At 45.4% G+C, this 48238-nt stretch carries 48 protein-coding genes; 33 read left to right on the top strand and 15 right to left on the bottom strand.

All coding sequences use genetic code 11. From position 1 onward, the window contains the following. Nucleotides 1–739 precede the first annotated feature (739 nt). From R7093_RS22590 to hemC, 4 genes are read right to left on the bottom strand one after another with little or no spacing between them, the layout of a single operon-like run. Nucleotides 740–1921: a heme biosynthesis protein HemY gene (locus R7093_RS22590; RefSeq protein WP_238844169.1), complete on the bottom strand. Its 1182-nt coding sequence runs from the start codon at nucleotides 1919–1921 to the stop codon at nucleotides 740–742. Then, the gene (locus R7093_RS22585) at nucleotides 1921–3132 is read right to left on the bottom strand and encodes a uroporphyrinogen-III C-methyltransferase (protein ID WP_005378751.1); all 1212 of its coding nucleotides are present in this window, start codon (nucleotides 3130–3132) and stop codon (nucleotides 1921–1923) included. Before R7093_RS22585 ends, R7093_RS22590 begins: the two co-directional genes overlap by 1 nt. Before the next feature lie 17 nt (nucleotides 3133–3149). Beyond that, nucleotides 3150–3878: a uroporphyrinogen-III synthase gene (locus R7093_RS22580; protein WP_005383386.1), complete on the bottom strand. Its 729-nt coding sequence runs from the start codon at nucleotides 3876–3878 to the stop codon at nucleotides 3150–3152. Nucleotides 3879–3880: 2 nt separating this feature from the next. After that, nucleotides 3881–4819: a hydroxymethylbilane synthase gene (gene hemC / locus R7093_RS22575; RefSeq protein WP_005383388.1), complete on the bottom strand. Its 939-nt coding sequence runs from the start codon at nucleotides 4817–4819 to the stop codon at nucleotides 3881–3883. Nucleotides 4820–5165: 346 nt separating this feature from the next. Between hemC and R7093_RS22570 the strand changes: the two genes are divergently transcribed. Further along, a complete protein-coding gene (locus tag R7093_RS22570) occupies nucleotides 5166–7694 on the top strand; it encodes a class I adenylate cyclase (protein WP_053350817.1) in 2529 nt (842 codons plus the stop codon). 69 nt (nucleotides 7695–7763) lie between these two features. Here R7093_RS22570 and cyaY read toward each other — a convergent pair whose 3' ends face one another. Beyond that, nucleotides 7764–8078, bottom strand: coding sequence for an iron donor protein CyaY (gene cyaY / locus R7093_RS22565; protein ID WP_005383391.1), 315 nt, complete (start codon nucleotides 8076–8078; stop codon nucleotides 7764–7766). Nucleotides 8079–8152: 74 nt separating this feature from the next. On the opposite strand from cyaY, the gene lptM reads away from it, so the two are divergent. The 7 genes from lptM (at nucleotide 8153) to R7093_RS22530 (ending at nucleotide 15398) form a co-directional block, all read left to right on the top strand. Then, on the top strand, nucleotides 8153–8269 hold the full coding sequence (gene lptM, locus R7093_RS28685) for an LPS translocon maturation chaperone LptM (protein WP_005378746.1): 117 nt from the start codon (nucleotides 8153–8155) through the stop codon (nucleotides 8267–8269). A 61-nt stretch (nucleotides 8270–8330) separates the two neighbouring features. Continuing rightward, nucleotides 8331–9584 (top strand): diaminopimelate decarboxylase, encoded by a 1254-nt coding sequence (lysA, locus tag R7093_RS22555; protein WP_005378745.1) that lies wholly within the window; start codon nucleotides 8331–8333, stop codon nucleotides 9582–9584. 10 nt (nucleotides 9585–9594) lie between these two features. Beyond that, nucleotides 9595–10425, top strand: a complete 831-nt coding sequence (dapF, locus tag R7093_RS22550) for a diaminopimelate epimerase (RefSeq protein ID WP_005378744.1) — start codon at nucleotides 9595–9597, stop codon at nucleotides 10423–10425. Then, nucleotides 10419–11150 carry a DUF484 family protein gene (locus R7093_RS22545; RefSeq protein WP_213971082.1) on the top strand — a complete coding sequence of 244 codons (732 nt, stop codon included), beginning with the start codon at nucleotides 10419–10421 and terminating at the stop codon, nucleotides 11148–11150. The genes dapF and R7093_RS22545 overlap by 7 nt, the downstream gene beginning before the upstream one ends. Next, nucleotides 11116–12048 carry a tyrosine recombinase XerC gene (xerC, locus tag R7093_RS22540; protein ID WP_005378742.1) on the top strand — a complete coding sequence of 311 codons (933 nt, stop codon included), beginning with the start codon at nucleotides 11116–11118 and terminating at the stop codon, nucleotides 12046–12048. The genes R7093_RS22545 and xerC overlap by 35 nt, the downstream gene beginning before the upstream one ends. Nucleotides 12049–12056: 8 nt before the next feature. Then, on the top strand, nucleotides 12057–12773 hold the full coding sequence (yigB, locus tag R7093_RS22535) for a 5-amino-6-(5-phospho-D-ribitylamino)uracil phosphatase YigB (protein ID WP_053350826.1): 717 nt from the start codon (nucleotides 12057–12059) through the stop codon (nucleotides 12771–12773). A 138-nt stretch (nucleotides 12774–12911) separates the two neighbouring features. Next, nucleotides 12912–15398, top strand: a complete 2487-nt coding sequence (locus R7093_RS22530) for an EAL domain-containing protein (protein ID WP_005383644.1) — start codon at nucleotides 12912–12914, stop codon at nucleotides 15396–15398. An 83-nt stretch (nucleotides 15399–15481) separates the two neighbouring features. Here R7093_RS22530 and R7093_RS22525 read toward each other — a convergent pair whose 3' ends face one another. Further along, nucleotides 15482–16078: a tRNA-uridine aminocarboxypropyltransferase gene (locus R7093_RS22525; protein WP_033907272.1), complete on the bottom strand. Its 597-nt coding sequence runs from the start codon at nucleotides 16076–16078 to the stop codon at nucleotides 15482–15484. After that, nucleotides 16078–17628, bottom strand: a complete 1551-nt coding sequence (locus R7093_RS22520) for a hypothetical protein (protein WP_318146818.1) — start codon at nucleotides 17626–17628, stop codon at nucleotides 16078–16080. The genes R7093_RS22525 and R7093_RS22520 overlap by 1 nt, the downstream gene beginning before the upstream one ends. Nucleotides 17629–17675: 47 nt before the next feature. On the opposite strand from R7093_RS22520, the gene R7093_RS22515 reads away from it, so the two are divergent. After that, entirely contained in the window at nucleotides 17676–18146 is a 471-nt protein-coding gene (locus tag R7093_RS22515) for an EVE domain-containing protein (protein ID WP_318146817.1), read from the top strand. 50 nt (nucleotides 18147–18196) lie between these two features. Here R7093_RS22515 and R7093_RS22510 read toward each other — a convergent pair whose 3' ends face one another. Both R7093_RS22510 and R7093_RS22505 read right to left on the bottom strand, forming a co-directional pair. After that, complete coding sequence (locus tag R7093_RS22510) at nucleotides 18197–19021, bottom strand: Cof-type HAD-IIB family hydrolase (protein ID WP_318146816.1); 825 nt, start codon at nucleotides 19019–19021, stop codon at nucleotides 18197–18199. Between the two features lie 244 nt (nucleotides 19022–19265). Further along, nucleotides 19266–20276 (bottom strand): alpha/beta fold hydrolase, encoded by a 1011-nt coding sequence (locus R7093_RS22505; RefSeq protein WP_318146815.1) that lies wholly within the window; start codon nucleotides 20274–20276, stop codon nucleotides 19266–19268. Between the two features lie 65 nt (nucleotides 20277–20341). Between R7093_RS22505 and rhtB the strand changes: the two genes are divergently transcribed. From rhtB to R7093_RS22470, 7 genes are all read left to right on the top strand, one after another. After that, complete coding sequence (rhtB, locus tag R7093_RS22500) at nucleotides 20342–20959, top strand: homoserine/homoserine lactone efflux protein (protein WP_318146814.1); 618 nt, start codon at nucleotides 20342–20344, stop codon at nucleotides 20957–20959. A 24-nt stretch (nucleotides 20960–20983) separates the two neighbouring features. Then, nucleotides 20984–22195: an EAL and HDOD domain-containing protein gene (locus R7093_RS22495; protein ID WP_318146813.1), complete on the top strand. Its 1212-nt coding sequence runs from the start codon at nucleotides 20984–20986 to the stop codon at nucleotides 22193–22195. A gap of 154 nt (nucleotides 22196–22349) precedes the next feature. After that, the gene (locus R7093_RS22490; RefSeq protein ID WP_005378730.1) at nucleotides 22350–22685 is read left to right on the top strand and encodes a metalloregulator ArsR/SmtB family transcription factor; all 336 of its coding nucleotides are present in this window, start codon (nucleotides 22350–22352) and stop codon (nucleotides 22683–22685) included. A gap of 42 nt (nucleotides 22686–22727) precedes the next feature. Then, nucleotides 22728–23729, top strand: coding sequence for an ArsJ-associated glyceraldehyde-3-phosphate dehydrogenase (locus R7093_RS22485; protein ID WP_005383630.1), 1002 nt, complete (start codon nucleotides 22728–22730; stop codon nucleotides 23727–23729). A 12-nt stretch (nucleotides 23730–23741) separates the two neighbouring features. Beyond that, a complete protein-coding gene (locus R7093_RS22480) occupies nucleotides 23742–24236 on the top strand; it encodes a cyclin-dependent kinase inhibitor 3 family protein (protein WP_005383629.1) in 495 nt (164 codons plus the stop codon). Between the two features lie 254 nt (nucleotides 24237–24490). Beyond that, nucleotides 24491–25708: an organoarsenical effux MFS transporter ArsJ gene (arsJ, locus tag R7093_RS22475; protein WP_017636081.1), complete on the top strand. Its 1218-nt coding sequence runs from the start codon at nucleotides 24491–24493 to the stop codon at nucleotides 25706–25708. Between the two features lie 283 nt (nucleotides 25709–25991). Next, nucleotides 25992–27005 carry an acyltransferase gene (locus R7093_RS22470; RefSeq protein WP_017636080.1) on the top strand — a complete coding sequence of 338 codons (1014 nt, stop codon included), beginning with the start codon at nucleotides 25992–25994 and terminating at the stop codon, nucleotides 27003–27005. Here the strand turns inward: R7093_RS22470 and R7093_RS22465 are convergent. Then, nucleotides 27002–27331, bottom strand: coding sequence for a DUF2500 domain-containing protein (locus R7093_RS22465; RefSeq protein WP_005389668.1), 330 nt, complete (start codon nucleotides 27329–27331; stop codon nucleotides 27002–27004). The two genes, R7093_RS22470 and R7093_RS22465, sit on opposite strands and share 4 nt — an antisense overlap. Nucleotides 27332–27658: 327 nt before the next feature. Here R7093_RS22465 and R7093_RS22460 point away from each other — a divergent pair, with 327 nt between their 5' ends. The 4 genes from R7093_RS22460 to R7093_RS22445 all read left to right on the top strand — a co-directional run bounded on the left by R7093_RS22460 (nucleotide 27659) and on the right by R7093_RS22445 (nucleotide 30712). Continuing rightward, nucleotides 27659–28027 (top strand): hypothetical protein, encoded by a 369-nt coding sequence (locus R7093_RS22460; protein ID WP_005378717.1) that lies wholly within the window; start codon nucleotides 27659–27661, stop codon nucleotides 28025–28027. Nucleotides 28028–29108: 1081 nt separating this feature from the next. Beyond that, nucleotides 29109–29729 (top strand): lysoplasmalogenase, encoded by a 621-nt coding sequence (locus tag R7093_RS22455; protein WP_005389670.1) that lies wholly within the window; start codon nucleotides 29109–29111, stop codon nucleotides 29727–29729. A 69-nt stretch (nucleotides 29730–29798) separates the two neighbouring features. Further along, entirely contained in the window at nucleotides 29799–30020 is a 222-nt protein-coding gene (locus R7093_RS22450; RefSeq protein WP_005378711.1) for a YecH family metal-binding protein, read from the top strand. A gap of 107 nt (nucleotides 30021–30127) precedes the next feature. Beyond that, complete coding sequence (locus tag R7093_RS22445) at nucleotides 30128–30712, top strand: YhgN family NAAT transporter (protein WP_005389671.1); 585 nt, start codon at nucleotides 30128–30130, stop codon at nucleotides 30710–30712. A gap of 57 nt (nucleotides 30713–30769) precedes the next feature. Here the strand turns inward: R7093_RS22445 and R7093_RS22440 are convergent, their stop codons facing one another. Together R7093_RS22440 and rsmD are read right to left on the bottom strand one after the other, a co-directional pair. After that, complete coding sequence (locus R7093_RS22440; RefSeq protein WP_005378704.1) at nucleotides 30770–31036, bottom strand: DUF1145 domain-containing protein; 267 nt, start codon at nucleotides 31034–31036, stop codon at nucleotides 30770–30772. 25 nt (nucleotides 31037–31061) lie between these two features. Further along, nucleotides 31062–31661 carry a 16S rRNA (guanine(966)-N(2))-methyltransferase RsmD gene (gene rsmD / locus R7093_RS22435; RefSeq protein ID WP_005378702.1) on the bottom strand — a complete coding sequence of 200 codons (600 nt, stop codon included), beginning with the start codon at nucleotides 31659–31661 and terminating at the stop codon, nucleotides 31062–31064. A gap of 230 nt (nucleotides 31662–31891) precedes the next feature. On the opposite strand from rsmD, the gene ftsY reads away from it, so the two are divergent. From ftsY to glpG, 6 genes are all read left to right on the top strand, one after another. Next, the gene (gene ftsY / locus R7093_RS22430) at nucleotides 31892–33112 is read left to right on the top strand and encodes a signal recognition particle-docking protein FtsY (RefSeq protein WP_318146812.1); all 1221 of its coding nucleotides are present in this window, start codon (nucleotides 31892–31894) and stop codon (nucleotides 33110–33112) included. A 22-nt stretch (nucleotides 33113–33134) separates the two neighbouring features. Continuing rightward, the gene (ftsE, locus tag R7093_RS22425; protein ID WP_005378697.1) at nucleotides 33135–33809 is read left to right on the top strand and encodes a cell division ATP-binding protein FtsE; all 675 of its coding nucleotides are present in this window, start codon (nucleotides 33135–33137) and stop codon (nucleotides 33807–33809) included. Then, nucleotides 33799–34767 (top strand): permease-like cell division protein FtsX, encoded by a 969-nt coding sequence (ftsX, locus tag R7093_RS22420; protein ID WP_213971076.1) that lies wholly within the window; start codon nucleotides 33799–33801, stop codon nucleotides 34765–34767. Before ftsE ends, ftsX begins: the two co-directional genes overlap by 11 nt. A gap of 176 nt (nucleotides 34768–34943) precedes the next feature. Then, the gene (gene rpoH / locus R7093_RS22415) at nucleotides 34944–35801 is read left to right on the top strand and encodes an RNA polymerase sigma factor RpoH (RefSeq protein WP_005378693.1); all 858 of its coding nucleotides are present in this window, start codon (nucleotides 34944–34946) and stop codon (nucleotides 35799–35801) included. A 493-nt stretch (nucleotides 35802–36294) separates the two neighbouring features. Continuing rightward, nucleotides 36295–36615, top strand: coding sequence for a thiosulfate sulfurtransferase GlpE (gene glpE, locus R7093_RS22410; protein ID WP_005378691.1), 321 nt, complete (start codon nucleotides 36295–36297; stop codon nucleotides 36613–36615). After that, nucleotides 36615–37457, top strand: a complete 843-nt coding sequence (glpG, locus tag R7093_RS22405) for a rhomboid family intramembrane serine protease GlpG (protein WP_017821294.1) — start codon at nucleotides 36615–36617, stop codon at nucleotides 37455–37457. The genes glpE and glpG overlap by 1 nt, the downstream gene beginning before the upstream one ends. 62 nt (nucleotides 37458–37519) lie before the next feature. On the opposite strand, the gene R7093_RS22400 is transcribed toward glpG, so the two are convergent. After that, nucleotides 37520–37930, bottom strand: a complete 411-nt coding sequence (locus tag R7093_RS22400; RefSeq protein ID WP_005378687.1) for a flagellar basal body-associated protein FliL — start codon at nucleotides 37928–37930, stop codon at nucleotides 37520–37522. Nucleotides 37931–38091: 161 nt separating this feature from the next. Between R7093_RS22400 and R7093_RS22395 the strand changes: the two genes are divergently transcribed. Then, on the top strand, nucleotides 38092–38631 hold the full coding sequence (locus tag R7093_RS22395; protein ID WP_005378686.1) for a chorismate lyase: 540 nt from the start codon (nucleotides 38092–38094) through the stop codon (nucleotides 38629–38631). Next, nucleotides 38632–39486, top strand: coding sequence for a 4-hydroxybenzoate octaprenyltransferase (gene ubiA, locus R7093_RS22390; protein WP_005378684.1), 855 nt, complete (start codon nucleotides 38632–38634; stop codon nucleotides 39484–39486). It abuts the gene before it with no gap. A 64-nt stretch (nucleotides 39487–39550) separates the two neighbouring features. Here the strand turns inward: ubiA and plsB are convergent, their stop codons facing one another. After that, nucleotides 39551–41977, bottom strand: coding sequence for a glycerol-3-phosphate 1-O-acyltransferase PlsB (gene plsB, locus R7093_RS22385; protein ID WP_053307422.1), 2427 nt, complete (start codon nucleotides 41975–41977; stop codon nucleotides 39551–39553). 368 nt (nucleotides 41978–42345) lie between these two features. Here plsB and lexA point away from each other — a divergent pair, with 368 nt between their 5' ends. From lexA to dinF, 3 genes are all read left to right on the top strand, one after another. Then, a complete protein-coding gene (gene lexA, locus R7093_RS22380) occupies nucleotides 42346–42966 on the top strand; it encodes a transcriptional repressor LexA (RefSeq protein WP_005378682.1) in 621 nt (206 codons plus the stop codon). Nucleotides 42967–43150: 184 nt separating this feature from the next. Further along, nucleotides 43151–43945: a class I SAM-dependent methyltransferase gene (locus R7093_RS22375; protein ID WP_318146811.1), complete on the top strand. Its 795-nt coding sequence runs from the start codon at nucleotides 43151–43153 to the stop codon at nucleotides 43943–43945. A gap of 55 nt (nucleotides 43946–44000) precedes the next feature. Next, a complete protein-coding gene (gene dinF / locus R7093_RS22370; protein ID WP_172563455.1) occupies nucleotides 44001–45350 on the top strand; it encodes an MATE family efflux transporter DinF in 1350 nt (449 codons plus the stop codon). 57 nt (nucleotides 45351–45407) lie between these two features. Here the strand turns inward: dinF and sthA are convergent, their stop codons facing one another. Beyond that, nucleotides 45408–46838 (bottom strand): Si-specific NAD(P)(+) transhydrogenase, encoded by a 1431-nt coding sequence (sthA, locus tag R7093_RS22365; RefSeq protein ID WP_132937312.1) that lies wholly within the window; start codon nucleotides 46836–46838, stop codon nucleotides 45408–45410. Between the two features lie 263 nt (nucleotides 46839–47101). Here sthA and fabR point away from each other — a divergent pair, with 263 nt between their 5' ends. Together fabR and R7093_RS22355 are read left to right on the top strand one after the other, a co-directional pair. Further along, complete coding sequence (fabR, locus tag R7093_RS22360) at nucleotides 47102–47743, top strand: HTH-type transcriptional repressor FabR (RefSeq protein ID WP_005378632.1); 642 nt, start codon at nucleotides 47102–47104, stop codon at nucleotides 47741–47743. Continuing rightward, nucleotides 47743–48108 (top strand): YijD family membrane protein, encoded by a 366-nt coding sequence (locus R7093_RS22355; RefSeq protein WP_005378634.1) that lies wholly within the window; start codon nucleotides 47743–47745, stop codon nucleotides 48106–48108. Before fabR ends, R7093_RS22355 begins: the two co-directional genes overlap by 1 nt. Nucleotides 48109–48238 lie beyond the last annotated feature (130 nt).

Raw genomic sequence — 48238 nt, 5'->3', positions numbered from 1 at the left:
GGTTGAAAGCACCGGTCTTGAAAACCGGCATACGTTAATAGCGTATCTAGGGTTCAAATCCCTATCTCTCCGCCACTATTAAGAAGCCTCGCTAGAAATAGCGAGGTTTTTTTCATTTCCGCACATCTTTATTACTCTATCTATGCTTGCCAAAAATCAATTCCATATGCGATCTACTTTTCGACAAAGTAATATTGGTATCGGTATTGGTTGTGACGTTTTGATTTTTGCTAAGAAGTGCAGTTGCCTCTAACGCTGTTCATCCTCATCACTGCATGCTGTCCCGATAAGGTTGTTGGAGATTGTTGAACCATATATTGCCTTATTGTTCTCTTAAAGCACTACCATTGCTTCTCTAGCCCCTTTTACGGGATAGACCGAACAAATAAGCATACTCAAATAGTCACTGTTTCACTGATGTATCTTTTTGTTTTACTCAGTCTAGCGACGCGCGTGCTCTATTGCCTAAATCTAGCTACGTCTTAAAACCATACTTCTACAGGCTAAAGTTACGTATTCCTGCATCTTTTAAAATTGTTTTGGATTCTGCTGGAATGACAGGATCAGAGTGGTCAAAAGAGAAAAGGAAAGTGAAACGATAGTGAGTTGCTAGGAAGTTGAGAACTACTTGGGAGCCAATGAATTGGATAAACATATTGATGACTAAGGACTAAAGGGTTAATAGCAGGCAATAAAAAAGCCGACAGGTAAGCTGTCGGCTTAGTTAGGTCATCTTAAGTTAGTCATTCTGGACGAGCGTGAGAGCTTTACGAGAGACTTCGTGAGCCGCTTTCGTTAGGTTTTGCTTCTCTAGTGTGTCTGCTAGGTAAGCATAGTCAGAAACGTCTGAGCGAAGTTTTAGCGCAACCTCGAAGTGCTCTTGCGCTTCTTGCCATTTTTCTTGGCGGAAGAAGAAGTGCGCTAATGCACTTTGTGCCGCTGCGTTTTCTGGTTCACGCTTCAAGACACCTTCCAAGAATACGATGACTGGGTGACTATCCGGTAGGTTTAGTTCAGGGAGTAACTGGTACAGCTCTGGTGTTGGGCTTTTCTTAAGTGCTTCTTTGATTACTGTGAATGCTTCGTTATCTGCTTTACGTGAGATGAGCTCGTGAGCAAAACAACCGATCAAATGAGCGTCTTGCTTTACCTTACGTGGCAAACCATTCCAGTGTGAGATAAGACCTTCGCTGCCTTGCTGCTGAGCCACTTCGTGTAGCAAGCCGCATTGTGCTTTCTGAACCAGCTCCGCTTGCTCTTCTTCCGTAACCAGTTTGGCTTTGCTTAGCTGAGGCATCAGATCGATCAGCGGTTGCCACAGCTTAAGCTGCATGTAAGTGGTCTTTAGCAGGTTAAGAACAATTGAGTTATTCGCGTACTGACCTTTCAGCGCTTGCAGAGTATCGAATGCAGATTCGAATTCGTTATCACGAATAAACTGTTTTGCACGAGTCAGTTCTACTGCGAGATGGGCGTTCTCTTGTTGGCTCGCTAGCTCTAGATAGTGATCTCGTTTTGCTTTATCACCTTGGCCTTGTGCGGCTTCAGACGCAACCAAGTAGCAAAGCAGCGGCATATCGTGATGATTTGCCCAGCGAGTTACTTTCTTCTCAGCACCTTTCCAGTCACCTTCTAGCAGTTTAATAATGCCTTCATTGGTGTATCGGCGGGAATGGCGCATTTTGCGAACACTGAAGTAGTTCCATGTTGTAGAACTAGCATAAACTAACTTCTTAATCAGGTACTCAAGCAGAAAAAGACCTGCGAGTGTAGCGATAACGAAAACCACTAATGTCGTTACGCTCATCTCAATCGTTTTCTCGGCAATGGAGATGAGTACATAGCCTTGCTGACCAGAAAACTGGGTGCCAACAAATAGTCCTGCGCCTAGTACAACAAATAGGAAAATAAGACGAAACATTACTTATCCTCCATGCCTGTCATCGTTGTGACTTCACGACGTAGGCGTTCACGAATGACATCTGATAGTTGAGACTGACTTTGCAGTTTCGTTGGGTATTCCACTTGAATATTTTGCTGACTTAGTAGGTTAACCGTTTTGTTGAACTCTTTAACGGAATTATCGTCTTGGTTGAAGAAAGCTAATGCCCATTTGTCTGCTGTTTTTAGAGACGTGGTGTAAATTTCACCTTGCTCTTGGTACACCGCTTTTATTGCCGTTTCCAATTTGGCTTTGATGTTTTCTTTCAGGTAAAAGTGTTGCTCAGGAGAAAGCAGTGGAATGACGTTACCATCGCGCGTGCGGAAGGTAATGAAGTTTTCTGAAAAGTCCTTCAAAGAGGTCATTAAGTTATCTTGCCAGTTTGCGATATCTTCAGACACTTCAGTGTTTTCTACGGCTTCAGCTTCAGGTAGCAGTGCATTGGCGAGAGGGAGCTTGTCTACTTGCTGTTGTAGGGCAGTTAAGCGTAGTACCAATCCATCACGGTCAATTAGCGGGATAGTGCGAAGTTTGGTGATATCGTTCGCCATTGCTTTACGTAGTTTGACGAGGCTAGGGTCATTCAGTGCTGCAATGCGTTGGTCTGCACTTTCCATCAGTTGAGTCGCGCTTTCTACATCGTGCTCTAAGAACAATTTACGACCAGCTAATTTGACAAGGTAATCGGCTTCCGCTAATAGCCAGTCGTTTGGTCGACGACCTTTCACATCGGCAACGGCGAGCTGTAAGCTTTCAATGCTCTTCTGTTGCTGTCCAAGTACCACTTCCGCTTTGTGTGTCACGGTTGTTGCTTTCTCGATGGTTTCTTCTTGTACCCGGCTGAGTTCTTGCTTCATGGAAGCTTGAGTGCTTTCTAGCTGACTTTTTAGTTGTGCGATCTGCGCTTGGTAATCGGCTTGCTGTTGATGCAGCTTGTACGCGAGGCCACCGCCAAAAATAATCGATAAGATGATAGCGACCGTGCCTAGTTTGACACCGCGTTTACCTTGTTTTTCTTCAAACTCGACTTTGGTTGGCTCTGCTGTTTTTGGGGGCTCGGCCGCTTGTGGTTGCTCTTTTTTAAGGTCCGCATCCTGCTGCGATGTGGTTTTTTCGACTAGCGGTGCCGATGAGGTTTCTTCGGAAAGGTTTTTATCGTTATTTTTTTGGTCGTTATTTTTACTTGTCATGCCTATATCCTGTGTAGCTAGGGCTGGAGAGCCGCCAGTAATTCTTGGTTGGATGCGCTTCCCGTGCATCTCACGCGAGTGAACCCCCTTTGAATTGCGATGTCAGCGATACGCTGACTGGGGATATACAACTCTTGTTGATTAAGCCAAGTCAATTGCTCCGACGTCAATTGGCTGCACAAATAATCCAGTTGTTCACCACTGGTGACAATAATCTGGTTAATTTGTAGGTTTTTCCATAGTGAGATACAGCTTACTGGATCGAATGGGATGAATTCTCTCTTGTAAGTCTCACTATAGTGAACTTTTGCGCCACGCCTCACCAATGCATCTTTGATCAGCTCTCTTCCGCCGTTACCACGAAGGATAAGAACTTGTTGTTGTGCCACATTGTTGAGCTCTGGCAGTCGCAATAAGTGTTCACTATCACTGACTTGGGGATAGTGTACTTTCTGTTGGGTACATTTGCTTAAATAGTGTGCTGTTTTTTGACCAACGGCAAGGTAAATAGCTTGTTTCGGCCATGACATCCCGTTGCTGGCTAAGATTTGCTGTGCGCATTGCACTGCATGTCGACTAACAGCGATAACAATTTGAGCTTGATGTAGATGTTTAGAGAGGTGCGTGTCCGTGAGATCGGCGACAATGTCGATCAGAGGATGGTGATATGCGGAAATGCCGTGCCTTTCGAGCAGAGAGCAAAGCGCGTTGCCTTGCTCTCCCGGCCGAGTGACCAACACTGCCATGGTTATTCGTGATCTGCGTACAGCTTAGTTAGGATTTCACGAGCGCCGTTATCTAGCAGCTCATTGGCTAGCTGCACTCCTAATGCTTCGCCATCTTTACGATGGCCACGAATTTCACCACGCACAATTTCGCTGCCATCTGGTTCGCCAACTAATGCGCGTAGCCAAATGTTGTCGCCGTCTAGCAGGGCATAGCTGCCGATAGGTACCTGACAGCCGCCTTCTAGCGTAAGGTTCATTGCGCGCTCACACAAAACGCGGTCTACGGTGTCTTGGTGGTTAAGTGGCTCAAGCAGCTTAAGCAGTCTTTCATCGTCAAGGCGGCACTCAATACCGACAGCACCTTGCCCTACCGCTGGTAGTGATTGCTCTGGTTCGATAAAGCTACGAATGCGTTCTTCAAGCTTCAATCGTTTGAGGCCAGCCGCAGCAAGAATGATTGCATCATACTCACCCGCATCTAACTTACCAAGGCGAGTGCCCACATTACCGCGAAGCTCTTTGATGATGATGTCCGGACGATATTCTTTCAGTTGGCATTGACGGCGCAAACTGCAAGTACCAACCACGGCACCTTGAGGGAGCTCATCAATGTGGCTATAGGTATTAGAGACGAAGGCATCACGAGGATCTTCACGCTCACAAATGGTCACGAGGCCAAGGCCTTCTGGGAAATCGACGGGTACGTCTTTCATTGAGTGAACGGCGAGGTCTGCACGTCCTTCTAGCATCGCGATTTCAAGCTCTTTTACGAACAAGCCTTTGCCGCCAACTTTTGCTAGTGGTGTATCTAAAATCACGTCACCTTTGGTCACCATGGTTACTAACTCGACTTCCAAGCCAGGGTGAGCGGCTTGAAGGGCGTCTTTAACAAAGTAAGCTTGCCATAAAGCAAGAGGGCTTTTTCGAGTTGCAATGCGAATCGGTGTGGATTGTGTCATGATCTTCTCAATGCTGTTTGGATTTGGGTTTATCCTACCATTCTCATCAAGAAATGCTTACTGTTAGTTCGTTATCTCTGAAGGCTATGAATGGAATTACATGACGTTATGAAAATAGTGTGACTGGATTCTCAATTAGACTAAGGACTATTATTAGTAATAGGTAATAAGAGCGACACTACCGCGCGATTAATTTTGTGACTAAAGTATGGTTTTGTATCCAGAGTGATACGCGGGCGTGAAGCTTTACCCGCACCAATAAAAGTGTTAAATTGATCACGTTTTTAAGCCATTTTGGTTTAAAACGTCAGCAGATTTTCGTGATTGTTCAACCAAGGAATTCCCCTTGCAGGCTTACACCCAAAAAATCATCCAGCGACTAGATAATTTGAATCAGCAGCGAGTTGATCGCGCGCTGGCGCTTATGGATTCGCAAAGCCAGCAAGTCTTCCACTTGATTCCTGCCTTGTTGAACTACAACCATCCTGTAATTCCTGGCTATTATGATGCCGATGTCCCGTTTGGTGTGCATGGGCTTGAACTAAATAGCATTCAGCAACAATTCATAGATGATATTCAACTTGCCATTGGTCAGCCGCTCAAGACGGTAGAAAAGCCCGCTATATTGGGTTTGTACACCATGGGCAGTACCTCCTCGATTGGTCAAAGTACTTCCAGTGATTTGGATATTTGGGTGTGTATCTCACCAGAGATGGATTGTGACGAACGCGAGTTATTGACCAATAAATGCTTACTCATCACGGATTGGGCACAAAGCAAAGGCGTGGAAGCGAACTTTTTCTTAATGGATAAAGAGCGCTTTAGAAGCAATCATTCTGAGGAGATGACAGGTGATAACTGTGGTTCATCTCAGCACTTACTTTTGCTAGATGAATTCTATCGTAGTGCGGTGCGTATTGCCGGACAGCGTTTGTTATGGCAAATCGTGCCGCCAGAAATGGAAGAGTGTTACGACGAGTACGTTTCTCAACTGTGCAGTGATGGTTACATCGACTGTAGTGAATGGATCGACTTTGGTAAATTGAACTGCATTCCTGCTGAAGAATACTTCGGCTCGAACTTGTGGCAGTTATACAAAAGCATCGACTCTCCCTACAAATCGGTATTAAAAGCCATCTTGCTAGAAGCTTACTCGTGGGAATACCCGCATACTCAATTGTTAAGCATCGACACTAAACGTCGTTTCTTTGCCCATGAGCCTGATCTCTATGGCATGGATGCGTACTACTTAATGTTGGAAAAAGTAACCCGTTACTTAGAGCGAATTCAAGACGATACACGTTTGGATTTGGTGCGTCGCTGTTTCTATCTCAAAACCCATGAAAAATTATCTCGTGAGCCGAATGTTGGCTCAGTAGCTTGGCGTCGTGAAGCGCTGAGCGATATGATTGCAAAATGGAATTGGGATGCCAGTGTCGTTGCAGAGCTCGATGACCGTCGTAATTGGAAGGTTGAACAAGTGAAGGTGGTACATCATGCATTGCTGGATGCGTTGATGCAAAGCTACCGTAACTTGATTCAATTTGCGCGTCGTAACGACATCACTTCTGCTATCAGTCCGCAAGACATCAGTATTTTGGCCCGTAAACTTTACGCGGCTTTTGAAGTATTGCCGGGCAAAGTAACGTTACTAAACCCACAGATTTCACCTGATCTGCACGAGCCTGACTTGAGCTTTATCGAAGTGAAAAAAGGGGGAGTGAACAAGTCTGGTTGGTACCTCTATAAACAACCACTTATTGCGCACCGCATTTTGGGGCAACCCTATCTAGAGCATCATGAATACTTGAGTAAGTTGGTTGCTTGGGCATTCTTCAATGGCTTGATCACTGAATCGACTCGTTTACATGCCGTGGTACGTGAAGCGCAGCTAGATATTGATAAGTTTTACCAAATGGTGAGTGACTTACGAAATACTTTTGCGTTGCGTAAGCGTCGTCCATCTATGCAGGCGCTAGCGAGTCCTTGTGAAATAAGCCAGCTTGCGATGTTCATCAACTTTGAAAATGATCCGACGTCTGAACTTTCTGGTCGTTCGTTGAAAGTGGATGTTAAGAACACCGATATTTTTAGCTTTGGTCCAGAACATAAAAATTTAGTCGGCAGTGTTGACCTTGTTTACCGTAATTCTTGGCATGAAGTGCGTACGCTGCATTTCAAAGGGGAAACGGCGATGCTGGATGCACTGAAAACCATTTTGGGCAAAATGCACCAAGATGCGTTGCCACCAGAATCAGTGGATGTGTTCTGCTATGCGAAGAACATGCGTGGTGTGATGCGCAATATGGTTTACCAGCTTTTAGCTGAATGTATCGACTTACGCTTGAAACCAGTAGAGCAAGAGAAACGCCGCCGCTTTAAAGCGATGCGTCTTGGTAACCAGACTTATGGGTTGTTCTTTGAACGTCGTGGTGTGTCGGTGCAGAAGCTAGAAAATTCCATCGATTTCTACCGCAGCATTTCTACTAACAAACTCAAAGGCTCGCCGCTGTTAATGCTCGATCGTGAGCAAGAATATCAAATGCCTGAAGCGGTGGATGGGTTTGCCAGTGAAGGTCTAGTACAGTTCTTCTTTGAAGATAACGAAGATGGCTTCAATATTTATGTTTTGGATGAGTCAAATCAAGTGGAAGTGTATCACCAATTTAGTGGCTCCAAAGATGAAATGATTTCGTCTGTAAACAGCTTCTACACGTCGGTAAAAGACGATAGTCGCGTCGCGTCTAAGTTTATTAACTTTAACCTGCCTCAGTACTATCAAATTATTCACCCTGAAGAGGGGAATGCGTATATCATTCCTTACCGTAATGACGGTTGTTCACCGAGTCGCCCGACCAAAACTGTGAACGCGTAATTAAACCCGTATCAATAAACAAAAAGAGCACTTCGGTGCTCTTTTTGTTTTGGTGACGATTGACCAGAATTATGCCCAATCAATGGCTTCGCCTGCGTGCTTTTCACATTCTTGCTTCACCATTTCAAATAGCTCCATACCCGTTTTTGAGCAGGTCCATTTACCTTCAATAAGTTTGAAGTGGAAACCACCAGATTTGGACGCTAGCCAGATCTCATGCATCGGCTCTTGGCGATTAATGATGATTTGGCTGCGGTCTTCAAATTCCAATGTCATTACGTTGCCAGTGACTTCGTAATCAATGTCTGCGCCTGAATCATCGATGGATTCTTCGATGATTTGCATCTGCGCATCCACCAGTTGATGAAATTCAGTATCGTTCATCCGTCTATCCTATTGCTTTTCCTGAGTGTGGTGCGATTATAGGGGGCATTGATTCAATAATCACGATATGCGAAATGAAAAAATTAGTTACTGTGTTGTTTGTGATGGTTGCCGCGACCTTAGCGGGGTGTGGTCAGTCTGGCTCACTATACATTCCAGATGACACTCAACAGAATGAGCAATCACAATAAATAACCGCACCTTAGGGTGAAATTAGGGTTCAGCAGTCGAATAAAATAAGGGAAGCGAATTTTGGATTACTTCAACTATCAGGATGATGGCCAGCTTTGGGCCGAAGACGTCCCACTTCAAGCTCTTGCAGAGCAATATGGCACTCCTCTTTATGTATATTCTCGAGCCACGCTAGAGCGCCATTGGAAGGCGTTTGATAGTGCTGTGGGTCAGCATCCTCACCTGGTTTGCTACGCGGTGAAAGCCAACTCAAACTTAGGCGTATTGAACACGCTAGCGCGTTTGGGATCGGGTTTTGACATCGTGTCGGGTGGTGAACTTGAGCGTGTGATTGCCGCAGGCGGTGATCCGAAAAAAGTCGTTTTCTCTGGTGTTGGTAAAACACCGGCAGAGATGAAGCGCGCTCTTGAGCTAGGTATCAAATGTTTCAACGTTGAATCTGAGCCAGAGCTAGAACGTTTGAACAAGGTTGCGGGTGAGCTTGGTGTGATTGCGCCAATTTCTCTGCGTATCAATCCAGATGTCGACGCGAAAACACACCCTTACATTTCGACTGGTCTTCGCGACAATAAATTCGGCATTGCGTTTGATCGTGCGCCAGATGTTTATAAATTCGCGCAAAGCCTGCCGAACTTGAATGTGCAAGGTATCGACTGCCACATTGGTTCTCAGCTGACCAATATAGACCCATTTATCGACGCGACAGACCGTTTATTAGCCCTGATTGATGATTTAAAAGCGCAAGGCATTAACATTCGTCACCTTGACGTCGGCGGTGGTTTGGGTGTGGTCTATCGTGATGAATTACCACCTCAGCCTTCTGATTACGCCAAAGCGTTACTAGGCCGTCTTGAAAATCACCAAGACTTGGAGCTGATCTTTGAGCCAGGCCGTGCAATTGCTGCGAACGCAGGTATATTGCTAACGCGTGTTGAGTTTTTAAAACATACTGAGCATAAAAACTTTGCGATTATCGACGCTGCAATGAACGACTTGATGCGTCCTGCGCTATACCAAGCATGGCAAGATATTGTGCCAGTTTCACCGCGAAAGGGTGAAGCTCAGACTTACGACTTGGTTGGTCCTATTTGTGAAACCGGCGACTTCTTGGGTAAAGATCGCGCACTCGTTTTGCAAGAAGGTGATCTACTCGCGGTTCGTTCAGCAGGTGCCTATGGTTTTGTGATGTCTTCGAACTACAATACTCGTACCCGAGCAGCAGAAGTGATGGTGGACGGTAAACAAAGCCACTTAGTTCGCCAGCGTGAGGAGCTGACCAGTTTGTGGCAGCTGGAACAGATTCTACCGGAGTAACACACAACAAATGCATTTCCACTTTTCCAAAATGCACGGTTTGGGCAACGACTTCATGGTCGTCGACTGTATTACCCAGAACGTGTTTTTCTCGCAAGACCTGATCCGCCGCTTGGCGGATCGTCATACTGGCGTTGGTTTTGACCAATTGCTTGTGGTAGAGGCCCCTTACGACCCTGAAACCGACTTCCATTATCGGATTTTTAATGCCGATGGTAGTGAAGTTGAACAGTGTGGTAACGGTGCACGCTGTTTTGCCCGCTTTGTTCGCTTGAAGGGGCTGACCAATAAATACAGCATCAGCGTGAGCACCAAGAAAGGAAAGATGATTCTCAACATCGAAGATGATGGGGAAGTGACGGTCAACATGGGCGTGCCAGAGTTTGAACCGAACAAAATTCCTTTCAAAGCGAAGCAAAAAGAGAAAACTTACATCATGCGAGCAGGCGACAATACCTTGTTTTGTGGTGCTGTGAGCATGGGTAACCCGCACGTAGTGACCGTGGTCGACGATGTGGATACGGCAGAAGTGGAAACTCTCGGTCCGCTGCTTGAGTCGCATGAGCGTTTCCCAGAGCGCGTCAACGCTGGCTTTATGCAGGTGATGAGTCGTGACCATATTCGTCTTCGAGTTTACGAGCGAGGCGCAGGAGAGACACAAGCTTGTGGTAGTGGTGCATGCGCGGCAGTCGCGGTTGGGATTCTGCAGGGCTTGTTGGATGAAAACGTTAAGGTTTCTCTACCTGGTGGTGAATTGCGAATTGCATGGCAAGGTCCTGGCAAGCCGTTGTTTATGACCGGACCTACAACGCATGTATTTGATGGTCAATTATCTTGCTAGTTGAAGAAAAAGGAAACGGTTTGTCTCAAGTAGAAGCAGATGCCTTAACGGCTGAAGTAGTGGCCGAGTACCTCAAAGATCATCCAGACTTTTTTGTGCAACGTCCGGAGCTTGTGGATCGTTTATCTTTCCCACACTCAGACTTAGGCGCGGTATCTTTGGTGCACATCCAAATGAATCGTCAACGTCAGCGCATTGAAGAGTTAGAGGAAGAGATCACTACACTAATGTCGCTTGCGGCGAACAATGATCGCACCTTTTACGAATTTATGGATTTGCAGGCGCAGATTCTAAAGTGTGGTGACTTTAAACAAGTCATTCATTCTATCGAAGAGAAAGCCAAAGCATTGGGCTTACGTGCGTTTGTTCGATTGTTTAGTCAATGCGACGCATCGATTCAATTGAGTAAGGAAAGTTATCAACGCTTTGCGACCACTCACTTAAATGGCAAAGATGCGTACTTAGGACGTCTTCGCAAAGTGGATCGTGAAGCTTTGTTTGGCAACATGGAAGTGCCGGAAATGGGGTCCTATGTGGTACTGCCGCTCGTGAAACAGCAAACACTGGGCGTGCTTGCTTTTTCTAGTGAAGATGGCGGCCATTTTCAGCCAGATATGGATACCTTGTTTTTGCGTCACCTATCATTAGTAGTGGCACATCTCGCTCAAACACTGGTATGGCAAAGTTACGATGACGACAACTCCCAACACTCCTCTGCCAAATAGTCTGCAAAAGCCTCTTGAGCGCTTCTATGAATTCTTACGAAGCGAAAAGGGGCTTAGCCTACATACTCAGCGCAATTACAAACAGCAGCTAGAAACAATGGCGCAGCACTTAGCTGAAATGGGGCTCAAAGATTGGTCTCAAGTGGATGCTGGTTGGGTGCGCCAATTAGCAGGTAAGGGCATGCGAGAAGGCATGAAAGCCAGCAGTTTGGCAACGCGCCTCTCATCGCTGCGTAGCTTTTTCGATTTCCTTATTCTGCGTGGCGAGATGTCGGCTAACCCAGCCAAAGGGGTTTCAGCACCTCGCAAAAAACGCCCGTTGCCCAAAAACCTCGATGTTGACGAAGTGAGCCAATTACTTGAAGTCAACGAGGACGACCCGCTGGCTGTGCGCGATCGCGCCATGATGGAGCTGATGTATGGCGCCGGCTTACGTTTGGCTGAACTGGTGGGTGTGGATGTACGTGACGTACAACTGCGTAGTGGTGAGCTTCGTGTTATTGGTAAAGGCGATAAAGAACGTAAAGTGCCGTTCTCTGGGATGGCAACCGAGTGGGTCGGGAAGTGGTTACGCGTTCGTGGTGATTTAGCCGCTCCAGGTGAGCCCGCCTTGTTTGTATCTAAGCTTGGAACGCGTATTTCGCATCGTAGCGTGCAAAAGCGCATGGCTGAATGGGGGCAGAAACAGTCTGTCGCAAGCCATATTAGTCCGCATAAATTGCGTCACTCATTTGCGACACATATGCTCGAATCAAGCAATAACTTACGTGCGGTGCAGGAGCTTTTAGGGCACGAGAACATTTCGACGACCCAAATCTACACGCACTTGGATTTCCAACATTTGGCGCAAGCCTACGACCAAGCCCACCCACGCGCACGCAAAAAGAACGGGGAGTGAGCCGAAGTATGAAATTTTATCGCCGTATCGAGCCTATTAAGGCAATGACCTTTGACCTAGATGATACCCTCTATGACAACTATCCTGTGATCGTTCGCATGGAGCGTGAGTTGCTATCTTGGCTCAAGCACCATCATCCAGCGGTTGCTCATATGAACAAAGCGGATTGGTTTGCTCTCAAACAGCGAGTTGTGCAGCAACAACCCGAGCTGAAGAGCGATGTCACTTTATGGCGTTTAGTGCAACTTCAGCAAGCCTTCTCCCAAGTAGGCTACGACGAAGACGCAGCACATGCCGCCGCGAAAGCCGCAGTAGACGTTGCGTTGGACTGGCGTAACCGTTTTGAAGTGCCGCAGCAAAGCCTCGATGTACTGGAGGAACTCGCGCAGCACATCCCGTTGGTAGCAATCACCAACGGTAATGTGGATTTAGACCGCATCGGTCTTACGCCTTATTTCCAACAGGTACTTAAAGCAGGACCAGATGGATTGGCGAAACCCGCAACCGATATGTTTACTAAAGCGAAGCGATTCTTGGATATTCCTGCGGAGAATATTCTGCATGTCGGTGATCATCTAACCACGGATGTGCATGGTGCAAAGTTGGCTGGTTTTGCAGCCTGTTGGTTTAATGATATGAATAAAAATGTCATTAACCATTCAAAAACACGTACTTTACCTGATATTGAAATCAATAGTTTGCAGCCGTTACTCACACTTTTTTAATTGCTTTCGCATTAATCCATTCTAATCTCATTTTGTGTCTAGAAAAGCAGCGCAAAGCCACGTAAATTATTCTCTATTAAATAAAAATAGTAACGCCACACGTCGTGGTGAAGATAGTGTTACGGCAGTGGTAGGTCCATGCGAGCTTTTTCAAAACTGGTTCACGATGTCAGTCAACTGAATGACTTTTTAGTCACTTTTCCGACTTCCTCAGATAAACAATATTTAGTACAAATATTGTCGACGCAATCGCGCGAAATTACGACCACACTTGCAGACGCCGTTTTGTCGTCGCTGCCGAATGCTCATGTTATGGGGCATAGTACGCGTAATGTGATTCTGGAAGGGGAGATATTTACCTCTGGTTGCCTAGTGAGTGTGATTGAATTTGAGCAAACCACGCTGACTTCTGCGGTACAAACATACTCTTACTCCCCTGACATTGATGGCGGGGAGCTCAAGCGCTCTCTTCTAATGCAGCATAATTCACAGGTGATCCTCAGCTTTGCTGTGCAAATTGAACGACGTGACTATCCCTTGTTTCAAACCTTCGCCAGTGAAGAAGTCGTGATTTCTGGAGGGTTGGCGCAGAGTATTGACGATGGCTGCTGGGTGCTATATCAAAACCGAGTTTACGATAATGCCGTGGTTGCCGTAGCTTTGCACAGTGATACTTTGAAGCTATGGACTGATGCGTATTCGGAATGGAACCCGATTGGCATGCCACACAAAGTCACTCATGCAAAAGGAACGCGCTTGTATTGTTTAGGTGAGAAGAAAGCGCTGGACGTATACAAGCGTTACTTGGCGGATGGCCATGACGTGACGCTGAGTCAACTGCTCAGCTTTCCTTTGTATCGAGAAAGCTTAGGGCGAAAGGAAGTTTGTACGGTAACGGAGCTACACGCTGATGGCAGTATGAGCTTCGACAGGCCCTGGTGTCTTGGTGACGAAGTGCAATTTTGCTATAACCATCCCTCGTTAACGCTCGAGCAAGTGCGGCATGGTGTGGTTGAGTTAGCCATGCACCAACCTGAAGTCGTGATGATTTTTAACTGCGCGTCACGGTTAGACTTTATTGACAGCAGCGACGAAGTCCAAGCCTTCAAAGATATTGCGACGACGTTTGGTAGTTACTGTATGGGGGAGCTGCATGGTGGTATTGGTCAGCCCGAAATTCTTCATCACAGCCTGACGTATTTAGCGATGCGAGAGGGAGACGAAGTGCAAACATTGAACTTGCCTAAGTCGCCCGTTAGCTCCTCTATTTCACCGCTGTTTAGCTTGATTCGAAATGCGATCGGCGATCTCAACCATATGAACGCGCATATGGGATATCAACTCGATCGCCAAACGCGCAAGTTACAAGAAAGCTATCGACGCGACAGTCGCACGGGATTACAAAACCGGGTCGCATTGCAAGAGCGGCTGAGTAACATCGATTTGGATGAGCATTTGTTGACTCTAAAGCTACTTAACTTTAGTCATATCAACGAAAAATACGGCTACCGAGTGGGAGATCAATTACTCAAAGATCTCTCAATGCACTTTACGAATCGACTACGAAAGCGTTTCGGCATGCCAACGGCTTTGCAGCTTTATAGTATTGGGGTTGGTGAATGGGCGTTCATATTTAAAGCTGATCAAAGCAGCGAGACCATCAAACAGCACTTTACGCGTTTTGCTGACGCGGTAGAACAAACTAATTTTGAGCCAATTGGCCTACGTGAAATAGATTATCTTTCTATCTCGCTATGCGGCGGCTTAGTGAGTCGTCGAGACTTTCCATCCGCTTCAGTAGATGAGCTCTTACTCAAAGGCATCGAAGCGAGACGCTCCGGTGTACGCAGTAATACTCATATCTGTAATGCGAAAGATATTGAAGTCAGTGAGGATGTGCGTAAAGAGCAACTTGGATGGCTAAGTTGCGTCAGTAGAGCCATTCTCAAACAGAATATCATCACTTATAGCCAACCTATTGTGCATGCGGGTAGCCACAAATTGGCAAGCCAAGAATGTTTGGTTCGTATTCTGGAAGCCGATGGGACGGTGATTGCGCCAGGGCGTTTTCTGCCAATTATCTCTGATACGCATCTTTACACTCGACTAAGTCGGCATATGATTCATTCTACGTTGCATTATATGCGAGATAAGCAAGGTGACTTTTCTATAAACTTATCGCCGCAAGATTTGCTCAGTGATAAAACTTTAATGCTTTTAGAGCATGAAATTAGCCAGCTAAATGACCCAAGGCGAATTGGTTTAGAAGTGCTGGAATCTGAGCAGATCAAAGACTACGGCCGAATGATAGAAGTGTGCAGTCATTTTAGAAGCTTAGGGGCGCGTATCATTGTTGATGACTTTGGGTCCGGTTATTCGAATATCGATGAAATCCTAAAGTTGGAGCCAGAAGTCATAAAGCTCGATGGCAGCTTGATTCGTGATATTGATAAAGACTTAAAACAGCGCAAGATCGCTTCCCAGTTGGTGCGTTTGTGCCAGGTGTTTAACGCGGAGACGGTGGCGGAGTTCGTCCACAATCAGGAGGTGTGTACCATTGCACAAGACATGGGGGTGGATTATTTGCAGGGTTACTATCTTGGCGAGCCGACTCGACTGTTTTAATGATGTTTCACGTGAAACTTCTTGTCGTAAAAAACGCAGCGTAGGCTGCGTTTTTTGTTTGGTTCTTCTACTGAGCTTAATGGTTAACGCTTAAGAGCGTGTCCACTCTTTTCAGCTTGGAACAGAGCGAGGTAATGGGCAAAAAAGCGCTGCATTTGTTGTTGGTTGTTTTGTTCTCCAAGTTGCCCGAGCAAATGTGCAGCGACTTCAAACGTACACAAATTACCTTGTTGTTGGTTGCGTCGCAGCTGATATTGTGAGTCCGCCGACGCAGACAATCCCATCGTAGGGATACCTTCTAACCAACGGCTCTTATTGATCATCTTGCGCGCCTCTTGCCAGGTGGCATCTAAAATAATAAACAGCGGAGTTTTGGTTTGTTGCTGGCTTTGGAGTACCACATGTTCGAGTGTGATACTTTCTTCACAGGGGAAGAGCAACACCGGATACCGCGACGGATCAGCTAATAGAGTGAGCAATTCTGCTGGTGGCTGTTTGCGATCCCAGATTACTCGCTCAATGTTGAGTTGGCACTGCTCTAGTAGCTGGCCGGTATTAGTATCACGCTTCAGTTCATTCGGATGCATTAACAGCAGGATGTTGTGCTCACTGTTAAGTTTCGGCATTAGCGAGCACATACAATTGAATTGAAAACCGCAGGTTGGACACGGTTGTGACATTACAGACGAACTCCTTCGCGCACCGGGCTTATCCCATCAGAGAACAGACGCACACCACTGACTTGGTTCGGCGTTGCCGTTGGCGCCATGCTTGGGTTGAGTGGGTAGCTAACCCCAGTGTATTGCATCACGTGTTGAGCCGCTTTAGCTCCGCCACCGCTGACATTAAAAATCAGATCTCGCCAACCATGAGAGGTTTGTTGGCCGAGCATAATCGGGCTTTGCACTAGTGTAATGCGGCTATTAAAGCGCCATTCCTTTTCGTGATGTTCAAATATCAGCAATGTACAGCCTCCGGAACCACACCAATCCAACTGTACCAATAGCTCTTCGTTACCATCGCTGTTGAGGTCGTAAGTTAGCCAACGGTATTGGTTATTGTTGGGGTTGGTTTGATGGATAAAGAAGTAGTTGCGCACCACGGCATCTACTTTTGAATCAAACTCTGCACTAGAAGGGACGTCAGCACTACCGATGGGGTTGTTGGTGCGTTTTTCGGCTGGTTGCATGATGCCTTCATCACGAACGGTGGCAGGATAAAGGACTAAACCACCATCGGCGATTGGGTATACTAAGTTACCGACTTTTTCTTTGGTAGCTTTGAGCTGATTGCCTTCTCGAGTAAACAGTCGCTCTGACATCAGTCTTTGCTGTTGATGATGCGTCATGACAACTTGAACCTGAGACGGACTTAACTGTTGCCAGTAACCACGCTCGATTAATGGTGCTTGTCCATTGGCGTAACGGTATTTTGTTGTGGCGCTGTGGTCTGGGTTTAAGGTCATTTGTACTTCAAAACCTTGTGATTGAGTTGAGGTCGCGACATAGGTATTAGCCCAGCCAAGCGTTGCATCGACGTTTGCAGCCATACCACAACCTTGATACGTCTCGCCATCATGTTTTAGTGTTGCTTTCCAGCCATACAAAGAATCGCTCATTGTGTCTGAGCAGAGGTTTTCTGTTAAGCGAAGCTCACCATCTTGTAGTTGATAAGTGCGCTGGCGAGGTTGAAGCTGACTGCTTTTAATCGCTAATTTTGTGGTTTGTTTGCCGATTTGCTGGAATGTTAGTCCATTAGCCTCAAAGCTTGCCGACCAAGAAGGCTCATTACCAAACACGCGAGTTGGTTTGTTTGGTTGCTGACAACGGTTTGGATTTTCCGTTGTGAGGAAGTTCACTTGCTCCACGACAAAGTTAGCATCGAAATCAGCAGAAAACCCATCGATGCCCGGTGGGTTGAGGTGGCCGATGACCTCGCCATACATGGTCTGGTAAGGCTCGTTATTTAACTGAATTGCTCGTTGCATTTGCTGTGGTGATAGTTGCAACCAATATTGCTTGTCGCTGCCACAAGGCATGATGTATTGGCTCTCGTGACCGACGATCACTTTTCCGCGTAGCATAAAAGTTTGAGGTTGAATGGTTTCAGGCTTATCTAAGGTTGCTGGTGGAGAGGTTGGGTCAGCAGCACCAGATTGTGGCGGCTGTGAACTACATGCTTGCAGAACCAGCAGGGTGGCAAGCGCCACTGGGTTTTTCAAAGCCTTCATGTTATATCTTCCTCATTATTGTTACTCAATCGGCATCGGATGGCATTATGGCATATTGGTTATTTAAAACTGAACCAGATACCTTTTCTATTGACACGCTTCGAACCCAAAAGGTTTCATGTTGGGAGGGAGTTCGTAATTATCAGGCGCGCAATATGATGCGTGACCAAGTGAAGGTGGGCGATTTAGTCCTGATTTACCACTCTTCTTGTAAACATGTTGGCGTGGCAGGTATTGCTAAAGTTGTGAGAGAAGCCTATCCCGATCATTTCCAATTCGATCCCGAAAGCGATTATTACGATCCAAAGTCAGACCCAGACAACCCGCGTTGGATTATGGTGGATGTCGAGTTTGTACGTAAAACGGCGCGAGTGATTCCGTTGTCGGTGATGAAAGCGATGCCAGAACTTGAGAGCATGCCGTTGGTGAAACGTGGAAATCGCTTGTCGATTATGCCCGTGACAGAAGAAGAATGGGACGCGATTCTTGGCAAAGAGAAGCTGCCAAGTCAGCGATAAAAGAGAAGGGCTGCGAATGTGCAGCCCTTCATTATTTGGAGTATTGAAGCTTACAGCAAGTGTTCTTGTAGGTAGTGTGCAACCGCATCTTCTGCATTGCTGCCAATTACTTCATTATTTGGTAGAGCTTTCATCACTTTTTCGTGTGATGTACCCATAACTAGCCCTTTACCTGCCATCGACAGCATTTCTACGTCATTCATGCCATCACCAAATGCTACGCAGTTTTCTAACGTGAGGTCGAGTTTTTTCGCTACCGCTTCAAGAGCATGACCTTTAGACACGCCAGCGCTCATTACTTCCAAACACCAAGGCGTTGAAAATGCGATGTTCAGCTTATCACCAAACTGCTCACGTAGTTTGTTTTCAAATACGACCAAACGTTCGTGGTCTTCTCCTGGATGCGTGAAGAAAACTTTCGCAATACCGTCAGTTGGGGCTTGGTCTTCATCAAATAAGACGTAAGTGAATTCATCGTGGAAGTCACGTAACGTTTCATCATCCTTGTTCATCAACCAGCTATCATTTTGATATATGTGAATAAGTATTTCTTGATCATGTTTGATCGTGTCGATCACGCCTTGTACCAGTTCCGCAGGGACATTCTCGCTGTACATTAGCTGATCTTCCTGGTCATGTACTCGGGCACCGTTCGACGTGATCATATAAGCTGGAATGCCAACTTGGCGACGGATGCTCGCAACGTCTACGTGGTGACGGCCGGTTGCAAAGACAAAGGTATAACCCTTTTCATGCAGCGCTTTTAGCGTCTCTTTTGAGTAAGCACTGAGCTGATGGTTTGGTGCGAGTAACGTGCCATCCAGATCAGAGGCAACGATTTTGGTGATCTCTTTGCAAGGTAGCGATGTGCTCATGAAGTCCTCGTAAACGGTTTGGATAGTGTGGAACAGGTGAATTGCAAACGGAGTACAGCAGACTGACTAGATCGTACTGCTCCGAATGCGGGGGAACTTGGGCTCATAGCACTATGCGGTTAAACACAGTGTCAAAGTAGCCAAGTTCAAGCAGTGTACGCCAAAATGAGGATGAAAAAGAGGGTAAATCGATGTGTAGACATTTCCTCTTTAATCTTAGTCGTGAAATGGTCGCCTAGAGTTCTTATTGTGCTTGTTCGTTTGATGGCGATTGAGGGTCATTCATAAAGCGGAAAATTGCATCGAGCGCTTGATTACGATACTTGTCGGTCTCGAACAAGATTTCATGCTGTGCGCCTTCGATAGAAAGCAGATCCGCGTGCGGGTTGGTTTTCCGCAATTTATCAATAAAACGCTTTTGCGCGAGATTGCTAACAATCCGATCGTTTCCGGCTTGGATTAGGATGACTGGTATTTTGACTTGGCGAGTTAATAAAAAGCACTGCTTAGCGGCCATGAGCCCTTGCCAAACCCAGCGAGTGCTTGGCCCACCGACTTGCAGTTCCGGTTTTTCCGTATATAGGTTTCGGAACCATTGGTAGCGGCCGTAACTTTGGCTAAGTGGGTTATCTTCAAAGGGCTTAGGGAAGTAGGCCTGATGTCCTGGTGCATAGCGTGGCAAAGTCGATACCGCTGACATAATTTGTGTGACCGGAATCGCTATTGGTGATAGGTACCATGGCAGGTTAATGCCAAACATGGGCGCACTTAGAATCAAACCAGTAAAAGGGTGTTCTGGGTGAGTTTGCAGGTAACGTGTGGCGATCGCGCCGCCCATAGAGTGCGCGATGATGAAGCATTGTTGATATTCGCTAAGGTCGTGTTTTTTTACGACGATGTCCATATCATCAATATAATCAGTAAAGTCATAGACGTGACCCATATCTGAGTCAGATAATAAACGATCTGATAAACCTTGACCGCGGTGGTCAAAGGAATAGACATCGAAACCTTGGCGGTAGAGATCGTAAAACAGCTCTTGGTATTTCCAGGAAGACTCAATGCGTCCATTTACGATGAGCACGGCTTTTTTATGCTCTGGGTTGGTTAGCTTGCACCAGTAAATGTTCTTTTTCTCAGTCCCTTTAACAAAGCCCTCTTGGCGAGTTTGCCAAAGTGCTGCGATCGGACCACCAATTGCTTGCTCAAATAATGTCTCTTGAGTATAAGTCAAAGGTGAATGGTTAGTCGCCATTAGTTGATTACCTGAAGATACGTTGTTTACGCGATGTATCATCGAAGAATTAGTGAGGAAATGCAATGGATACCCATGTCTGGTTAGCTTATGTAGTAACAGCAATCGTTTTTAGTTTGGCTCCGGGCTCTGGCACGGTGAACTCAATCAGTAATGGTTTGAGTTACGGTACCCGTAAATCACTGGGTGCCATTATTGGCTTACAAATTGGTTTAGTTATTCACATCGCGCTGGTGGGGGCGGGTATTGGTGCGCTTGTCGCGCAGTCAGCAACCGCATTTTCTGTCATTAAATGGGTTGGTGCCGCTTATCTGGTTTGGCTGGGGGTTCAGAAATGGCGCGACACATCAAGCTTAGCCGCAGCTGAAAACCACAACGAGATGTCAGGCACGGCGCTGTTGTACAAGGCAGTGTTGATTAACCTCACCAACCCTAAATCGATTGTTTTTCTGGTGGCGTTGTTCCCGCAGTTTATTGACCCGGCAAAAGACCAAATCACGCAACTGTTGGTGCTTGGCGTCACTACGGTCGTGATTGATGCGTGTGTAATGTTGGGTTACACGAGCTTGGCAGCACAAATGGGACGCTTTATTCGCTCCGATAAAATCATGGGAAAAATAAACAAAGTATTCGGTTCAATGTTCATGGGTTGTGGTGCATTATTAGCAGCTGCAAAGTCATAAGCCATTTATAGGTCCTTCTTTAGCATGAATACAACGTATGTCGCTCGCCAGCCGATCTTTAACCGAAAAAGACAGACGCTGGGTTATGAATTGTTGTTTCGAGACGGGGAGAGTAACGCATACCCTTCACATATTGGTTCAAATCGAGCGACATACCGACTGATTGTCGAAAACTTCCTATCGCTGGGTACTAACCCAGTGATTGCCTCTTCTAGATGCTTTATTAACTTTCCTCATCAAAGCTTGGTGCGACGTTTGCCGAAAAACAAAATTGTCATCGAAGTGTTGGAAACGTGCCAACCTACGGATGAGCTTCTTGATGCGATTCGTGAGTTTTATCGAGAAGGTTACTTGATCGCTTTGGATGACTTCACCCTAACACCAGAATGGCGCCGTTTTTTGCCATATGTGCATATTGTGAAGCTCGACATTATGGCGATGGGACTCGAAAAGGCCTGTGAACTGGTCAAAACACACCTTGCCAAACGCGTCAAATACCACTTTTTAGCAGAACGTGTTGAAACCGCAGAAGAGTTTGAGCAAGCGAAAGCGGCTGGCTTTAAATTTTTCCAAGGTTATTTTTTTAGCAAGCCACTCGTCTCGCAGACTAAATACGTCAGTCCTGAGCAAGTGTTGGCATTGCAACTGTTTCGTGAAGTTTGTGCTCCTGAGCCTGACTTTACTCGTATCGAGTCCGTCATTACGCAAGATGTCGCGTTGTCGTATAAATTATTGCGTTTTGTAAATACGCAAGCGCCGAATTTGGCTGTCGAAATCAGCTCTTTTCGTCAGGCATTGATTTATCTTGGCCAGGATAACCTTAAGCAGTTTGTCTCTTTGGTTGTGGCATCGTATATCTCCAGTAACAAGCCTCGAGAGCTGTATCACCTTTCATTGCAACGAGCTCAATTTTGCCAATTGATGTCGCGCTATCAGCCATTCTCTCACCTCAACGAGCAAGGTTTCATGGTTGGTTTGCTGTCGATTCTAGATGCGCTGCTGGATCTTTCGGTGGAATCTTTAGTTAGGCAGTTACCGCTTAGTCATTCAGTACAACAAGCGCTATTACATCGCAAAGGGGTTTATGGTGCACTTATTTCCCTCGAAGAGTGCTACGAGCGTGCCGATTGGTCAGGGGTTGAAAAAATCACGATGCAATTGGGGTTGCCTTTAGAGGAAGTGAAGCTCTCCTTAGGTGAAGCGGCTCGCTGGAGTCAAAGCATCGCGACTGCATAATTTCTTGTCTTATCTTTTATCTCTTTGAATCTCTCTCTTTACAATCAAGCTGTTCGTTAGATGTGAAACTTTTATGACGATGGACGGTTTCCTCTTGACGATATATCTTAATTAAATAAACATATACGCATATCCATATATAGGTATATTCATTATGCTTCCACATCAGTTTTTTAAGCTGTTATCCGATGAAACACGCGTACGTTGTTTAATGCTCGTGGCCCGTGAAGGTGAAACTTGCGTTGGTGATTTGGCGTTTGCTCTACAAGAGAGCCAGCCGAAAGTTTCTCGTCATCTTGCTCAGTTACGATCCAGTGGCATCTTGGTGGATAAACGCCAAGGGCAATGGGTGTATTACGAGTTATCACAGCAATTACCAGGTTGGATGCGAAAGTTAATTGAAGACTTAGTGGCATCAAACTGTTTGAAGCAGGAATACCAAGACGACATCACACGCTTACACGATAAAAGTCGTGAGGCTTGCTGTTAACAGCGAATAGAGATTCAAGGTAGAAGATTAGAGGGTAAAACTATGACAATTAAAGTAGGAATTAATGGCTTTGGCCGAATTGGTCGCTTAGCGCTGCGAGCGGCATTTGATTGGCCAGAATTGGAGTTTGTGTTAATCAACGATGTCGCAGGTGACGCCGCTACGCTTGGTCACTTATTAGAATTCGATTCAGTGCAAGGTCGTTGGCATCATGGAGTTCAGGTCGAAGGCAGTGAGCTCGTCATCAACGGCAAGCGTGTCGCCACGACTCAACAACGCGATATCGATGCGGTGAACTGGTCTGATTGTGATGTTGTGATTGAAGCGACAGGCGTACATCGCAAAACATCATTCCTAAACAAATACCTAGAGCAAGGCGTGAAACGTGTCGTGGTAAGCGCACCTGTGAAAGAAGAAGGTATTGCGAACATTGTGGTGGGCGTGAACGACCATATTTTCGACCCTGAAAAACATCGTATCGTGACAGCAGCTTCGTGTACGACTAACTGTATCGCACCTGTGGTTAAAGTCATTCATGAGAAATTGGGTATCGAACAATCTTCTTTTACGACCATTCACGACCTGACGAATACGCAAACTATTTTGGATGCGCCACACAAAGATCTACGCCGTGCAAGAGCATGCGGCATGAGCCTTATCCCGACCACGACGGGGAGCGCGAAGGCGATTGTCGAAATTTTCCCAGAATTAAAAGACAAAATTAATGGTCATGCGGTTCGCGTACCTCTAGCAAACGCATCGTTAACAGACATCATTTTTGATGTGAAGCGTGATACCACAGCAGAAGAAGTGAATGCACTGTTAAAAGAAGCATCTGAAGGTGATTTGAAAGGCATCCTTGGCTTCGAAGAGCGTCCTTTAGTTTCTATCGATTATAAAGGCGACCAACGTTCAACCATCGTTGATGCGCAATCAACCATGGTTGTGGGTTCTCGTATGGTTAAGATTTACGCTTGGTACGATAACGAAATGGGTTATGCAACGCGCACAGCAGAGCTGGTTCGTAACGTTGGTTTGGCTTAAAAGGGGGTCACAATGTCTCATCCTACATGGCAATTAGATTTGGACTCCGGTGCTTTAATCTTAACACCGTGCCCAGGAACGAAAGGTGTCGATTTGCATGCGTCGTTAGAACAGTTGAAAGAGCAGGGTGTTCAAGCGGTCGTTACTGCATTAGATGATAGTGAATTAGCTGCGAAGAATGTCTCTGCATTGGGTGAAGCCACTCAGCAACTGGGTATGAAATGGTTCCAGATCGAGATTGAAGACGACTGCGCACCAAATGAAGAATTTGCGACGAAGTGGCAACAAGCCAGTCCGGAACTGCACGCGATTCTTGCTCAAGGTGGCAAAGTTGCGATGCATTGCATGGGTGGTTCGGGGCGCACAGGTTTGTTCGCTGCTCACCTACTCCTAGAAAAGGAATGGCAGTTAGAAGATATCGTGCGAGAAGTGCAGGCATTGCGCCCTGGTGCATTTACAAAACCTGTGCAAGTTGAGTACATCGAACGTGTGGCTCAAGACGCTTGATCAGCTTAAATAGCTTTTGGTTCATCATGATCCAAAAGCTAAATTCGAGCTTCTTCAGGATACGACTGTTTACAAAAAATGCCATTAATATTAACTAATCAATTGTTTTTAAAGTGTATTTTTCTTTTTATTGATGTTGGGGCATTTTTTGAAAATCACAGTAACATTGTATTGGTCAATGTTGCTGTACAGGTTAGGAAGTATTTAGAACATGATGATCTAAATGCTTCTATCGCTGTACATATGAGGTCAATATGATTTCTCAATTAAGCAAAAGTATTCGTCAGTACATGTTAGTGACGTTTAACTATTGGAACTTTACGGTGACCGATGGCGCACTGCGTATGCTGGTGGTGCTCTATTTTCATGACTTAGGTTATTCCACGTTAGCTATTGCCTCACTGTTTCTTTTCTATGAATTTTTTGGTGTGGTGACAAACCTGGTTGGTGGTTGGTTGGGCGCAAGGTTAGGCCTAAATAAAACCATGAACATTGGTTTAGCGATGCAAGTGTTTGCGTTGCTGATGCTCGCAGTACCAAATGCATGGCTGACCATTCCTTGGGTGATGGCAGCGCAAGCTCTGTCGGGGATTGCCAAAGATCTGAACAAAATGAGTGCTAAGAGCGCGATTAAAACGCTAGTTCCAGACGAGCAGCAAGGGGCGCTCTACAAATGGGTAGCGATTTTGACTGGCTCGAAGAATGCACTCAAAGGAGCGGGCTTTTTTGTTGGTGGCTTGCTGCTATCTTGGGTGGGTTTTCAAAACTCGATGTTTATTATGGCGGGCGTACTTACATTAGTGTTTGTTTGCAGCATGATCTGGCTAGAAGCGGACATGGGTAAAGCAAAGAGTAAACCTAAGTTTCGCCAAATATTCTCCAAGTCTGAATCGATAAACATTTTATCCGCAGCACGCATGTTCTTGTTTGGTGCTCGTGATGTGTGGTTTGTCGTTGCTCTGCCTATTTATCTTGGTAGCGTGTTTGGCTGGGATCACTTGTGGGTTGGTAGCTTTCTCGCTACGTGGGTCATTGCTTATGGGTTTGTGCAAGGCTTTGCGCCGCGTATTACTGGCAAAGCGCAAGGTCGTGTGCCTGATGGTAGTGCAGCATTGGTGTGGGCAGGAGTCCTAGCGTTAATTACGGCTGGTATTGCTTATGGTGTGCAAATCGGTTGGCAGCCTGAATTGGTGATTGTGGTAGGTTTGATGATTTTTGGCGCTGTGTTTGCCATTAACTCTTCGCTGCACTCGTACTTGATAGTGAGCTACGCTAAAGGCGATGGCGTCTCGTTGGATGTCGGTTTTTACTACATGGCCAATGCGATGGGACGTTTGATTGGCACGGTATTATCGGGTTGGATCTACCAAGAGGCTGGTCTTGCAGCGTGCTTATGGGTTTCTTTTGCTTTCTTGGCACTGACGACGCTGATTTCAATTAAGTTGCCAAAAGCTGATGTTGCTACTGCGTAACTATCCCCAGTATCGCTATCTGTAGATGGTATAAATGGCTCCAAATCGGAGCCATTTTTGTTTCTTATGCGCCGTTTGCTGTAATCAGATTGTGTCGGTTTGGCATCGAGAGTGAATACTGATGCTTGGTTTTTGGTTCTCGTTAAGTGATTAGAGTGGTGATGAAATCTCCGTTGTAGGTCATTGTTGAGTTAAAAATAAGCAAAAACAGATTGTTAACCATTTCACTGGTTGAGATTTACCCTATGCTATAAACGATAAGCGACTCAAAGTAGGGAAAGGTATGAGAGAAAGGGTTCTGTTTTTTGATTTATTGCGCTGCTTCGCAGCGGTAGCAGTGATCGCCATTCACGTCTTGGCACCGTATCGAAATGAGTTAGGAGTGATTCCATTTGACCAATGGCTGACAGCGGTAGGCGTGAATAGCGTAACCCGCTGGGCAGTGCCAGTTTTTATTTTGATCACCGGAGCGCTAATGCTCAGTGACACTCGACCATTTGACGGTAAGTATTATATCAAAAGGCGTTTGGGCAAAGTTTTAGTTCCATTTCTTATTTGGTCGATGTTTTATGCATACCTTTCAGGTTGGACTTCTCAAGGCTTTGATTTTGAAACCGTAAAAGAGGTATTAAGCAATAGCCCATTCCACGCAACGTATTACCATCTCGGCTTTTTCTATTACTTTATACCACTGTATTTTGTGATTCCGCTGTTTCAATGGATGGTACGCAACGTGGATGACAACGTCTTGTATACCTATCTCGCATTTTGGCTTTTCACCAGCACACTGTTCTTGTTCAAGATTGATGGCCCTTGGAGTAATCAGATGTGGCTTTATATGGGTTACCTTCCACTGGGGTATGTTTTATTTCAAAAGGTACCTTTGAATCGCTCTATGGTGACCCTATTTGTTGGGCTAGGACTCGTGGCGTTGGCAGTGACCTTTACGATGGTTGTGACAAATAGCTTAGAGGCGGAGAAGTATACGGTTGGGCGCTGGCTCTCTTATAAAACACTGAATGTGATTCTAGCAGCTTCGATGATTTTTATGATCGGGCGTTACTTTGGTGAAGGCTTATCACCAAAAGTACAAAAAGTGGTAAGTGTGATCAGTCAGCACAGCTTAGGGATTTACTTACTTCATCCTATTTTCTTATGGCCGATGAAAGAGTTCGGTTGGTACACAGGACATCCTGCGTGGGTGATTCCAGTCTGGATCGTTCTAAGTGGAGCTGGAGCCTTGGCGATGAGCTATCTCTTTTCTCGTTCTGCCAAGACTCGTTGGTTACTGCCTTAACGTTTGATAGCGAAGTGAAGGAACTTGTTGCCGCGATAGGTCAGTGTTCCCTTATCTCCAGGATTGAGTGCATGGTAGTAATGCACTCCAATTTGGAATTCACGCTTTGGACCGATAGAACCACGTTGAACGTAAATCCAATACTCTTGATCGTCTTGACCTGGTGGTGCGTTTGGTATGTCTATCGCTTGTTTATCTAAAACCGTTACCTGCGCGCTTTGCTCTGGAGCGTCTTCGCCCACATAGTGCTTACTATAAAAACGGAAAAACACCCACGCGCCCAAGGCAATAAGGGCGAATAGGGCGACAATAAGTGAGATTGGCATATTAACCTCCAATGTTTTATCGGGTCCCATTCTACAGAACTCGCTGACGAAACGATGAGTTGAGGTAACTTATTCATAATCTAATGAAAGGGATATGGAGATTATTCGGCGCACTTCACGATTTATCTTAATGATGCACGATGAAATCGTCGCTTCATCTGCAAGCGAAGTCACTAAAGCTGAACGAAGCGGCTTTCACTTGTTAGGCTATATGAGCTCAAGGGCACAAATTGAAAGTAAAATTGCACTTAACGGCTCGAAAAAGCTCTAAATTTATAGAAGAATAAAAATAATGAACATAGGAAGGGTCTGGTAAGGAGGGTTACGATGTCAGATATTGAAAAAGTAGTCATGCGTACCCGAACGATCGAAAAACTTTTGCGTACTCAGTACCATGCAGAAGGGAAAGGGTTGCACCAACTTATTAATAGTTGTGAAGAACGTTTACCGCATGACGTGATAGCAAAGCTTCGATTCATCGCGACAGTGCGTAATAAAGTGGTGCACGAAGACGATTACAAGCTGGATGATCGTAAAGGCTTTATGGCGGCATGTGATGCTTGTGAAAAAGAGCTGACACCAAGAAGCTCTCGCTTTATTTGGCGTACAGCAATTTTGCTAATGACGTTGATTACGCTGGCCGCTCTTGGTTTCTACTATATGCACTGGGATATTTTGTCTAAGCACATTCAGTAGAGCAATACAGATAAATAAAAAAGGACGCATTTGCGTCCTTTTTTATTTTAAATCATTTGGTTAGTACATCATTGGCAGTGTCATTAAACCCACAACCACTGCAATCATAACCAGCCCTTGTTTTTGAGAAGATGAAATCATAACACTACCCCTTAATCTTTGATGAACTCGATGAATTTAATATAGCACTGTTTTTGGGGTTTGATCAACATATGCTCGTTAATCTTTTCAAAAACCACACTTAACTTGTCTGGTTTTACGTGATTCTGACTAATGAAACTATGTTTTTTGTCCTGTATTTAAAGTGTTCACATTGTTTTGTTTTTATCCTTTCTTGTTTTAAGTATTTGATTTTATAATGTTAAATGGTTTGTGGTGTTGGCTTTGTAATTGTTTTTTGTTTCGAATGGTATGTTGGATGTTTATTTTGTCTGTATTTCTCAAAAATTGAGAAAATTAAAGAATGTGCTATGAGGTTGCATCGTCAAATCGAAAGCATGGAGTGAGATTTTCTTACCTTATGAGAAAATATGGGCTTCAAAAGTGTTTAGTGATTTTATGGTTTATGAAGTCCGCACTTTTATCTGTTATTGAAATTATGATTTTATTTATCATTGACTTACTTTTCTTGTCTGATGTTTTTTTTACTGAATTAAGGTCGGTTTTCTTAGTTTTTACCCCTAATCATCAGTAGTTCCTCCTCTCTTAGATCGCTACTAAGACTATTTTCTATTTTGTGTCTGTTATTTATTCTTGTTGCCTGCATTACATACATCCTGGTGGTTTAATCGTCAGTTTGTAAAATGGCGGCTTACCTGGAGCACTTATCTGTTTTTCAGTTAAATAGTTTTAGAAAGCGCTGGTTATTGTGTCGTGTGATTTGATGGGTTCGGCTGATGAGCAAAGCTTGGCCCCAATGTTTAGTGGCATCATTCAGGCTCATCGGCTTTATTATTACGTAGGCTGAGGGTTACAAAATGTTTCGAATCGCTAGCGAGATCCAACTTTCGTAGATTGTGTCTTTACATCAAAACTGGTCTACCTAGACTAGCGGCGAGTTTAAGTAAAAGGTGTATACTGCATGTGGAGTTGGCTGGCGATAGGGCTATCAGGTGTGTATTCCGTGTTGGGAGCAAAGCAAGCTAACCCGACACAATCCCTCGTGTTTAAAATCTTTACTCTGCTACTTCTTCTTGTGTTGGTGTTAACTCAAGGTGCATCCGCAACATATACCTACTGGATTGCGGGTGGGCTGATTGTGTCTATGGTGGCAGATACGCTGCACTCGTTTAAAACTCGTAAGCTAATCTATTTTACGGCTTATCTGGTCGCCCAGGTATGCTACAGCAAGTCATTTTGGGTGCAGCTTAATGGTGAGATTGTCTGGTGGCTGTTGGCCCTGCTGCTTGCAGCGAGTATCGTGGCGTTCTTTTTGTTGCTACCTCAACTCGACTCTCTGGTATTCCCCGTTGTGATCATGGGGATGATGCTGGTTCAACTTGCTTGGGCAGCCGGTGAAGTTTGGTTACAAGTGCCGAGTTACGCCAATGCTATCGGCTTTAGCGGAACCTTAGTTCTGATCTATTCGGCGCTGGCATACGCGATACACGGTTATCGAAAACCGATGAAACACGCCTATTTGTGGGTGAGTGGTAGTTACTTTTTTGCTCATGCCCTCATTGTTGCCTCAATCATTTACTAATTTAAGTCAAAGCAGCTCTTGAGGATTTCAGTAAACTGAACGCATTGTTCTTAATAACTGGAGTCAATAATGAGTGAAATCCATGCTCACGAGCTGCTAAACCTACTTAGAGAAACGCCAATGGATCGCGAAGCCCTCACACAGCACTTTGGCGCTAGCGTTCGCTTTCACACCTGTAAACTGAATGATCTAGACTTAGATGCATTACTAGCATTTTTGCTCAAGCGCGACAAAATTCGTGAGCTTGAAGGTAAGTTTGTGGTCAATATGGCGCGAGTTTGTAATCACTAAAACGGCGGCTAAGATCGAGGGTGAATATGGTGTTTTCGCCCTCAGTCATATACTCATGTTGTCAGTTTGCTATACACTGGCCGCCATTTTTTAGGTGAGGCCAGAATATGGACATTCTTTCTGCAGCGACCATGCTGTTTCTAATCATGGACCCTCTCGGTAACTTGCCGATTGTGTTGTCTATTCTCAAACATATCGATCCCAAGCGTCGTCGTAAGGTATTGATTCGTGAACTACTGTTTGCCTTACTGATCTTGATGCTATTTCTGTTTGCAGGACAAAGCATCTTAAGTTTTTTGCATGTCCAGCCAGAAACGCTCAGCATTTCTGGTGGCATTATTCTCTTCATTATTGCGATTAAGATGATTTTCCCGAGTGCTGGCAGCATTACTGGACTGGCAGCAGGCGAGGAGCCCTTTATTGTTCCGATGGCCATTCCTATGATCGCGGGCCCTTCAGTGATTGCAGCCTTGCTTTTACTGTCTTCGCAACATCCAGAGAAAATGTTGGAAATGTCAGCATCAGTCGTAATTGCTTGGGGCGCAACATTTTTTATACTGATGTTTTATGGCTTCTTTAATCGCTTGTTGGGTGAACGTGGCTTGAAGGCGGTAGAACGCTTAATGGGCTTGTTACTGGTGATGATCTCCACTCAAATGTTCTTGGATGGTGTAAAAAGTTACATTGGGTGACGAACGAAACGCAGAAAAAAAGCCGCTCACAAGAGCGGCTTTTTCGTATCTGAGCGATTACATCATGTGTTTACGACGAATATCGAGTAGGGCAAAAATACCAAAAATCAGGATTGAATATTTTTCCCAACTGCTCATTTTTATTTTGTCGCCAAATGCACCAATGAAGATGGCCATTTGTAAACCGTGCATGATGAACAAAAAAGCGGTCATGATGTATAGCGCAATCGCGGCATTGCCGGGAAAGGGCATAAAAATATTTAGGATTAATACTAACCAAACAAAGGCGATAGCCGCTTTGGCCAGCATAATTAGTGCTTTCATTTAAGTATCCTTTTAAATCGAGGCGTTATGCGGAGGTACGTTCGTACAGACGATAGCTCACTTGGCCTGCTGTTTTTTCTCGATGTAATTGCCAGTTTTCTGGTAAGTCGGCAATATTGAGTTCTTTTTCTGTTTCAATATAAATCATCGCATCTTCCGCGAGCCAGCCATTTTGTTCTAGCAGAGCCACGGTCTCATCCAATAGACCTTTGCGAAACGGTGGGTCAATAAACACCACATGGTGAGCAGAACCCGGTTGCTTCAAAAAACTCAGTGCGTCGGTATTTACCACTTGGATGTTGTTCGCGTTAAGAGAGGCAACATTCTTTTGTAACTGTTGGAAAGCTTGTGGGTTTAGCTCAACCATGGTCACTTGCTCTGCTTGGCGCGAAGCTGACTCAAATCCCAAGCCGCCAGAGCCAGCAAACAAGTCGAGACATTTTGCCTGTGGTACATCTTGAGCTAACCAGTTAAACAGCGTTTCTTTGACGCGATCGGTCGTGGGGCGTAAGCCTTCAGCATCGTGTACAGGAAGTTTTCTGCCTCTCCATAAGCCACTAATAATGCGAACAAAGCCCGTTGTTGGCTTTTTTTGTGATGAGTTTTGCTGGCGACGTCTTACCATAGATTTTTTGACCGCTAATAAAGTGATACTATATCTAATCGCCCAAGCAATGAGCTTGGAGCTTGGATACAGCCCAGAATATTCAATATGACAGAGTGTAACACTAATAAGATTAGAATTACCTAATCGGAAAGTTTTCAGAACTTTGTCATTAGCCTTTTTTAGACAGATAATAATCTTGTCAAAAAAGAGTCATTAATAGATAAAAGAACAATCTAGGATAGCCCCAGATGACGGAAAAAAAGAAGCGCGGATTACTTTCGTGGCTAGGTTTTGGTGACGAAGAACAAAGCCCAAAACCAAAAACTGAAGAAACAGTAAAAGAAGAAGCAGTGGAAGCGCCTTCTGAAGAGCAGCAAATCGAAGCGGTTGCTGAGCAAGCGGAAGCTACGCTAGAACTTGAAGAAGAAGCGAAACAATCAGAGGCTGCCCCAGCAGAAGCAGAAGCAGAAGCAGAAGCAGAAGCAGAAGCAGAGGAGCCAGAAGTCGTATCGGCCGCGCCTCGTATTCAAGAACAAGAAAAGCCAACAGAAAGCTTTTTTGCTCGTCTGAAACGCAGCCTAAGCCGAACAAAAGCAAATATTGGTGCTGGCTTCTTCGGTCTGTTCAGCGGTAAGAAAATCGATGAAGACTTATTTGAAGAGCTAGAAGAGCAACTGCTTATTGCTGATGTGGGCATGAATACCACAACAAAAATCATCAACAACCTGACAGAAAAAGCCACACGTGGCGATCTGAAAGACGGCGAAGCCCTTTATGGTTTGTTGAAAGAAGAAATGGCTGAGATTCTTTCTAAAGTCGAACAGCCACTAGAAATCGATAGCAACAAAACGCCTTACGTCATCTTGATGGTGGGTGTAAATGGCGTGGGTAAAACCACGACCATCGGTAAGCTAGCGAAGCAGTTCCAAACTCAAGGCAAAAAAGTGATGCTTGCAGCGGGCGATACTTTCCGTGCCGCAGCGGTTGAGCAGCTACAAGTGTGGGGTGAACGTAATAATGTTCCTGTGATTGCTCAACATACTGGCGCAGACAGTGCCTCTGTTATCTATGATGCGATTGAAGCGGCAAAAGCACGTGGTGTGGATGTGGTGATTGCTGATACAGCAGGTCGTCTACAGAACAAAGCGAACCTAATGGAAGAGCTGCGTAAGATTGTACGTGTGATGAAGAAAATTGATGACTCTGCACCACATGAGATCATGCTAACGCTTGACGCAGGTACAGGACAAAATGCCATTAGCCAAGCGAAACTTTTCAGTGATGTTGCCCCTCTAACCGGGATTACTTTGACTAAGCTGGATGGTACAGCCAAGGGCGGCGTAATTTTCGCTATTGCTGATCAGTTCGGTATTCCAATTCGTTACATTGGTGTGGGTGAAGGTATCGAAGACTTGCGTCCATTTGAAACTCAAGAGTTTATTGACGCACTGTTTAGTCGTGAAGAATAAAAAGAGTTAGAGGAAATCAACGGTGATCAAATTTCAGCAAGTAAGCAAAGCTTACCGAGGTGGTCGACAAGCACTGCAAAAAGTCGATTTTCACCTGAGGCGCGGTGAAATGGCGTTTTTAGGCGGACATTCCGGGGCTGGTAAAAGTACCTTGCTGAAATTGATCTGCGCGATAGAGCGACCAACCGATGGCAAAATCCATTTTAATGGCCACGACATCACGCGTATTCCAGGCAAAGACATCCCTTTTTTGCGCCGCAATATTGGGATTGTTTTTCAAGATCATCGCCTATTGATGGATCGCAGTGTGTACGACAATGTCGCTCTGCCAATGCGTATCGAATCGATTTCTGAAAACGAAATCAAACGACGTGTTTCTGCGGCGTTAGATAAAACGGGCTTACTCGATAAAGCTCGTTGTCTACCTAGTCAACTTTCTGGTGGTGAGCAACAGCGCGTCGGTATTGCCCGTGCTGTGGTTAATCGACCAACGTTGCTGGTGGCTGATGAGCCTACGGGTAACCTTGACCCAGAATTATCCAACCGTGTGTTGCGTCTATTCGAAGAATTTAACCGTGCGGGCGTGACAATCTTACTTGCCACGCACGATGTGGGGTTAGTAAACACTCGCCCACAGTATCGTCATTTTGAATTGAACCAAGGCTTCCTAAGTGAGGTAGAAGACTATGGCAGGTAACAAGCACTCCCAAAAGAATGGGAAAGGCCGTAGTGCCAAGCGTGCGAATACCGATGGTTTTTTCTCTGTCCACGCAAAACAAGCTAAATCCTCTTTTAGCGCCTTATGGCAACGACCACTAGGCAACATTCTGACCCTAGCGGTCATCTCCATGGCACTTGCCATGCCAGCTTGTTTGTATCTATTGGGGAAAAACGTTGCGGGGGCAGCGGAAGATGTCGCTTCTCCTTCACAAGTTAGTGCTTACTTAGTTGAAGGCATGCCGGATGCGCGAGTGATGGTTCTCAAAGATCAAATTGAAACTTGGCCTTTGGTAAAAGAGGTAGAATATATTTCACCGCAACAAGGTCTATCTGATTTAAGCCAATATGCAGGGTTCGACCAAGCTATCAGTCTTTTAAGTGGCTATGCGCTACCTGGTGTGTTGGTGATTACGCCAGATTCGGAGCTAAAAAGTGATATTCAGTCATTAGCCAAAGACGTTCGAGAGCAACAAGATGTGACCGACGTGAGACTTGACGAAGACTGGCTGGCGCGTCTTGATGCCATCAAAACTCTCGCGAGTATTATTGTCATTACCCTGACAGTACTGATGCTCGGTGCGGTATTTTTAATCGTTGGCAATACATTGCGATTTAATGTGCTGGCGAATAAAGAAGAGATTCAAACCATGAAACTGATCGGTGCGACGGACAGTTTTATTCTGCGCCCTTACTTGTACACAGGCATGTGGTTTGGCGTGTTAGGTGCCACTATTGCGTGGTTGGTAACGGCTTTAGTGACCATTGTCATGAATAGTGCGGTGGAAGACCTTGCTGCGTTGTACGATAGCCAGTTCCGCCTGATTGGTCTAAGTTGGGATGAATCTTTGTTATTAATCATCATTGGGAGTCTTTTGGGATGTATTGCGGCGCGTTTTTCTGCGCAACGACATTTAAAAGAAATTGAACCAGTTTAAGTGATGGCGGTCTTATTACTTGGATTTCATTAGCACTAGCTAATTTTGAACCCTTGCTTAGACCAAATGTTTATGGATAATTGCTTCCCCTTCTTGAAACTTGTTCATTTTGAGTTCAAGATATCGAAGCTAAATTGCAATGTAATGCTCCAGATCAGAGATTGATGAGGAATTGAATGACAAAAGAAGCGTATCCGATGGCTCTAGTCACGCAAGATAGCCTTGATAGCTATATTCGCTCAGTAAACAGCTACCCAATGCTGACTGCAGACGAAGAGCGTGAGCTGGCAGAACGATTACACTATAAAGGTGAGATTGAGGCTGCAAAAGGTCTAATTCTTTCGCACCTACGATTCGTTGTTCACGTTGCTCGTGGTTACTCTGGCTACGGTTTGCCGATGGCGGATCTTGTGCAAGAGGGTAACATCGGTCTAATGAAAGCCGTTAAGCGTTTTAACCCAGAAGTAGGGGTTCGCTTGGTTTCTTTTGCTGTCCACTGGATCAAAGCAGAGATCCACGAATACGTGCTACGTAACTGGCGTATCGTGAAAATTGCGACCACTAAAGCGCAACGTAAATTGTTCTTCAACCTGCGTAAGTCGAAAAAGCGCTTGGGTTGGTTTAACAACGGTGAAGTGGAAACCGTTGCGCGCGAGTTAGGTGTTGAGCCTTCTGAAGTTCGCGAGATGGAATCACGCTTAGCGGCGGTGGATTCAACCTTTGATATGCCAACTGATGAAGACGACAGTTCAAACGCTTACACAGCGCCGATGCTATACCTAGAAGACAAATCGTCTGATGTGGCCGACAACATTGAAGCCGCCAACTGGGAAATGCACACCAACAATCGCTTGGGTCATGCATTAGCGAGTTTGGATGAGCGTAGTCAGCGCATCGTGCGTTCTCGTTGGTTAGATGATGAGAAAGCAACATTGCAAGACTTAGCTGATGAGTTCGGTGTTTCTGCCGAGCGTATTCGCCAGCTAGAAAAAAATGCAATGAAGAAACTAAAATTGGCCGTGGGTGAATTTTAATTTCCACTGCTAATTGAAAGTAAGATTTTCACAGAAAGCCGAGATCATGTGATCTCGGCTTTTTTATTGTCGATCGAAAATCGATAGCGTTTGCGATCCGGATTTTATGTGCTACCTGTGCATAACTCTGTGAAGTAATTATTTATCAACTGTTCGAAACCCGGACAAAATAAGGGATTCAAGCACTTTTCCATCTGGGGATAGTTATAGATATACACACAGTTAGATCAGGATCATCACTACATATTGTGGATCAAAAGATCCAAATACACTTTATCAACGCAATTCACAGCTTTATCCACAAATGGTTGGAATGTGTACACTTTTGAAAACCCTGATTATCCATGTGTCTAAGTTTGCCGTTGGATAGGTTACAATAGCGGCAGTATACCCAAGCAACTTCAAATATGGATTTTATGCTGTACCACGGGTGCTGATTAGTACGTTAGGTTCGAGGTTGCTTGGGTATATTAATAAGACAATGAGAAAGTAAATGGATCAGTTTAAGCATATCGATGTACAAGGTGCGCAAGCGCTGCTCGAGCAGGGTGATGCGAAGCTTGTAGATATCCGTGACCCTCAATCGTTTGCCGTTGCGCATGCGGAGTCCGCGTATCATTTAACTAACGATACGATCGTTGCGTTTATGGATGAAGTGGAGTTCGAACAACCTATTCTAGTGATGTGTTACCACGGCATTAGTAGCCAAGGTGCAGCGCAATATTTGGTTAACCAAGGCTTTGAACAGGTGTACAGTGTAGATGGTGGCTTTGAAGCCTGGCATCGAGCAGAACTACCGATAGTGAGAAGTTAATGAAGAGATTGGTAACGTTAAATAATCCACGTATGGCGCAAGCCTTTATTGATTATATGGCCTCTCGCCAAATTGACATCGAAATGATGCCAGAAGGAGATGGGCAGTTTGCGCTGTGGCTGACTGATAGCCAGCATGAAATAGAAGCGGAAGCCGAACTTAAGCAGTTCCTTGCTAATCCGTCTGATTCAAAATACAGCGCCGCCTCGTGGGACGTTGCCGATACTCGTAAGAGCACATTTCATTATTCCAGCCCGAGTATCATAAGCATGGTCAAAGCGAAAGCTGGCCCCATGACTTTGCTGATCATGACAGTCTGTATCATCATCTACTTGTTACAAATGTTTGGCTTTGGCAATGGCGTGTTTAAGTTGTTGCACTTCCCGGCTTTTGAGGGGCAACAATGGCAAGTGTGGCGATGGCTAAGTCATGCGTTACTGCACTTTTCAGTAACTCACATCGTGTTTAACTTACTATGGTGGTGGCAGTTGGGTGGCGACATCGAACGTCGTCTCGGTTCCGGTAAGCTATTGCAACTCTTTGTGGTGTCGGCAGCGCTTTCAGGGGCAGGCCAGTTCTATGTTGAAGGGGCTAACTTCGGCGGCTTGTCTGGCGTGGTCTATGCACTGCTTGGTTATTTGTGGATACTGGGTTACCGCTTGCCACATTTAGGCCTTACGCTACCCAAGCCAATCATCGTCTTTATGTTGGTATGGTTAGTTCTTGGTTTTGTGCAGCCATTTATGGCGATTGCAAACACCGCTCACTTAGTTGGGCTACTGTCGGGGATGGCGATTGCGCTGTTTGATTCAGGCAAGATGAAATACCAACAGCAAGCCTAAAGCAGATGAAATGAAAAGACCGCTCAAGAGCGGTCTTTTTTATGTTCAAAACGGATTTGGGTTTATTGATAAAGGTATTTTGTAAACAACAAATCGGCAATGATGGTTTTACCTGTTTCAGGCAAAAGCGTTTCGTTGAGGGTCGTCACTAAAGTTTTGCGCAGATCTTCTCGGCCAGAAAGGGACTTAATCGTATCTTCTGTTTGCTTACCCAATAATTCAATCACTGCATCGCGAATCAAAGGTTGGTGATGCTCAACAACTGATAAATCTTGTTGACTCATTACCATGATGTCGATGCGCACTTGCACATAACCTAACTTTTTGCCTTTGGTGTAAAAGTTAGTAGTGAGATCAGGCTCTAGGGTAAAGTATGCCAACTTAGGTCCAGCTTCTTCCGTTTCAGCCCAACTTGGTGCGGCGAATAGTATGGTTAACGCAAAAATAATTTGGGCTATATAACGTTTGTACATATTTCTAACTTTTCTTTCTCTGGATCGCGATATTCGAATCGCTTCAGTCTTGATACAATGGGCCGTCTATAACAAATAACGGAACTTACGGTTACATACATTACTATGGACGGTAAGTTGTTGCTTTATTGTACGCATAAAGCCTCCAATTGAATACTAGTATGAATCAGCCAACATCACTCTATCTTGCTTCTTTATTGGAAGTAGAGTGGCAAAACCCCGAAGAATTCGAATTTCCAAATGAATTTGCCAAGCACTGGCTTGAAGAGCAAGGGTCTTTGTCACGTCGTTTAAAACAGCACTGCCAAGCGTTAACGGTAGAATTGCTACAAAATCAGATCGTCACTGCAGCGACATTAAAACAGGACGAAAGCCAGTTATTGTCCGAACAAGATTGCTTACTGAGAGAGGTAATTTTGTGCGGTGACAATAATAACTGGGTTATTGGGCGGACATTGATTCCTCGCTCAACCTTAGTTGATCAGCAGTATGATTTGGCTCAACAAGGGGATATCCCATTAGGACTAACTGTGTTCAGCGCAGATAACGTTGAGCGGGACTCTTTGCAAATGGGATGGGTAGCCGTACCAGAAGGACGTTTGTTAGCGCGACGCTCAAGGTTGTGGATGAATCACAAACCGATGCTAGTCGCCGAGCTATTCTTATCTAATTCACCAGTTTACGCTAAGGAGACAGTGTAAATGTCCGCAGAAAAAGCCAAAGCATATTGGCAACTGATGCGCATGGATCGCCCGATTGGTTCACTGTTACTGATGTGGCCAACGATTTGGGCGCTAATTATCTCAGCCCAAGGGATGCCGAGTTGGGATGTATTTATCGTGTTTGTATTGGGTGTATTCCTAATGCGTAGTGCGGGGTGCGTGATTAATGATTTTGCAGATCGCAAAGTCGACGGCCATGTAAAGCGTACTAAGCAACGTCCACTGCCATCAGGGAAAGTGACAGCAAAAGAAGCGATTGGATTATTTTTGGTTTTGGGTATCAGCTCGTTTTTGTTAGTGCTGACCATGAACCCGCTGACGATTCAGCTATCCTTCGCTGGCATTGTGTTGGCGTTCATCTATCCATTTATGAAGCGTTACACTCATATTCCACAGCTATTTTTAGGCTTGGCTTTTAGCTGGGCGATTCCAATGGCGTGGGCAGCACAAACTGGGGAATTACCATTGATTGTTTGGTTTTTGTTCCTCATTAACGCTTTGTGGACCATTGCGTACGACACTCAATATGCGATGGTAGACCGAGATGATGATCTAAAGATTGGCATTAAATCGACGGCAATTCTGTTTGGTCGTCATGACAAGCTTATTATTGGTGTGTTGCAACTGATTACACTCGCGATGTTGGTTTGGTTAGGGCAGTTCTACCAATTGGGACAAAGTTACTACTGGACCCTTTTGATTGCAGCGTCGTTGTTTGTTTATCAGCAGCACTTAATTCGTCACCGTGAGCGTGAGTTGTGCTTTAAGGCTTTCCTTAACAACAATTATGTTGGCATGGTGATAGCGATAGGGTTACTGGTCGCATTTTGGTAAGCGAAGAAATAGAAAAAGGCATCCGATTGGATGCCTTTTTTCTTATTGGAAGAAGGTAAAACGGTTACGACCGAAGTTGGTGAATACTCTCTTCGATCGTCAGTTTCACTTCTGGATAAAGCAGAGTGAACAGTAGCCGTGCAAATTGCTGCGTTTTCTTCGTGTCACAGTTACCATCGTTATCGAGGTATTTTTGCTGTTTGAGCGTATTGAACATCGCGGTAAACACACCTTTATCGAAGAATTCTGGCGCATTAATACCGTGCAAACGCCCTAAGCGCTGAGCAATATCTTGGCTCTTCTGCTCTAGGTCCGATTTACCGAGTTCAGGGTAAGCAACAAGCAAGTTCATCGCGATAGAGTAGCGTTGCAGCGTTTCAGTTATCGTGCGACCTAACAGAACCAAAGGCTGGTTGTTCGACTGATTGATTTCCAGCTTATCACCATCCAGACTAATCATTTTCTGATCGGCAAATTCATGCAGTGTTTTAACGACCAATTCATCCAACTCGTCTTCTTGGTAGCTTAAGAACAGCTCTTTCTTCAGGAATGGGTAGATTTGCGCGACATTCGCTTGAATCTTGGCTACCGAAAGGTTGCGCTGACGAATGAGCATTTGGGCAATTAATGACGGCAGAGCGAACAAGTGAATGATGTTGTTGCGATAGTAAGTCATCAGGATGGATTGGCTACGGTCCAGCGAAATGATGTCACCCATGCTATCGGTTTCAATCACGAACTTATCAAGCGAAATTGCATGATCGACCAACTCCTCAGCACTTTCGGTAGGGATAGTGGAGGTGCTTGAGTACGGATTATTTTTGAGTAGCTTTAAGTAACACTCGATCTGATTGATCAGCGAGTCACGAGAAAGTGCACGTTGACGAGAAGCAAGCAGTGCGGTTGCACACAAGGTCAACGCGTTTGCTGCCGCCGCATCATTGATGTGCGTCATCATCTTATTAGCGAGGTCGTTCACCACAGGATTCATCCATTGTGGTTTGTTACCACCCATGCTGTCGATGTCTTTCGTCCACTCAGGAGCATGCTCGTTCAAGTATTGGTTGAGCTGAATTGGCTCACCGAAGTTCACATAGCCCAAACCAAAGTTACGCAGTTTACGCAGAGTACGCAGTACAAGCCCTGCGTTTTCTTTCTCTTTGCGTTTGCCACGCAGCTCTTTCGCGTAAGTGCCCACTTCCATTACGTGCTCGTAGCCGATGTAGACCGGCACTAGCGTTACTGGGCGGTTTAAACCACGTAGCATTGCTTGGATGGTCATAGCCAGCATACCCGTTTTCGCTTGCAGTAAGCGACCTGTACGTGAACGACCACCCTCACTGAAGTACTCGACTGAATAGCCTTTGGCAAACAGCTCTGCTAGATACTCACGGAAAATGGTTGAGTACAGTTTGTTGCCTTTAAAACTACGACGAATAAAGAACGCCCCACCACGACGGAAAAGAGGGCCGGCCGGGAAGAAGTTCAAGTTAATGCCTGCCGCAATGTGCGGAGGCACCATGCCTTCATGGTATAAAACATAAGACAACAGCAGGTAGTCCATATGACTACGGTGACAAGGAACGTACACAATTTCGTGGCCGTCTTGCGCTAAACGACGCACAGTCGAGGCGTTATTGATGTGCAAACCTTGGTATAGTTTTGTCCATAACCAACTCAGGATGCGGTCGCCGTTTTTCACCAGACTGTAGGAGAAGTCGGCGGCGATTTCATCCATGATGTCGTGGGCTTCTTTACGTGCCTTATCAATCGAGATGTTTTTGCTCTTGGCTTCGTCAGCAATCGCCAGTTCAATAGCTGGAGACTTTAGTAAACGAGCAAACAACACTTGGCGTTGTGGCAGGTTTGGGCCTGAAGCAGCCAGTTTCTGGCGTGAGAAGTGGATACGCGCCACGCGAGCCAGTTTGTGCGCAATTGCGCTGTCGGTACCGTGAGAGTCTGCCATATAACGCAGAGATACCACGGGACTAAAGCGAACTAAGCAGTCGCGTCCCGCCGCCATTACCGCTTTGGCTTTTTGCGGACCATTCATCGGTTGAAGGTAAGGCTTTTGGTTCTCTTCTTTACCTGGCTTACGCCCCCAAAGCACGGTTGCAGGTATCATTTGAACATCCAACTCACTATCCAGCTTGTGCAGTTCCAGTAAGTCAGTGAACAGAGAGACAGAATCGGTTGGGACATCATTATCGTTGTTCATCACAGTTGGACGCGCAGCGATAAAGACGAAACGGTTCAGCGTTTTGCCATTGATTTCCAGCGGGCTGAGCGGGTCGGGTAGACCAAGGCTCATGGCTTGTTTTTGCAGTGTCAGCAAATCCACGTTCGAGCGGAACGGCAGGGCATATACAATCGGTTTAGTTAGGTCGATGTTCAGATCTTCAATCGGGTTCGACGGGATTGTGGTGCCCTTTACCAGTACCGATAAAGGTAGTTTTAGTAATGAACGTGAAAATGATTGTCCAGAAGACATAAAGTTCACAGCCTCAATAGGTATTCAAACAGGCCTAACCTTATTTCAGTTTCCGCTTTGCATGTCTTCTCTATAAAAAGAGATTAGTAGGGCAATAGAAATAAGCCTAGGCGATAAAATTTAAGCGCTGCAAGGATACCAGAAACTGGTCAAACCTTTTAATTTTATTGGCTGTAAATTAGTCGAACCCCTAAGTTATTGCTTTGACTTGATTAACTGAAAAGTCGGTGTTTTAAACGAATAAAGAATGAACTTAATCGGTAAGCTGAAAGCTCTCCACAAATAAATTAAAAAACAACCAATTGGGTTTTCATTTGAGCATTTACTGGATATACTCACAGTTAACTGTATAAAAAGACAGGTGAAACATGAAGCCGTTAACGCCACGCCAACAACAAGTCTTCGATTTGATTAAAAGTAAAATCGATGACACCGGAATGCCACCAACTCGTGCAGAGATTGCGCGTGAGCTTGGCTTCCGCTCTGCGAATGCCGCAGAGGAACACCTAAAAGCGCTTGCTCGTAAGCAAGCAATTGAAATTATTCCAGGCGCTTCTCGTGGGATTCGTATCCTGCTTGAAGACGCTGCCAATGATGAGCAGGGTTTGCCTTTGATTGGTCAAGTCGCAGCGGGTGAGCCAATCTTGGCTCAAGAGCACGTAGAGGCGCACTACCAAGTCGATCCTGCGATGTTCAAACCGCAAGCGGATTTCTTACTTCGTGTAAATGGCGAGAGTATGAAAGACATCGGGATTATGGATGGCGATCTGCTCGCGGTGCATAAAACCCAAGACGTGAGAGACGGTCAAGTTGTCGTTGCGCGTGTTGATGATGATGTGACTGTGAAGCGTTTGGAGCGCAAAGGTTCAACCATATTACTGCATGCTGAGAATGAAGAGTTTGCCCCAATCCAAGTGGACTTAACGTCTCAGCACCTTACGATTGAAGGCTTAGCCGTTGGTATTATTCGCAATACCGATTGGATGTAAGTGTGTTTAAGCAGCCCAGTTCATCTGGGCTGCTTTGTCTTTTCTCTTTTTCTACTTCCTCCAAAAGCTTGCTCATCATCTTGACCTTGTTTGTTTAGACCAATTTATAAGCTTGATAATGTAATTGATATTCATTATCATCTTTATTAATGTCTATGTTTTCTCTCTGGCGCAGGAAATGCCCATGTCTCAGTCTAAACATCAAGTTCCTAACCATTTATTAAAGCCACTGTTATTGCGTAGCCGTGAAAGCATGGTCGACAATGGCTTGGTGTACGATCCGATAGCTGCTAAAGCGTGTTTGAGCTGTAAGATGGCGCCGGATTGTTTGAGTGGTGATATTGCGCAGAAGCAATTGCTGCACGTGACGCTGACTCAGCTTTGTGACCAGCAGGTTAGTCACTTCTTACAGCAGTATCCCGATGCTTGGATAATCAATGTCGGAGCGGGGTTGGATACCCGCTTTTATCGTTTGGATAATGGACGCTGCCATTGGATAGAGCTGGATGTGACGGAAAATTTGGTATGGCGTCAGCGCTTGTTCCACAAAAATGAACGCTATGAACATCGCTGTGGCAGTGTGGATGAAATGTCGTGGCTAGAGACGTTAGCTATTCCAGAGCAAGCACCGGTACTCATTTTATGTGAAATGGCACTGCTCGATTGCACAGAGCGTCAAGTCGCGAAATTTATTCAAACCTTAGGTCGACATTTTGTTTCTGCTGAACTGTGTATGGTGCTGGCAGGAGATTTAACGGAAATCAAGTGGGGGAAAAAGCTTGGCTCTGATCGTTATGCTCATGGCTTTGAAGCGCCTGCAGCACAGATATTGCAATGGTTACCATGGGCACAATGGGCGAAAGCTTTCTCGCCATTCGATAGATTCTGTTCTCGTTGGAAAGCTTGGCAGCGTTGGCTTAATAAGATTCCAATGTTGAAGCATCGCCTCACGCCAGTCCTCGTTCACATCAAGTGGTAATTGGCTAGTCGTTAAGCGCTCAGGTACACTCGTCGATCTTACTGATGAGGTGCCTGTGACAAATTCAATCTTCTCTCCTTTATCTAACCCAAAAGTTCATCGCCAAGTCTTAGCTTTAGCGATACCTATGGTGCTGTCGAATATTACTGTCCCATTGCTCGGTTTGGTCGATGCTGCGGTGATTGGTCATCTAGACCACGCTTGGTATTTGGGTGGTGTTGCGTTGGGCAGCACCATGATCAGCGTGACGTTTTGGCTGCTTGGTTTTTTGCGTATGTCGACTACTGGGTTGGCGGCGCAGTCCTTTGGCGGTGAAGACCGAAAGCAACTTGCCTTGGTGTTTATGCAAGGCTCACTTATGGCGCTGCTGTTTGCGTTAGTCTTCCTTATTGCCCATAACCCGATTGCTGATTTGATCTTTGGCTGGAGTGACGCCAGCGCAGAGGTAAAACACTACGGCATGCAATATTTCTCTATCCGTGTGTGGAGTGCCCCCGCAGCGCTAATGAACTTTGTGTTGTTGGGGTGGCTGCTCGGAACGCAAAATTCCAAAGCACCAATGTGGATGGTGATCATCACCAACGTGACTAATATTGCCCTCGATTTGTTGTTTGTGATTGGTTTGGGGTGGAAAGTAGAAGGCGCTGCGCTGGCATCAGTGATTGCTGACTACTCAGGCATGGGTTTTGGTCTCATGTGTGTCTGGAAAACCTGGCGAGAGAGACAATTACCATCACCTCAAAAGTTGCTAGCCAGCACTCAACACGGTTTAGGGCGCTTCGTGAAATTGAATCGCGATATTTTCTTGCGCTCTTTGTGTCTGCAAGCGGCTTTTAGCTTTATGACGTTCCAAGGTGCGAGCTTTGGTGATGAGGTTGTCGCTGCAAATGCGGTTCTGATGAGCTTCCTGATGATTATCTCGTATGGCATGGATGGCTTTGCTTACGCAATGGAGGCCATGGTCGGGAAGGCGATTGGTGCCAAAGATAGGCAACAATTGAGTGAATCGCTTGTCGGCACTTTCTTTTGGAGTTTGGTTATTTGTTTAGGACTGACCGCGCTCTTTGGTTTGGCGGGATCGCAGTTGATCGCCATGATCACTTCAATTGAGGCGGTACAACAGCAAGCAGCGGTGTATCTACCTTGGCTGGTGGTGATGCCACTTGCGTCGATGTGGTGCTTTCTATTGGATGGCATTTTTGTCGGTGCAACCAAAGGCAAAGACATGCGCAATAGTATGTTTGTCGCGACCAGCAGTTTCTTTGTTGTCTTTTACTTATTCGCCGAGTGGGAAAATCACGCGCTGTGGTTTGCAATGACGAGCTTTATGTTGATGCGGGGTATTGGTTTAGGGGTTATCTTTCTCTACCAATGGCACAAGGATACCTTCCTCGCACAATGTTGATATAAAAACAGCAGGTCCAAGCCTGCTGTTTTTCTGTCTGCTATCAAGAAGCATAGATTAGAACAAGCGGTTCAAACCATTCAACGCAGCGACACGATACGCTTCGGCCATTGTTGGATAGTTGAAGGTGGTATTGACGAAATACTCGATGGTATTCGCTGAGCCTTTTTGCTCCATAATGGCTTGACCGATGTGGATAATTTCCGCGGCACGTTCGCCAAAACAGTGAATCCCTAAAATTTCTTTGGTTTCACGATGGAACAATATCTTCAAGCTACCGATGTCTTTCCCTGCGATCTGTGCACGAGCTAGATGCTTGAACGAAGAGCGTCCTACTTCATACGGTACTTTCGCAGCTGTTAGCTCTTGCTCGGTTTTACCCACAGAGCTAATCTCTGGGATGGTGTAGATACCCGTTGGAATATCATCAATCAGATAGTTTTCTGCCTGACCTTTCGTAATGGCTTGTGCGACAAATCGCCCTTGGTCATAAGCGGCGCTTGCAAGGCTAGGGTAACCGATGACATCGCCTACAGCGTAAATGTGCTCAATATCGGTTTGGTAGTTACGGTTTACTTTTAGTTGTCCGCGAGAGTCCGCTTCCAGACCCACAGCACCCAAATTCAACTTATCGGTGTTACCTGTTCGACCATTCGCATACAACAAGCAGTCCGCCTTCATCTTCTTGCCAGATTGTAGGTGAATAATCACGCCATCTTCTGTGCCTTCGATTTTTTCATAGGTCTCATCATTACGAATTACCACACCGCTGTTCCAGAAGTGGTAAGACAGCGCATCCGACACTTCGTTATCCAAAAACTCCAACAAGCGGTCTCGGGTATTGATAAGGTCGGTTTTCACTCCAAGGCCGCGGAAGATAGAAGCGTATTCACAACCGATAACGCCCGCACCGTAAATGATGATATGGCGAGGGTCGTGTTTCAGGCTCAAAATGGAATCACTGTCGTAGATGCGCTCATGCAAGAAATCTACGTCGTCAGGCTGATACGGGCGAGAACCCGTCGCGATGACAAACTTATCTGCAGAATAGATTTCTTCTGTACCGTCGCTTTGCATCACTGCAATTGAGTAGTTATCGATAAATCGCGCGGTTCCGAACAAAAGTGTGCATGAGTTACGGTCATAAAAGCCCTGACGAAGTCGAGTTTGCTTATCAATGACCGATTTAGCATGACCTAAAATGTCAGAAAATGTTGCATGAACGCTGGTGTTGTTTCGACAAAATAGCGGGTTGCTATTAAATTCGATGATGCGGCTAACGGCATGACGCAGTGCTTTTGATGGAATAGTACCCCAGTGAGTACAACCGCCGCCGACACTGCTTTCCTTCTCGACAATGGCAACATTCAGTCCCGCTTTGGTTAATCCCATTGCAGCCCCTTCTCCGCCAGGGCCACTACCGATTACGATCACGTCATAGTGATTAACATGCGCCATGATGCCTTCCTTGTTATATTTGCTTAACATTGCTTTAGCGCGATTTTAACTCATTTACTCTATTGGTACACGTCATGCCTGTTAGAGAGTGGAAGTGATCACGCAGAATCGACCAAAAGGGTGATTTGGTATGTTGTATGTCTATAAATTGCATCGAGAACATTGCAATTGGATGCATGCCAATAGTAACGTTCTCGGCGCTCAGAGCGAGCGAAGCAACATATCTTTCTCCGTAGGAGCAAATTGCGTTATATTGAGGCTCTTGTACCCTACAGAAAAAGAGCAAGTTAAGAATGAAATCGATGGGAATCCGCGCACAGCAAAAAGAGAAGACACGTCGATCATTGATCGATGCGGCATTTAGTCAATTAAGTGCGGATCGCAGCTTTTCCAGCCTTAGCTTGCGAGAAGTCGCCCGAGAGGCAGGGATTGCACCGACTTCTTTTTACCGCCACTTCAAAGATATGGATGAGCTAGGCTTAACCATGGTTGATGAAGGCGGTTTGCTACTACGTCAACTGATGCGTCAGGCGCGTCAACGTATTGTGAAAGAAGGTAGCGTAATTCGTACCTCGGTCGAAACCTTTATGGAATTCATTGAAAGTAGTCCGAACGTTTTTCGTTTGTTGTTGCGTGAGCGCTCCGGCACTTCTGCTGAATTTCGTACCGCTGTTGCTCGAGAAATCCAGCATTTTGCGGCAGAATTAACCGAGTATTTAATGAGCACCGGCGTGACCAGAGAAGAGGCGTATACTCAAGCAGAAGCGTCTGTGACTTTGGTTTTCAGTTCGGGGGCTGAAGCTTTAGATTTAGATCGACGTGAGCGCGATGAACTCGCCGAGCGATTGATCATGCAATTGCGAATGATAGCCAAAGGGGCCTATTGGTATCGCAAAGAACGTGAACGTAACCGATTAAAAGGCGGGATAGAATAATGTCGAATGGAAATAAATCTGAAAAGAAAACGCTGATTTTGGCACTGGTTGCAGGTATGTGTGGTGATGCTTTGTTGTCATGGTTGACCATGAGTGAAGTGTCTTTTTCAATCTTCCCATTGATTGCACTCGTACTGGCTGTACAAGCTCTTTACCAAGAGTACCTAAATAATCCGGTATCAGAAGATATCCCATTAGTTGGCTTGGCGTGCTTCTTCGTAGGTGCGTTTGGTCACTCTGCGTTTATTAAAGCGCAATACCCAGAAGCAGGCTCAAACTTCTTTGCGATCATGGTTTCAATGATCTTACTCGCATGGATTGGTAAGAAGCTAGGTTTTGTCAGTAAGAAGACTTCTGCGGAATAAGCAAACGAATCAAATAAAAAAAGCGAGCCATTGAGCTCGCTTTTTTTGTATTTGATGTGCCGTCCTAAATAAGGTTGACACTTTCCACCCCCAAAATTGGAGAGTGTTATGAAATCAACAACTAAAAGAA

The organism is Vibrio sp. 1580 (genome assembly GCF_033340055.1).
This window is presented reverse-complemented; position numbering and strand designations above follow the sequence as displayed.

Coding starts and splice junctions, on each gene's coding strand:
- rsmD (WP_005378702.1), bottom strand. CDS start 31,661: ATGGTAAGACGTCGCCAGCAAAACTCATCACAAAAAAAGCCAACAACG.
- ftsY (WP_318146812.1), top strand. CDS start 31,892: ATGACGGAAAAAAAGAAGCGCGGATTACTTTCGTGGCTAGGTTTTGGT.
- R7093_RS22495 (WP_318146813.1), top strand. CDS start 20,984: ATGAATACAACGTATGTCGCTCGCCAGCCGATCTTTAACCGAAAAAGA.
- plsB (WP_053307422.1), bottom strand. CDS start 41,977: ATGTCTTCTGGACAATCATTTTCACGTTCATTACTAAAACTACCTTTA.
- R7093_RS22580 (WP_005383386.1), bottom strand. CDS start 3,878: ATGGCAGTGTTGGTCACTCGGCCGGGAGAGCAAGGCAACGCGCTTTGC.
- dapF (WP_005378744.1), top strand. CDS start 9,595: ATGCATTTCCACTTTTCCAAAATGCACGGTTTGGGCAACGACTTCATG.
- R7093_RS22510 (WP_318146816.1), bottom strand. CDS start 19,021: ATGAGCACATCGCTACCTTGCAAAGAGATCACCAAAATCGTTGCCTCT.
- yigB (WP_053350826.1), top strand. CDS start 12,057: ATGAAATTTTATCGCCGTATCGAGCCTATTAAGGCAATGACCTTTGAC.
- R7093_RS22460 (WP_005378717.1), top strand. CDS start 27,659: ATGTCAGATATTGAAAAAGTAGTCATGCGTACCCGAACGATCGAAAAA.
- rhtB (WP_318146814.1), top strand. CDS start 20,342: ATGGATACCCATGTCTGGTTAGCTTATGTAGTAACAGCAATCGTTTTT.
- R7093_RS22355 (WP_005378634.1), top strand. CDS start 47,743: ATGTCGAATGGAAATAAATCTGAAAAGAAAACGCTGATTTTGGCACTG.
- glpE (WP_005378691.1), top strand. CDS start 36,295: ATGGATCAGTTTAAGCATATCGATGTACAAGGTGCGCAAGCGCTGCTC.
- R7093_RS22515 (WP_318146817.1), top strand. CDS start 17,676: ATGGCATATTGGTTATTTAAAACTGAACCAGATACCTTTTCTATTGAC.
- R7093_RS22440 (WP_005378704.1), bottom strand. CDS start 31,036: ATGAAAGCACTAATTATGCTGGCCAAAGCGGCTATCGCCTTTGTTTGG.
- glpG (WP_017821294.1), top strand. CDS start 36,615: ATGAAGAGATTGGTAACGTTAAATAATCCACGTATGGCGCAAGCCTTT.
- R7093_RS22445 (WP_005389671.1), top strand. CDS start 30,128: ATGGACATTCTTTCTGCAGCGACCATGCTGTTTCTAATCATGGACCCT.
- R7093_RS22520 (WP_318146818.1), bottom strand. CDS start 17,628: ATGAAGGCTTTGAAAAACCCAGTGGCGCTTGCCACCCTGCTGGTTCTG.
- R7093_RS22455 (WP_005389670.1), top strand. CDS start 29,109: ATGTGGAGTTGGCTGGCGATAGGGCTATCAGGTGTGTATTCCGTGTTG.
- lexA (WP_005378682.1), top strand. CDS start 42,346: ATGAAGCCGTTAACGCCACGCCAACAACAAGTCTTCGATTTGATTAAA.
- R7093_RS22590 (WP_238844169.1), bottom strand. CDS start 1,921: ATGTTTCGTCTTATTTTCCTATTTGTTGTACTAGGCGCAGGACTATTT.
- R7093_RS22450 (WP_005378711.1), top strand. CDS start 29,799: ATGAGTGAAATCCATGCTCACGAGCTGCTAAACCTACTTAGAGAAACG.
- arsJ (WP_017636081.1), top strand. CDS start 24,491: ATGATTTCTCAATTAAGCAAAAGTATTCGTCAGTACATGTTAGTGACG.
- xerC (WP_005378742.1), top strand. CDS start 11,116: ATGACGACAACTCCCAACACTCCTCTGCCAAATAGTCTGCAAAAGCCT.
- lptM (WP_005378746.1), top strand. CDS start 8,153: ATGAAAAAATTAGTTACTGTGTTGTTTGTGATGGTTGCCGCGACCTTA.
- rpoH (WP_005378693.1), top strand. CDS start 34,944: ATGACAAAAGAAGCGTATCCGATGGCTCTAGTCACGCAAGATAGCCTT.
- R7093_RS22530 (WP_005383644.1), top strand. CDS start 12,912: ATGCGAGCTTTTTCAAAACTGGTTCACGATGTCAGTCAACTGAATGAC.
- cyaY (WP_005383391.1), bottom strand. CDS start 8,078: ATGAACGATACTGAATTTCATCAACTGGTGGATGCGCAGATGCAAATC.
- R7093_RS22400 (WP_005378687.1), bottom strand. CDS start 37,930: ATGTACAAACGTTATATAGCCCAAATTATTTTTGCGTTAACCATACTA.
- R7093_RS22585 (WP_005378751.1), bottom strand. CDS start 3,132: ATGACAAGTAAAAATAACGACCAAAAAAATAACGATAAAAACCTTTCC.
- R7093_RS22465 (WP_005389668.1), bottom strand. CDS start 27,331: ATGCCAATCTCACTTATTGTCGCCCTATTCGCCCTTATTGCCTTGGGC.
- R7093_RS22505 (WP_318146815.1), bottom strand. CDS start 20,276: ATGGCGACTAACCATTCACCTTTGACTTATACTCAAGAGACATTATTT.
- R7093_RS22490 (WP_005378730.1), top strand. CDS start 22,350: ATGCTTCCACATCAGTTTTTTAAGCTGTTATCCGATGAAACACGCGTA.
- sthA (WP_132937312.1), bottom strand. CDS start 46,838: ATGTTAAGCAAATATAACAAGGAAGGCATCATGGCGCATGTTAATCAC.
- R7093_RS22470 (WP_017636080.1), top strand. CDS start 25,992: ATGAGAGAAAGGGTTCTGTTTTTTGATTTATTGCGCTGCTTCGCAGCG.
- R7093_RS22485 (WP_005383630.1), top strand. CDS start 22,728: ATGACAATTAAAGTAGGAATTAATGGCTTTGGCCGAATTGGTCGCTTA.
- R7093_RS22375 (WP_318146811.1), top strand. CDS start 43,151: ATGTCTCAGTCTAAACATCAAGTTCCTAACCATTTATTAAAGCCACTG.
- hemC (WP_005383388.1), bottom strand. CDS start 4,819: ATGACACAATCCACACCGATTCGCATTGCAACTCGAAAAAGCCCTCTT.
- ubiA (WP_005378684.1), top strand. CDS start 38,632: ATGTCCGCAGAAAAAGCCAAAGCATATTGGCAACTGATGCGCATGGAT.
- R7093_RS22395 (WP_005378686.1), top strand. CDS start 38,092: ATGAATCAGCCAACATCACTCTATCTTGCTTCTTTATTGGAAGTAGAG.
- fabR (WP_005378632.1), top strand. CDS start 47,102: ATGAAATCGATGGGAATCCGCGCACAGCAAAAAGAGAAGACACGTCGA.
- R7093_RS22480 (WP_005383629.1), top strand. CDS start 23,742: ATGTCTCATCCTACATGGCAATTAGATTTGGACTCCGGTGCTTTAATC.
- ftsX (WP_213971076.1), top strand. CDS start 33,799: ATGGCAGGTAACAAGCACTCCCAAAAGAATGGGAAAGGCCGTAGTGCC.
- R7093_RS22525 (WP_033907272.1), bottom strand. CDS start 16,078: ATGTCACAACCGTGTCCAACCTGCGGTTTTCAATTCAATTGTATGTGC.